Source organism: Flagellimonas sp. 389, from assembly GCF_018449435.1.
GTDB lineage: Bacteria > Bacteroidota > Bacteroidia > Flavobacteriales > Flavobacteriaceae > Flagellimonas.
Genome location: NZ_JAHCMU010000014.1, coordinates 1 through 57,671, shown reverse-complemented (window position 1 = coordinate 57,671; position 57,671 = coordinate 1). Strand labels below are relative to the sequence as shown.

Annotated in this window: 55 protein-coding genes and 1 pseudogene (1 of these 56 running past the window's edge); 18 read left to right on the top strand and 38 right to left on the bottom strand. The window is 39.7% G+C overall.

Annotated features, from left to right (window positions below; translation table 11 throughout):
- From KIM67_RS13000 to KIM67_RS12990, 3 genes are all read right to left on the bottom strand, one after another.
- A protein-coding gene (locus tag KIM67_RS13000) for a BatD family protein (RefSeq protein WP_213831991.1) crosses the window boundary here: on the bottom strand, positions 1-611 show its 5' portion. It extends 1,063 nt beyond the left edge of the window; only the first 611 of its 1,674 coding nucleotides appear in the window; the start codon lies at positions 609-611; its stop codon lies beyond the left edge, outside the window.
- On the bottom strand, positions 612-1,478 hold the full coding sequence (locus tag KIM67_RS12995) for a DUF58 domain-containing protein (protein WP_213831990.1): 867 nt from the start codon (positions 1,476-1,478) through the stop codon (positions 612-614).
- A gap of 87 nt (positions 1,479-1,565) precedes the next feature.
- Entirely contained in the window at positions 1,566-2,567 is a 1,002-nt protein-coding gene (locus KIM67_RS12990; RefSeq protein ID WP_213831989.1) for a MoxR family ATPase, read from the bottom strand.
- Between the two features lie 160 nt (positions 2,568-2,727).
- Between KIM67_RS12990 and KIM67_RS12985 the strand changes: the two genes are divergently transcribed.
- Positions 2,728-3,486: an SDR family NAD(P)-dependent oxidoreductase gene (locus tag KIM67_RS12985; protein WP_213831988.1), complete on the top strand. Its 759-nt coding sequence runs from the start codon at positions 2,728-2,730 to the stop codon at positions 3,484-3,486.
- Here KIM67_RS12985 and KIM67_RS12980 read toward each other — a convergent pair.
- Both KIM67_RS12980 and KIM67_RS12975 read right to left on the bottom strand, forming a co-directional pair.
- Complete coding sequence (locus KIM67_RS12980; RefSeq protein WP_213831987.1) at positions 3,483-4,733, bottom strand: FG-GAP repeat protein; 1,251 nt, start codon at positions 4,731-4,733, stop codon at positions 3,483-3,485. The genes KIM67_RS12985 and KIM67_RS12980 overlap by 4 nt on opposite strands.
- Complete coding sequence (locus KIM67_RS12975) at positions 4,730-6,082, bottom strand: FG-GAP repeat protein (protein ID WP_213831986.1); 1,353 nt, start codon at positions 6,080-6,082, stop codon at positions 4,730-4,732. The genes KIM67_RS12980 and KIM67_RS12975 overlap by 4 nt, the downstream gene beginning before the upstream one ends.
- Before the next feature lie 188 nt (positions 6,083-6,270).
- Here KIM67_RS12975 and KIM67_RS12970 point away from each other — a divergent pair, with 188 nt between their 5' ends.
- Positions 6,271-7,407: an ATP-binding protein gene (locus KIM67_RS12970; RefSeq protein WP_213831985.1), complete on the top strand. Its 1,137-nt coding sequence runs from the start codon at positions 6,271-6,273 to the stop codon at positions 7,405-7,407.
- On the opposite strand, the gene KIM67_RS12965 is transcribed toward KIM67_RS12970, so the two are convergent.
- The 4 genes from KIM67_RS12965 to KIM67_RS12950 all read right to left on the bottom strand — a co-directional run bounded on the left by KIM67_RS12965 (position 7,404) and on the right by KIM67_RS12950 (position 14,599).
- A complete protein-coding gene (locus KIM67_RS12965; protein WP_213831984.1) occupies positions 7,404-9,332 on the bottom strand; it encodes an alpha-amylase family glycosyl hydrolase in 1,929 nt (642 codons plus the stop codon). The two genes, KIM67_RS12970 and KIM67_RS12965, sit on opposite strands and share 4 nt — an antisense overlap.
- Positions 9,332-10,276 carry a carbohydrate kinase gene (locus KIM67_RS12960; RefSeq protein WP_213831983.1) on the bottom strand — a complete coding sequence of 315 codons (945 nt, stop codon included), beginning with the start codon at positions 10,274-10,276 and terminating at the stop codon, positions 9,332-9,334. Before KIM67_RS12960 ends, KIM67_RS12965 begins: the two co-directional genes overlap by 1 nt.
- A gap of 47 nt (positions 10,277-10,323) precedes the next feature.
- Positions 10,324-10,737, bottom strand: coding sequence for a hypothetical protein (locus tag KIM67_RS12955; RefSeq protein ID WP_213831982.1), 414 nt, complete (start codon positions 10,735-10,737; stop codon positions 10,324-10,326).
- Between the two features lie 181 nt (positions 10,738-10,918).
- Positions 10,919-14,599 carry a T9SS type A sorting domain-containing protein gene (locus tag KIM67_RS12950; protein ID WP_213831981.1) on the bottom strand — a complete coding sequence of 1,227 codons (3,681 nt, stop codon included), beginning with the start codon at positions 14,597-14,599 and terminating at the stop codon, positions 10,919-10,921.
- 194 nt (positions 14,600-14,793) lie between these two features.
- On the opposite strand from KIM67_RS12950, the gene KIM67_RS12945 reads away from it, so the two are divergent.
- Complete coding sequence (locus tag KIM67_RS12945) at positions 14,794-15,519, top strand: metallophosphoesterase (RefSeq protein WP_213831980.1); 726 nt, start codon at positions 14,794-14,796, stop codon at positions 15,517-15,519.
- Between the two features lie 55 nt (positions 15,520-15,574).
- Positions 15,575-16,570: an acyl-ACP desaturase gene (locus KIM67_RS12940; protein ID WP_213831979.1), complete on the top strand. Its 996-nt coding sequence runs from the start codon at positions 15,575-15,577 to the stop codon at positions 16,568-16,570.
- Between the two features lie 28 nt (positions 16,571-16,598).
- On the opposite strand, the gene KIM67_RS12935 is transcribed toward KIM67_RS12940, so the two are convergent.
- The 6 genes from KIM67_RS12935 to KIM67_RS12910 form a co-directional block, all read right to left on the bottom strand.
- On the bottom strand, positions 16,599-17,156 hold the full coding sequence (locus KIM67_RS12935) for a hypothetical protein (protein WP_213831978.1): 558 nt from the start codon (positions 17,154-17,156) through the stop codon (positions 16,599-16,601).
- A gap of 449 nt (positions 17,157-17,605) precedes the next feature.
- On the bottom strand, positions 17,606-19,159 hold the full coding sequence (locus tag KIM67_RS12930) for an aldehyde dehydrogenase family protein (RefSeq protein WP_213831977.1): 1,554 nt from the start codon (positions 19,157-19,159) through the stop codon (positions 17,606-17,608).
- A gap of 75 nt (positions 19,160-19,234) precedes the next feature.
- Positions 19,235-19,606 (bottom strand): DUF1304 domain-containing protein, encoded by a 372-nt coding sequence (locus KIM67_RS12925; RefSeq protein ID WP_213831976.1) that lies wholly within the window; start codon positions 19,604-19,606, stop codon positions 19,235-19,237.
- Between the two features lie 5 nt (positions 19,607-19,611).
- Positions 19,612-20,151 carry a 3-hydroxyanthranilate 3,4-dioxygenase gene (locus tag KIM67_RS12920; RefSeq protein ID WP_213831975.1) on the bottom strand — a complete coding sequence of 180 codons (540 nt, stop codon included), beginning with the start codon at positions 20,149-20,151 and terminating at the stop codon, positions 19,612-19,614.
- A gap of 119 nt (positions 20,152-20,270) precedes the next feature.
- A complete protein-coding gene (locus KIM67_RS12915; protein ID WP_213831974.1) occupies positions 20,271-20,783 on the bottom strand; it encodes a CAP domain-containing protein in 513 nt (170 codons plus the stop codon).
- A gap of 187 nt (positions 20,784-20,970) precedes the next feature.
- Positions 20,971-21,504 (bottom strand): CvpA family protein, encoded by a 534-nt coding sequence (locus tag KIM67_RS12910; RefSeq protein ID WP_213831973.1) that lies wholly within the window; start codon positions 21,502-21,504, stop codon positions 20,971-20,973.
- Between the two features lie 61 nt (positions 21,505-21,565).
- Here KIM67_RS12910 and KIM67_RS12905 point away from each other — a divergent pair, with 61 nt between their 5' ends.
- The 3 genes from KIM67_RS12905 to KIM67_RS12895 all read left to right on the top strand — a co-directional run bounded on the left by KIM67_RS12905 (position 21,566) and on the right by KIM67_RS12895 (position 23,985).
- Positions 21,566-21,922: a hypothetical protein gene (locus KIM67_RS12905; protein WP_213831972.1), complete on the top strand. Its 357-nt coding sequence runs from the start codon at positions 21,566-21,568 to the stop codon at positions 21,920-21,922.
- Positions 21,923-22,237, top strand: a complete 315-nt coding sequence (locus KIM67_RS12900; RefSeq protein WP_213831971.1) for an antibiotic biosynthesis monooxygenase — start codon at positions 21,923-21,925, stop codon at positions 22,235-22,237.
- Between the two features lie 80 nt (positions 22,238-22,317).
- Entirely contained in the window at positions 22,318-23,985 is a 1,668-nt protein-coding gene (locus KIM67_RS12895) for a glycerol-3-phosphate dehydrogenase/oxidase (RefSeq protein WP_213831970.1), read from the top strand.
- Here KIM67_RS12895 and KIM67_RS12890 read toward each other — a convergent pair.
- On the bottom strand, positions 23,982-25,310 hold the full coding sequence (locus tag KIM67_RS12890) for an alpha/beta fold hydrolase (protein WP_213831969.1): 1,329 nt from the start codon (positions 25,308-25,310) through the stop codon (positions 23,982-23,984). The genes KIM67_RS12895 and KIM67_RS12890 overlap by 4 nt on opposite strands.
- 122 nt (positions 25,311-25,432) lie before the next feature.
- Between KIM67_RS12890 and KIM67_RS12885 the strand changes: the two genes are divergently transcribed.
- Positions 25,433-26,185: a LytTR family DNA-binding domain-containing protein gene (locus tag KIM67_RS12885; RefSeq protein WP_213831968.1), complete on the top strand. Its 753-nt coding sequence runs from the start codon at positions 25,433-25,435 to the stop codon at positions 26,183-26,185.
- A gap of 2 nt (positions 26,186-26,187) precedes the next feature.
- On the opposite strand, the gene KIM67_RS12880 is transcribed toward KIM67_RS12885, so the two are convergent.
- Positions 26,188-27,189 (bottom strand): NAD(P)H-dependent glycerol-3-phosphate dehydrogenase, encoded by a 1,002-nt coding sequence (locus tag KIM67_RS12880; RefSeq protein WP_213831967.1) that lies wholly within the window; start codon positions 27,187-27,189, stop codon positions 26,188-26,190.
- Between the two features lie 125 nt (positions 27,190-27,314).
- On the opposite strand from KIM67_RS12880, the gene KIM67_RS12875 reads away from it, so the two are divergent.
- Positions 27,315-28,235, top strand: coding sequence for a nicotinic acid mononucleotide adenyltransferase (locus KIM67_RS12875; protein WP_213831966.1), 921 nt, complete (start codon positions 27,315-27,317; stop codon positions 28,233-28,235).
- Between the two features lie 255 nt (positions 28,236-28,490).
- On the top strand, positions 28,491-30,074 hold the full coding sequence (locus KIM67_RS12870; protein ID WP_213831965.1) for a SulP family inorganic anion transporter: 1,584 nt from the start codon (positions 28,491-28,493) through the stop codon (positions 30,072-30,074).
- 2 nt (positions 30,075-30,076) lie between these two features.
- On the opposite strand, the gene KIM67_RS12865 is transcribed toward KIM67_RS12870, so the two are convergent.
- From KIM67_RS12865 to KIM67_RS12850, 4 genes are all read right to left on the bottom strand, one after another.
- Positions 30,077-30,604, bottom strand: a complete 528-nt coding sequence (locus KIM67_RS12865; RefSeq protein ID WP_250149259.1) for a DinB family protein — start codon at positions 30,602-30,604, stop codon at positions 30,077-30,079.
- Between the two features lie 69 nt (positions 30,605-30,673).
- Entirely contained in the window at positions 30,674-31,033 is a 360-nt protein-coding gene (locus KIM67_RS12860; RefSeq protein ID WP_213831963.1) for a YciI family protein, read from the bottom strand.
- Between the two features lie 34 nt (positions 31,034-31,067).
- On the bottom strand, positions 31,068-31,781 hold the full coding sequence (locus KIM67_RS12855) for a membrane or secreted protein (protein WP_213831962.1): 714 nt from the start codon (positions 31,779-31,781) through the stop codon (positions 31,068-31,070).
- 10 nt (positions 31,782-31,791) lie between these two features.
- Positions 31,792-33,072 carry a hypothetical protein gene (locus KIM67_RS12850; protein WP_213831961.1) on the bottom strand — a complete coding sequence of 427 codons (1,281 nt, stop codon included), beginning with the start codon at positions 33,070-33,072 and terminating at the stop codon, positions 31,792-31,794.
- 114 nt (positions 33,073-33,186) lie between these two features.
- On the opposite strand from KIM67_RS12850, the gene KIM67_RS12845 reads away from it, so the two are divergent.
- Positions 33,187-34,329: a hypothetical protein gene (locus KIM67_RS12845; RefSeq protein ID WP_213831960.1), complete on the top strand. Its 1,143-nt coding sequence runs from the start codon at positions 33,187-33,189 to the stop codon at positions 34,327-34,329.
- A gap of 74 nt (positions 34,330-34,403) precedes the next feature.
- Here the strand turns inward: KIM67_RS12845 and KIM67_RS12840 are convergent, their stop codons facing one another.
- From KIM67_RS12840 to KIM67_RS12830, 3 genes are all read right to left on the bottom strand, one after another.
- Complete coding sequence (locus KIM67_RS12840) at positions 34,404-34,883, bottom strand: c-type cytochrome (RefSeq protein ID WP_213831959.1); 480 nt, start codon at positions 34,881-34,883, stop codon at positions 34,404-34,406.
- Between the two features lie 132 nt (positions 34,884-35,015).
- A complete protein-coding gene (locus tag KIM67_RS12835) occupies positions 35,016-35,975 on the bottom strand; it encodes a YheT family hydrolase (RefSeq protein ID WP_213831958.1) in 960 nt (319 codons plus the stop codon).
- A complete protein-coding gene (locus KIM67_RS12830; protein WP_213831957.1) occupies positions 35,975-36,991 on the bottom strand; it encodes a bestrophin family protein in 1,017 nt (338 codons plus the stop codon). The genes KIM67_RS12835 and KIM67_RS12830 overlap by 1 nt, the downstream gene beginning before the upstream one ends.
- Positions 36,992-37,081: 90 nt before the next feature.
- Between KIM67_RS12830 and KIM67_RS12825 the strand changes: the two genes are divergently transcribed.
- Both KIM67_RS12825 and KIM67_RS12820 read left to right on the top strand, forming a co-directional pair.
- Positions 37,082-37,357, top strand: coding sequence for a UBP-type zinc finger domain-containing protein (locus KIM67_RS12825; protein ID WP_213831956.1), 276 nt, complete (start codon positions 37,082-37,084; stop codon positions 37,355-37,357).
- Positions 37,358-37,360: 3 nt separating this feature from the next.
- Positions 37,361-39,016 (top strand): FAD-dependent oxidoreductase, encoded by a 1,656-nt coding sequence (locus KIM67_RS12820; protein ID WP_213831955.1) that lies wholly within the window; start codon positions 37,361-37,363, stop codon positions 39,014-39,016.
- Positions 39,017-39,023: 7 nt separating this feature from the next.
- On the opposite strand, the gene KIM67_RS12815 is transcribed toward KIM67_RS12820, so the two are convergent.
- Positions 39,024-39,998 carry a nitronate monooxygenase family protein gene (locus KIM67_RS12815; protein ID WP_213831954.1) on the bottom strand — a complete coding sequence of 325 codons (975 nt, stop codon included), beginning with the start codon at positions 39,996-39,998 and terminating at the stop codon, positions 39,024-39,026.
- A gap of 117 nt (positions 39,999-40,115) precedes the next feature.
- Here KIM67_RS12815 and KIM67_RS12810 point away from each other — a divergent pair, with 117 nt between their 5' ends.
- Positions 40,116-40,589 (top strand): thioesterase family protein, encoded by a 474-nt coding sequence (locus KIM67_RS12810; RefSeq protein ID WP_213831953.1) that lies wholly within the window; start codon positions 40,116-40,118, stop codon positions 40,587-40,589.
- Positions 40,590-40,970: 381 nt separating this feature from the next.
- Here the strand turns inward: KIM67_RS12810 and KIM67_RS12805 are convergent, their stop codons facing one another.
- From KIM67_RS12805 to KIM67_RS12750, 12 genes are all read right to left on the bottom strand, one after another.
- The gene (locus KIM67_RS12805) at positions 40,971-41,249 is read right to left on the bottom strand and encodes a hypothetical protein (RefSeq protein ID WP_213831952.1); all 279 of its coding nucleotides are present in this window, start codon (positions 41,247-41,249) and stop codon (positions 40,971-40,973) included.
- Between the two features lie 790 nt (positions 41,250-42,039).
- Positions 42,040-42,597: a hypothetical protein gene (locus KIM67_RS12800; protein WP_213831951.1), complete on the bottom strand. Its 558-nt coding sequence runs from the start codon at positions 42,595-42,597 to the stop codon at positions 42,040-42,042.
- Between the two features lie 153 nt (positions 42,598-42,750).
- A complete protein-coding gene (locus KIM67_RS12795; RefSeq protein WP_213831950.1) occupies positions 42,751-43,188 on the bottom strand; it encodes a hypothetical protein in 438 nt (145 codons plus the stop codon).
- Positions 43,188-43,634, bottom strand: coding sequence for a hypothetical protein (locus tag KIM67_RS12790; protein WP_213831949.1), 447 nt, complete (start codon positions 43,632-43,634; stop codon positions 43,188-43,190). The genes KIM67_RS12795 and KIM67_RS12790 overlap by 1 nt, the downstream gene beginning before the upstream one ends.
- A gap of 153 nt (positions 43,635-43,787) precedes the next feature.
- Positions 43,788-44,066: a hypothetical protein gene (locus KIM67_RS12785; RefSeq protein ID WP_213831948.1), complete on the bottom strand. Its 279-nt coding sequence runs from the start codon at positions 44,064-44,066 to the stop codon at positions 43,788-43,790.
- 2 nt (positions 44,067-44,068) lie between these two features.
- On the bottom strand, positions 44,069-46,231 hold the full coding sequence (locus KIM67_RS12780) for a hypothetical protein (RefSeq protein WP_213831947.1): 2,163 nt from the start codon (positions 46,229-46,231) through the stop codon (positions 44,069-44,071).
- A 110-nt stretch (positions 46,232-46,341) separates the two neighbouring features.
- Positions 46,342-46,728: a hypothetical protein gene (locus KIM67_RS12775; protein ID WP_213831946.1), complete on the bottom strand. Its 387-nt coding sequence runs from the start codon at positions 46,726-46,728 to the stop codon at positions 46,342-46,344.
- Between the two features lie 11 nt (positions 46,729-46,739).
- Positions 46,740-47,471 carry a hypothetical protein gene (locus KIM67_RS12770; protein WP_213831945.1) on the bottom strand — a complete coding sequence of 244 codons (732 nt, stop codon included), beginning with the start codon at positions 47,469-47,471 and terminating at the stop codon, positions 46,740-46,742.
- A gap of 372 nt (positions 47,472-47,843) precedes the next feature.
- Complete coding sequence (locus KIM67_RS12765; RefSeq protein ID WP_213831944.1) at positions 47,844-48,791, bottom strand: tyrosine-type recombinase/integrase; 948 nt, start codon at positions 48,789-48,791, stop codon at positions 47,844-47,846.
- Positions 48,778-49,656, bottom strand: coding sequence for a tyrosine-type recombinase/integrase (locus KIM67_RS12760; RefSeq protein WP_213831943.1), 879 nt, complete (start codon positions 49,654-49,656; stop codon positions 48,778-48,780). Before KIM67_RS12760 ends, KIM67_RS12765 begins: the two co-directional genes overlap by 14 nt.
- Before the next feature lie 95 nt (positions 49,657-49,751).
- The gene (locus KIM67_RS12755; RefSeq protein ID WP_213831942.1) at positions 49,752-52,328 is read right to left on the bottom strand and encodes a CHC2 zinc finger domain-containing protein; all 2,577 of its coding nucleotides are present in this window, start codon (positions 52,326-52,328) and stop codon (positions 49,752-49,754) included.
- Positions 52,325-52,573, bottom strand: a complete 249-nt coding sequence (locus KIM67_RS12750; RefSeq protein ID WP_213831941.1) for a SymE family type I addiction module toxin — start codon at positions 52,571-52,573, stop codon at positions 52,325-52,327. The genes KIM67_RS12755 and KIM67_RS12750 overlap by 4 nt, the downstream gene beginning before the upstream one ends.
- A 154-nt stretch (positions 52,574-52,727) precedes the next feature.
- Here KIM67_RS12750 and KIM67_RS12745 point away from each other — a divergent pair, with 154 nt between their 5' ends.
- The 4 genes from KIM67_RS12745 (at position 52,728) to KIM67_RS12735 (ending at position 55,239) form a co-directional block, all read left to right on the top strand.
- Complete coding sequence (locus KIM67_RS12745; RefSeq protein WP_213831940.1) at positions 52,728-53,906, top strand: hypothetical protein; 1,179 nt, start codon at positions 52,728-52,730, stop codon at positions 53,904-53,906.
- A 19-nt stretch (positions 53,907-53,925) separates the two neighbouring features.
- On the top strand, positions 53,926-54,546 hold the full coding sequence (locus tag KIM67_RS12740) for an ATP-binding protein (protein ID WP_313788443.1): 621 nt from the start codon (positions 53,926-53,928) through the stop codon (positions 54,544-54,546).
- Positions 54,534-54,656, top strand: coding sequence for an ATP-binding protein (locus KIM67_RS18810; protein ID WP_371815749.1), 123 nt, complete (start codon positions 54,534-54,536; stop codon positions 54,654-54,656). Before KIM67_RS12740 ends, KIM67_RS18810 begins: the two co-directional genes overlap by 13 nt.
- Positions 54,657-54,903: 247 nt before the next feature.
- Positions 54,904-55,239, top strand: a complete 336-nt coding sequence (locus tag KIM67_RS12735) for a helix-turn-helix domain-containing protein (RefSeq protein ID WP_213831939.1) — start codon at positions 54,904-54,906, stop codon at positions 55,237-55,239.
- Between the two features lie 245 nt (positions 55,240-55,484).
- Here the strand turns inward: KIM67_RS12735 and KIM67_RS12730 are convergent.
- A pseudogene (locus tag KIM67_RS12730) lies at positions 55,485-57,671 on the bottom strand (hypothetical protein); the annotation flags it as partial.

Genomic DNA, 57,671 nt, shown 5'->3' with positions numbered 1-57,671 from the left:
AATGCTTCTTTTTCTTCTTCTGTTAAAGGTTTCTTCCTCAAAAAGAACCAATAAAGTAAACCACCTATTATAACTAATACCAGAATTATCCAAACTACCGTTTTCCAGACGTTGGCATAACTCTTTTCAACCTGGATCAAAGGTTTTATGTCGAACATCTTCTGCTTGGTGGTATCCACTGCGACATCGGTTACTTTTATGCGAAAGGAATCGGTTAGGAAAGGTTGTTCGTTGATAGCTATCCGCTGCTGCGGAATAGTATATGCGCCACTATCAAATTGGGTTAGTGCATATACACGTTGAAGAGTCACTTTGTTTTTGTTCTTTACCGTATCCATCATTATGGCGTCAACCGTCTCTAAAGGTGAAAAGGTTTGCCCTTCTGGAAAATGTACAATATCAGTTGAGTCCGTCTCTACTGTAATTTTATATTGTATCTGCTCTCCAATTTTAATGTTCGTAGTATCAATTTCCGCTTTGACTTTAGAACTTTCCTGAGCAGAGAGTTCTTGGGAGGTAAGAAATACAAATAAAAAAGCCCAAAGCGTCAAGAACCAAGAGTTTTGGACGCTGTTTAAGCTGCACTTCGTATTTCGTACTTCGAACTCCATTTATCCTCTTCGTTTAAAATAACCCAACAATTTTCTTACGTAGCTTTCGTCCACTCTACAGTTTATAACACCACAACCCGATTTGGTGAATGAATCCAAAAAGTATTCGACTTTTTCTTTATGAAATTGCCCATAAGCGTTACGTACTTTTTTGGATCGTGTGTTAACCAATTGTAGTGCCCCGGTTTCGGCATCTTGCATTTGTACCATGCCTATATTTGGAATGGCTTCTTCTCGTTCATCAAAAACCCGTATCCCCGTAACGTCGTGTTTATTGCCAATAATGCGAAGTGTATTGTTATAATCGTCAGCAATAAAGTCTGAAAGCATAAAGACTATGGCCTTCTTCTTCATTACATTGGTAAGAAATTTTAGCGCTTGCGCAATATTGGTCTGGCTACTTTTTGGTGTAAATTCCAAAAGCTCACGAATAATACGAAGGACATGGCTTTTTCCTTTTTTTGGTGGAATATATAGTTCTACTTCATCTGAAAATAAAATTAATCCCACTTTATCATTGTTTTGAAGGGCAGAGAACGCCAAGGTTGCCGATATTTCTGTAACAACTCCTTTTTTAAACTGATTTGTTGTTCCAAAAAGTTCGGAGCCACTAACGTCCACCATTAGCATCATGGTGAGTTCCCGTTCTTCTTCAAAAACTTTTACGTAGGGCTCATTATAACGGGCGGTTACGTTCCAATCGATACTTCTTACATCGTCCCCAAATTGGTACTGCCGTACTTCGCTAAAGGTCATACCCCTACCTTTAAAGGTAGAATGGTATTCCCCACCAAAAATATGGTCGGAAAGACGTCTTGTCTTTATTTCAATTTTACGGACTTTTTTTAGTAGCTCTTTTGTATCCATTTATAAGTAAACAGTGTTTAGCCGTCAGTATTTAGTGGTGGAAGGTTATTTAAAACCACCAACTACAACTGTCAACTGTAGACTTTTCTAGGGTACTTCTACCTCGTTGACAATCTTGTTTATGATTTCTTCGGAAGTGACGTTCTCAGCTTCGGCCTCATAGGTTATTCCGATACGGTGCCGCAATACATCGTGCACAACAGCTCTAACATCTTCCGGAACGACATATCCTCTTCTTTTAATAAATGCATAGCATTTGGAGGCATTTGCCAAATTGATACTTCCCCTTGGAGAAGCACCAAAACTGATCAGGGGTTTAAGATTTTCAAGATTGTATTTTTCTGGATAACGGGTAGCGAATACCAAATCCAATATATATTTTTCTATTTTCTCATCCATATAAACCTCACGCACTGCTTGCTGCGCACTCAAAATCTGCTTTAGGGTAACCACTGGTTTTATAGGTTCGTTGGCGCCCTTTAGATTTTGCCGCATGATGAGTTGTTCCTCATTGAGCTTGGGATAATCTATAACGGTCTTTAGCATAAAACGGTCAACCTGAGCTTCGGGCAAGGGGTATGTTCCTTCTTGCTCAACTGGGTTTTGCGTTGCCATGACCAGGAAAGGGGCTTCTAATTTAAACGTCTCGTCCCCAATGGTAACTTGCCGTTCCTGCATGGCTTCCAGTAATGCTGACTGTACTTTTGCTGGAGCCCTGTTGATTTCATCCGCTAGAACGAAATTTGCAAAAATTGGACCTTTTTTTATCGAGAAATCATTCTCTTTCATGTTGTAAATCAAAGTTCCAACAACATCTGCAGGTAAAAGATCAGGCGTAAACTGAATTCTACTAAAATCTCCTTTAACTGCTTTTGCCAAAGTGTTGATCGCCAAAGTTTTTGCAAGACCTGGAACCCCCTCCAATAGGATATGACCCCTGCCCAAGAGACCAATGAGCAATCGTTCCACCATATGTCTTTGACCAACTATGGCTTTGTTCATTTCCAGAGTGAGCAAATCAATGAATGCACTTTCCTGGGCAATTTTCTCATTCACAGCACTAATATCTATAGTAGTGTTTTCTTCCATAGGAACTTTTAAAAATATTGTGTTAATGTATGTGTTTATTCTAAGAAGTGCAAAATGAAAATTAATTTAAAATCCGTCTGTTAATTAATGGTTAAAAAAAATGGCAAAGCCCTAGTTTTGTGAAGTATTTAAGGGTTTAATTTTTTATTTTCACCACAACATGGACGGTATAAAAACGGTATTGGTCACTGGAGCGACCAGTGGAATAGGAAAAGCGACAGCCACTTTACTGGCAAAAGAAGGGTTTCATTTGATAATTTGTGGGCGCAGGAAGGAATTATTACATGAACTTAAAGAAACGTTGAGCAATTTTACCAATGTCCACACTTTGAACTTTGATGTCAGGGACAAATCTGCTGTTTTTGAAGCAATAGAAACATTGCCCGAAGCATTTTCTAAAATCGATGTGTTGGTGAACAATGCTGGAAACGCACACGGATTGGACACCATCGACCAAGGAAATATAGATGATTGGGATACTATGCTCGACATAAATGTAAAAGGACTTTTATATATGTCGAAAGCGGTATTGCCACAAATGGTAAAGCGTAAATCTGGTCATATCATCAATATAGGTTCGACGGCCGGTAAAGAGGTATATCCAAAAGGGAACGTATACTGTGCCAGCAAGCATGCTGTAGATGCCATAAACCAAGGGATGCGGATAGACCTGAATGCACACGGGATTCGAGTTGGAGCGATAAACCCGGGACTGGTGGAAACGGAGTTTAGTGATGTCCGTTTTAAGGGAGATACCGAAAAAGCCGAGAAAGTGTATCAAGGGTATCAGCCTCTACAACCAGAGGACATTGCGGACATTATTCACTTTGCGATTACAAGGCCCTATCATGTAAATATTGCAGATTTGGTAGTGATGCCAACAGCTCAGGCCAGCTCTACGATAATCAAAAAAAATTAACGGTCCACTGTATACGATGCTATTTTTAGAGTTGGATAGTTGTCGAATAGGATTGTGATGGAATTTTTTGAAGGAATGAATTCATATTCTAAGACCATCCCATGGGTTCCTATTATTGTTCCAATATTTTTCCATCTGTTATCCTGCCTTTCGTATAGGTGGATTACTTCTGGGTAGTCATAGAAATCGTTGGATTCGGCATCTGATGATAATAGTGTCTGTCCGTTTTCATGGATTGAAATGATTTCGCCTACAATACTATCTTTTTCAATTTTAAAATAATCAGGGTTTTTGATCCACTTTTTTCCATCGAATTCAAAGAAAAAACGTTTGTCTTTTTCCCTGCGTGTATGACTTTTTACCAATAAGCCCTTTCCATTGGGTGCAAAAGACATTGATAAACCAAAAGACTGGTAAGGATAATCGCCATGTATTGTATTTCCTTCCTGCTCCCATTCTTTTAGGTTGGTATTAAAAGCAAATACTTTAACGCTGCCTGAACTTGGGCCGTTTACATCATCAAAAGGATTACCGAATGCTACTTTTGAGCCATCTGGGCTCAGTGCCACATAATTTAAAAAGTTACCTCCACTGTAATCTTCAGGTTCTAGGTGTTTTACGACAATAGGTTCTCCCTTTGGAGACCATTTCTTTTCGATTCTTTCAAATAATTGTACGGAGGCATATGTTAAGTAAGCCATTTGGGGGAAAACAATCAATGTATTGCCATCATCACTAAGTTTTACCTCATTAAAAGAGCGATATGTACTGGTTTCAATATCGAGGGTGTCTATAAAAGTCCATTTCCCATCGGAAGATTCGGCGGTTACTATGTGAGTGGAACCCTCGTAATAGGCCAAATGTCCCGCCACAAGGCGTGGTTTGGTTTTTGCCATTGAAAAAACACCTGCTTGTGCCATCAAGGCGGTATCTCCTTTTTTTGGGATATGTGCATTCCACTGCTTGTTCTCATCTTGTTCAAAGAGCTTGGCGACCATTGGAATATATGTAGTATCCATGGGTTTTTCAAAATCGGCGACACCGATGGTCAAAGGTGATTGGGAAACAAATAGATTTTTTTTTCCACTATTGGATATAGGACTTTTTTCTAAGGTTATAGTGTTTCCAACTTGTTTCCAATTTTTGGATGTATATTTTTGATTTTTGTTGTTTTCAGAACACGAAAATAGAAGCCCAATCGAAAAAAAGACAAGCAGTAAACGACATAATAAGTGATGTGTTTTCATTTTTTCTTGTTTTTATAAACTAAGACTTCTCCGTAGCCGGTGTCGTCGTCATCTATATTGCAATTGCCCATAATGAATGTATTGCTGTCATTGCTCAAGGCGATGGAAGTTTCAAAATTTTCATAAGCCTGATCACGTTTTATTTTTTCTCCTTGAAACTGCCACTGGCCATCCCTAAAATTGAACAATGAAACAAAGTTCATATTTAACGCTTTGGAATCATCGTCTCTTCCGTAACTACTGACCAATAAGGTACCGCCCTCATTGTCCAAACAAACTTCCATGCCAAAAGCCCCCAAGTCTATACCATAAATACGTTCTCCCTTAAGTGTGTAGCTTCCTTGGGAATTTAGCTGGTAAGTATCTACAAAACCGGTTAACAAATCTTCTCCATCATCAGTGGTTTTGTAGGTTTGATAGCCGTTACATCCAATGGCAAGAACAGACCCGTCATAATTTAACGATACACTTTCTCCAAAACCAGGGGCATAATCTTCATTTGATAACAAGGGATTACCAACACATAGCCAAAAGGAACCATCCCATTTGAATACCAATACGCTCTCGGTGCCCGATCCGGTAGTAGTATAATCGGCATCTGAATAAAACCGTTCACTAAAACCGGTTTCCGAACCAACAGCTATAGTGCTGCCATCACCACTAAGGCTTATCGAATTACCAAAATATGGGACTTCTACGATTTCCATATCTATACGAACATCATAAATACTTTCTTTATCCGACAAAAAGATTTTATCCTTTATTGCATTGCCCAATGGTTTCCATTGGCCGTTATTTAAATTGTATACTTGTACATGTCCGGTATCTTTATCGCTTTTTTGGTTTTTGGGCGAACCAACGGCCAGTGTTTTCCCATCATCGCTTAGGGATACGCTTTTTCCAAAATTGTCATAAGGATTTTCCCCTGTTAAGTCTTGCCCAAGTTGTTCCCATCCATTTTTGGTAAACTCAAAAACTTGGACCAGTCCTGCCCTTTCACCATTGGAATTACTGTTGGGGGCGCTTATCGCCACAATCTTTCCCGTTGCGTTCAGCTTTACTTCATAACCAAAATGCCCGCCTATCTTCTTCCCGTGCAATGGCTTTCCAAGAGGTTGCCATTTATCATTTTCGTTCTTTAATATTTTTACTTCTCCACCGCCTAAAGCCGCTGTGTCATTAAAAGGAGCGCCCATAGCTATAATGCTTCCATCTTGACTAATGTCCGTTGCATAACCAATAAAATCCCCAGGTATTTCACTGGTAATAATCGGTCCTACTTTTTTGAAATCACTGCAACTGAAATTCACCAATGCTGTACAAATCAAAATAAAGACACACTTTTTCATTTGATCAAAAGTTTTGACGATTCCAACAAAAATACGCTTTACTACTCTGGTACATACCCCTGTTTTCCGTGTTTTGGATGAACGGACCTGAGAATGCCCCTGCAATGGAAAACTAGTTAACATCTTATCAACCATAGGCTTTTAAAAGGTTTGGTTTTATAACTTTACAAGGGCTATCCTATTTTGCTATGATCAATAAACGCCTTCTTGTAAAGAACCTTTTAGCACATAATGATGAGAATAGCTTTTACGATAAAAAGAGGTTCATATCCATTGGCGAGAAAGAAGGTAAGGCAAAGTTTTTAAAGCATGTTTGCGCACTTGCAAACAGTAATCCTATAAACAATTCTTTTATTGTAATCGGCGTAGAGGACGAGGACAATAAGATTGTGGGGGTAGATTTCTTTGATGATAGTAAGATTCAAAATTTGGTAAATGCCTACTTGGACAATCCCCCCATCATTTCATATGAGAATATCCCATTTCCGCATTTACCAGAAGGCAAGGTTGTGGGATTGGTCACCATAAGGTCCAACGGTAAGGTATGTGCACTTAGGAAAAACATATGGAAATATTATGGTGGGGCCGTGTTCTTTAGGGAAGGCAGTATAAGCCTGCCCAAAGCTTTTGATATTGAATTAAAGGATATTAATTCTGAAGCCGTAGCGACCATAGAACTACATGCCCGCAATAACATAGAGCTCACTCTTGATGCGGTCATCAATTTTATGAACAATAGGCATGCGGACTTAACTAGCGATTATAAGGTTTTTAAAGAACAATTTGTAGTCTGTTGGGCAGGGAATAAAAAAAAGGTCAACAATAAAAACTATTATTCCAGAGTAGATATTGAATTGATCAATGAACAGGTCAAATTGTTTTATTCTGCCCTGGATGAGATTACCATTACCTACGATGACGATTCATTCAGCACATTGGAATTTGTACAGCTGGGATTGGGTTCGCAACAAAAGTATTTTCCATTAGAAGAAATGGTAATTACTTTTTCCGATAATGGAAAGTATACGATAAATAGTAAACTGGTTTTTGAACCACCACAGTATGATAAAAAAACACTACATCATGTTTTAAATATTAATAATTCTTTGTTGCAGAAGCTGGAAAAGAAAATCAAATTGAATCAGACAGAGGAAAAAGATTTGACACACCTGCCTGCAACGTATCTTATTTGCTACCTAAATGGATTTGAAGAAGCCAAGGAACAAATGGAACTTGCCCGACCATTATTGAAATTAGCAAACAAACGTGTTTATGGTTCGCTAAAGGAGTCTTTGCGTATTTTGAGAAAAGTGAGATACAATTAAGACTTTTTAAGCCAAAGTATTTGATAGGGCATTAGTTCCAGTAACCCACTTTTTAGGAATACTTTTTCGTCAGAGACCAAATCTTTTGGTTCGCCTTTTGCAAAGTAACCGAGTTTTAAGATCCAACTTGCTTCTACTACTTGGGGATTCTCATCAAAATTACAGATGACCAATAATCCATTTTTGAGATTGTCCGTTCTTTCAAAAGCAAGAATATGGTCATTTCCTGTATAGCATAAAGCAAAGCTATTACCATCTGCAAAAACGGGATTTTCTTTTCTAAGAGCAATCAACTTTTGTAATGCAAGGAATATTTTGGATTGGGGCAAACCCTTCTTCTCCACTTCGGCAATAATCTCCCAATCCTGTTGGGGTCTGTTTACCCAGCGGCTATCTTCTCTTTTTGAATCGTCCTTCAAAAAAGAATAATCGTTAAGTGTACCTATTTCGTCCCCGGCGTAAATCATGGGGATACCCCCAAAAGAAAGAATGATTCCATGTAGCATGATGATTTTTGATAGGGCTTCCTGAATAAGAGCGTCATCTTTCTTGTCCAACCCCTTTTCCAATCCTAATAAAGATGCTGCGCTTCCAGTAATTCTTCCGTCACCGGTTTTTGGATTGTGCATAAATAACAATCCCCGTGCAGGAGACCAGTCCAATCGCTGGCAGTAGTAATCCAACAAAAATTTTCGGTGCTGCTGTGGATTCCAACCCATTGCTTCAATAAACCTGTCGTCGTATCCTAGGCCTATATCGTCATGGCAACGTATGTAATTGATCCACGTACAGTCTTTTGGTTTTGCAGGAATATTGGTCAAGCTTCTGTACAACAAGTTGGTTTTTTTTGTTGCAATGGAGTTCCACAATAGCGCCATTAAAGACGCGTTATAAGCAACTTCGCATTCATTGCCCTCTTTTTGGTCTTCTCCAAAATATTTGATAATTTCTGTAGGCGCTACAATGGCTTCGGCCAAAAATATTGTTCCTGGCGCTATTACCTGTAAACACATTCGGAACAATGTAATGAGGTTGTGCGCTTCAGGAAGATTTTGAGAGTCAGTGCCTATTTTTTTCCAAAGAAATGCCAGTGCATCGAACCGTACCAAGTCGATACCCATATTGGTCAGTTTTACCAAGTTGGTCAACATCTCCATGAATACTTCTGGGTTGGTATAGTTAAGATCCCATTGATAATCGTTGAAAACGGTCATCACCCATCTATCCATTTCAGGTATATGAGTGAAATTACCGGGCGAAGTTTCTGGGAAAACCTCTGGCAAGGATTTTTCAAATTCCTTTGGAATGGTTTCGTCTTCAAAGGTGTAATAATACCCTTGATATTTTTTATTGCCCTGAGCCGCTTTTTTTGCCCAAGGAAATTCATTGGAAGTATGATTGACCACAAAATCCAGCATCAAGAACATATCTTGTTTTCTTAGCGCTGCCGCCAATTCAAGTAAATCTTTTTTAGTACCATATTTTTTATCTACCTGATAATAACTATTCACTGCATAACCTCCATCATTTTCACCTTTTGGACGTGGGGTTATTGGCATTAAATGTAAAAAGTTGATCCCCAATTTTTTTAGGTAGGGAATTTTTTCTTGAAGTCCTTTTAGGTCTTCATTAAAATGTTCCACATACAATTGCATCCCCACCATTTTTTCTGAGAGATACCAATTGCCTTCTTCCAATCTTTTTAGATCTTGCTGCTTAAGGGCCTCAGGTCTTAGAGCAAATAATTTTGGAAAAAGGTCGAGTAACTTCTGAAACGCATCCAAATGTTTTTCTTCAGAGTAAATTGAAAAAAACGATTGCTGGATTAAACTCAGGTTTGTAGCTAAACGTAGATTGAGCGGTGTTTCAGGGTTCTTCTCCTTTGATTTAGAAGAAATCAACTGGTGTAAGGCGGCCTGGTTCATTAATCTTCAAGCTGGGATTTAGTGGGCATGGCAGCGATTGCACCATAGTCGGTAGTGGTAAGTGCTCCAGCTTTGTTTGCTTTTTCAACCATTTTCAACAGGATACTTCCGTCCTCAAAAAGTTGATTAAAATTGTCCAAGACAGCAACTTGTTGTAAAAGACAACCGATAAAAGCATCACCAGCACCAGTAGTATCCACAGGTTTAACTTCAATACTTGGTACAATCTTTCTAACGTTGTTCGCACTTAACAAGGTTCCTTCTTTGCCCAGTGTTATCGTAATTATTTTTGTGCCAATTTCATGAAGAAAACCACAGGCTTCGTGAATATCTTCTTTGCCCGACAACAATTGGGCTTCTTCTAAACTGAATTTGCACAAATGGGATTTTTCGACAAAAGGCATGCACTTTTTAACGAACTGCTGCTCGTTTTCTTTCCAAAGATCACTTCTAAAATTTGGGTCGAAACTTATAAACATGTCCTTGGTAAGCGCATCGAACAAATACTTACCATATGTTTTTTCAAGAGTACCTCCCAAAAGTGCCGTTGCTGCGCCTAGATGTAGTAGATTCCCATTGAAGTCTTTTCTGAGCTCTGCTTCATAGGCAAGTTCCTTATCGGCACCTCTACTAAAAACAAAATCCCGTTCCCCATCTTCGGCCAATGAAACAAATGCAAGGGTTGTAAAAGTTTTGGAACGTTGGACAAAAGAAACGTCAACGCTTTCCCTTTTTAAGGTGTCAATCAAAAAATTTCCAAAAGGATCATCTCCCACACACCCCACAAAAACACCTCGGCCACCAAGTTTTGAGATAGCACAGGCTACATTTGCAGGAGCTCCGCCAGCTTTTTTGGTGAACTCAATGGCTTTTGAAAGGTCGTTGCCCTGTTTTTCGGCAACAAAGTCTATTAAAAGCTCGCCAATACAGAAAACTTTTCTCATACCCCGTATTACTAATTAGGATATCCAATGTAAGGAGAAAAAAACTGCTATTCCAATATTTTATGTGCAATAATGGTAAAATAGGTGACAGAAGAATCTTGGCAAAGGGTTTCTTTAGCTTTGGCTTCAATTATAGTTCCAGTCGCCAATGGGTCTGGTTTAAAAAGAAAGGAAACATCCATTTGATGTTTTTTTGGCAGTTTTTGGTTCAAACTGCTTCCCAATTCCATGACCTCTACAACCTCTACCCCAAATACATTTTCTTTTTGGGTGCCACATAGTTCCTTATCGGTTCCTGCCGTTTCAAGAATCTTGATTTTGAACAAAACTTCGCCGGGACCTATTACTTGTTGCTGAGGTATTGTTTGTTCCTCTTCAGTATTTTCTAACAGCGCTATATCTTCAGATTCATTACAAGAATTACTTAAAACGAACAATAGCATAAGGATTATTGGTTTCATAAGTGCTTTACCTTTAAGTATGTACGGAATAATTCAATGATATGGACGTTTAAAAACGTTTGTTTTAAGAATGAGCCTGTCAAAACCGAATATTGATTATCAATACTATAGGTTTTTTGACAGGCCCATTATGATAGTTTAGATTGCTTTCAGGGTTACTTGCCTAAACAAATCAAGGTTATTATCTCTTAATGATTTTAAAATTCTCATTAGTATTAGCCCCCGTTATTTTTACAAAATAAATTCCTGCCGGGCTATTAGATGCATTCCAGATGAAGGGTTTGGAACTGTCTTGATCTAACTTCTCGTACACCATTTGTCCAACCATATTAAAGATTTGTGTACTTACCTTTGTGTCCTCGTTATTTTTTAAGGCAAAATAAAACTCTTCCGTTGATGGATTTGGCCATACAGCAGTGATTACATCGGGTTCAATATTTGCTAAATTTTGGGAAGGTTGCTCTTCAGCTATTCCAGAAGGTGCTATTTCCATGACTGTATCACCTTCGGAACCGTTATCTGCAGTTCCAAAAATCTGAAAAACATGATCCTCTGGAAGACCGCCAAAGACTAATGATTTATTGATCCAATCAACGGCACCTGCGCCAAACAGATCCGCAGTATCCCTAAATAGAGATTCGTTCCCGATCAACCCAGCTTGTGTCAACCAAAACCATTGCGTATTGTTTGGCGCAAAATCAAGATTAGCATAAACGGAAAGCCAATAGGTGCCGGATTCCAATTGAACGGGTTCAGGTAAATCCAGACTAAGATTAGTGTTTGTAGGTGCAGAAGAAACCGTTAAGGCACCACTGTCATACACAACAGGACCTGGAAGACCGCCGTTATTTTCATAGATGACAACCGACGCACTTGTTAAGGATGGATTATTGTTGGCACCACCAAAAGCAACAAGATTGTTTATGGTCCATTGACTTCCTTCAGGGACAATAAAATCGTCTGCTGATTGCAGTAAAGCGCCACCTAAATCCGTAATTAATTGTGAAGGATTACTACTGGTCGGGACATCATTTTGTTCATAAATTGGGAACTCGGTAAGTGTAACCGTGAACCCTTCGGCAACTTGTTCTTTGCCTGAAGTTGCAATAAGCCCAATAGCTGCAGTACCAGCCATATCTGGTGCAAAGGATAATGAGATGATATCCCCGTTTAATTCAGCGGTAACTAAATCAGGATTGGAATTGGTCAATTCTATAGATATTGAACCTCCGGAGGAGCTTACAAATAAATCTTCTACGCTCACTTCCCTATCTGCACTACTTAATGGCAGTTTCAAATCGGGCAATAAATAAGTGGTGCTCAATGAAGCTTCTGGTGAAGAAGTCGCAAAGAACTGGGCGTTATAGATACCATTTCCATGTGCTGCGATGGCAACAAAACCATCTTCTCTTGTCCGTACTTGTGGTACAACAACGTTCCCTACTACAAAAGGTTCTCTAAACCATCTGGTACGCTCTCCGTTTAGCCAAAATGCAACATAGAGACCCGTACTGGTACCTGCATAATACAGGTTATTGTTACCCCCTATGGCAAACCATCTTACGGATGGACCATTTCCGGTCCCATCGCTGTTTTCTTCTAGATTACCACTGATATTCTCCCAAGTTTCACCCGCATTCTTGCTCATGAATATACTTTGGATGTTGTAGTTGGAGAAGACAGCAAAGACTTTATCGGAATTATTGGGGTCTACATACATTTGGTTAATGTTACCACCAGGAAGCCCTTTGCCACTAGAGATATCTACAACAGCTTGGTCATCCAAGTTGGCATTTTCTACCTTATAAATCAAACCGCTTGAGGTTCCGTAGTAAAGTCGATTTGCAACTGGAAACTTAGATACATCCAGTCCGGTAATCAAAGAACCATCTGGAGTTGCAGTTTGTGTTTGTTCCACCCAATTTACCGTTGCTTGCGCATTGGAGAACAGCGGGATTTCATCCAAATTGTTGTTACGCCACATACGGTCGCCCGCAGGCATGTACATGATATTATCGTTGATGGGGTCCAATATGAAAGGAGCTACAAAATCAAAACCAGAGGCTCCGGCAGGCTGTACTCTTGTAAATGATATTTCTTCATTGGCATCGTTAAAGTTGAGCCGGTATACGTTGCCAAATTGCGATGATACATACCTAGTAAGACCTCCATCAGCTATAGCATTATAGGATCCATCACCGCCAAAATCGCTCTCCCATGGATCATTCCCATTGGTGGAGTTGGTAAACCACGATCCATTATCCTGGAAACCGGCTACTACATCTTGGCTATTGCCTTCAGGGTCTATTGCGATTGCGTATGGCTGTGTAGTAATATACCCGTTGTTTAAAGAGGTCCAGCTTACTGGCTCAGTTTCAATGGTAATGTCTTCCGTTACCTGTACACCACCATCATTTCCAGTAATCACCTTATTGGGATTGGAGGGTAAAAAGACCATATTATGCTGATCAGGATGATGATTAGGGTATAGCGCAAAACTATCCGCAAAAGCGGTATAACCACCAATCCAACCTTCACGTCCTGTTGGTGTTGTGTAACCTGTAGTAGATCTGTACAGGTTGGTTCCTCCTAAAAAGACTAAGTCTGGGTTTGTAGGATGTACTTTGATAATCATGTTATAGGCGCCTTGTAAATCCAAATCTCCGGCCCTGCCACCAATATTGGTAGGAAGGTTAACCGTAAGCTCTACCCATTGTTCTTCTGGAGTTTCTGCATCTGCCTGGTATCTCCAAAGAAAGGCCTCTCCAGCATTGCTAAGGTCATAAGAAAAGAAATAAATTCTGTTTTCGTCCGAAGGGTCATATGCCATTACTGTTCTTCCAAAAGATGGAAATATTCCTTCCGGTGTAATGTTGGTCCAGGTATCACCATCTTGTGAGGTAAAGAAGCCTGCATTTTCACCTCCAAAAATGTCTACGGTTCCATAAAGGGTTCCATTTGGTGTAATCATGATTTCGGTCTGACTATCGAATCCGCTTGGAAGTACTTCTTCAAAAGACCTTGCTCCATCTTTAGAACGAAACAGTCCATCAAAAGTAGCGGCATATACATCTCCGTTTGAAGGGTGTACGGCCAGGCTATTTATAATATCAAAAGAAGAAATTGTGGTAACATCGTTATCAGATATGTTGTCCCGCATTTGTATCCAACTTCTTCCATTGTTGAAGGATTTAAAGATTCCCGTTCCTTGATAGAATGCCCCGGTTGCTCCAGCAGAATTACCATACCGTTCTCCAGAAGCATAATACCATACATTACTTCTAAATTTTCTGGGGTCTTGCACAATTGCGGTTATGCTTGGAGATTGCCATTTTCTGGTAACCCTTCGCCAGCTATCACCAGCATTGGTCGAACGCCAGAGCCCGCCGGACACACCTCCAGCAAGAATGGTATTTTCATTTCGTCTGTCCAGTGCTAGGGCACGTGTTCTGCCGCCTACATTTGCGGGGCCACGATTTCGCCAATAAAAGAATCTTTTTTTGGAAACTGCGCTTCCATAACTTTTTGACATTTGCTGTTGAATGTCCGTAGAGTCTATTTTTCCAGAAAAAGCAGCTTCTTTCAGCCGAATGTTATCAGGTATTGTTTTTGTGAAAGGATCTTGTACTTGTCTAAATTCATAGGACAAGCGGTCCATTGCACGATCTCCAACCGCTTTTGGTTTTACACCTGTTGGCCCTTTTTTACTATCATAGAGTTTTGATTGTTTGTAGAGATTGTGGCCTTTTTGAGGTGCGTCGTCGTGAGTGTTTTTAAGGTTCTGTGCCTTTAAGTTCGAAATACTTAAAATAAGGCAGCTGCAGAAAAAAAATGCAGCTCTAGTGAGTAAAGATTTTTTCATATAGTCGAGGTTTAATTGAATAGCCTTTCAATATAACAAAAAACTTAAAGTATTGTTAAAGTGTCCTACAAAAATCGATGAAATACACTATTAATTGTAAACCTAAACCAAAATGGAAATCTACAGTTTTAACTTTATGTTCTTTTTTAATGCAGGGAATCATTTGTTCCGTATAATTGCCCAAAATTTAGTAGATGCGAACACTGGTAGTAGGGGATATTCATTCTGGGATGAGAGCCTTGGAACAACTTTTGGTAAAAGCTGAAGTAAGCACGGATGACCATCTTATTTTTTTGGGGGATTATGTAGACGGGTGGAGCACAGCGGTAGAAACCGTTGATTTTCTCATTTATTTAAAAAAAGAGTTCAACTGTACATTTATCCGTGGTAACCATGATGAACTCTGCAGAGAGTGGTTATTGACCAAAAAGGAGAATCCCCAATGGTTGGCCCATGGTGGAAAGGCTACGAGGGATTCTTATTTGGGTGTGAAAAAAGAAAAATGGGAAGAACATTTGGAATTTTATGCCCAGTTACAAAACTATCATCTGGATGTCAATAACAGACTTTACCTTCATGCAGGTTATACCAATCTTAAGGGAGTGGATTATGAATACTTTCACCAAACCTTTTACTGGGACCGCACATTATGGGAAATGGCACAAGCATTAAATCCTGAATTAAACCCTGAAGATGAAAACTTTCCAAAACGATTGATTCACTACAAAGAAATCTTTATTGGTCACACACCAGTTTCAAAGAAAGAACAGGTACCTCCTAAAAACAGGGCGAATATTTGGAATGTAGATACGGGTGCTGCTTTTATGGGTGCATTGACTTTGTTGGATGCGGAAACGAAAGCGTTTTGGCAAAGTGATCCTGTACATACTTTCTACGAAGGAGAAACAGGAAGAAACTAGAACAAATCCACGCTTTATTGAATTTTAATGAAGACCTTTACTTAAAAGATATGCTATGTCGTTAAAAAATATAAGATTAGAAGTAATGCAAGCTATAGAACCAAAAGTGAAGGGTTTTATGGATTCATTTTTGGTGCCCATAGAGGAAATATGGCAACCGAGCGATTTTTTGCCAGATTCCCAAAGTGATAAGTTCTTTACTGAAACAGAACAAATACGAGAAGAGGCCAAGGAACTTGGCTATGATTTTTGGGTTACGCTTGTAGCCGATACCATAACGGAAGAAGCTTTGCCAACCTATGAATCTTGGTTAATGGATGTTGAAGGAATAGATCAGCACAACGGTAAAGAAAATGGATGGAGCAAATGGGTGAGGGCATGGACAGCAGAAGAGAATAGACATGGCGATGTGCTCAACAAATATCTGTATCTATCCGGAAGGGTCAATATGCGGGAGATTGAAATTACCACCCAACATTTAATTGCTGACGGATTTGATATTGGTACGGATAGAGACCCCTACAAAAACTTTGTTTACACTACATTTCAAGAATTGGCTACCAATATCTCACACAAGCGTGTGGGCAAAATGGCAAAACAAAAAGGAAATGCCGTCTTAGGAAAAATGTGCAACATCATAGCTGGGGATGAGATGAGACACCATCTGGCCTATCGCGAGTTTGTAAAGACGATTTTGGGACAAGACCCCAGTGGAATGGTTAATGCCTTTGCCGACATGATGAAGAAAAAAATTGTAATGCCTGCTCATTTTTTAAGAGAATCTGGGGATAGTATCGGAGCTGCTTTTGAACTTTTTTCCAACTGTGCACAACGACTTGGAGTTTACACGGCGCAAGATTACATTGAAATTCTTAAAAAGTTGAATGACTATTGGGAAGTAGGAAATTTAAGAGGGCTTTCTGACCAAGCGGAAAAAGCTCGTGATTATTTGATGAAATTACCAGACCGACTTCAAAGAATCTCGGAACGCATGCAATTTGGTCAAGACCAATATAAATTTAAATGGGTCGAGGCCAACGGAACTTTGTAATCGACATTTTTTATTTTAAATACATAAATCAGAATTTACCTGATTTGTGCTTGTCCTGCCATTTGGCCAATTCTTTCCACTGTCCCTCGTAAGCCATTTTGGCTTGCATGGGCCAAGATGCAGGGTCATGAATTCTGTATCGGTCACCTCCAGAGTTCAATACTTCTTGGCACTTATCTGTGGAAGTTTCGGATAGAGCCTTCCAAGTTTTTATTTCAAAATTATGGAACAGTCCTTCAATTTTAGGACCTATACCTTCCACTATCTTCAAATCATCTTCTTTTACTTTTTTTCCTAGCGCTTTTTTTGCAACATCTTTATCAAAACCCAATGTAATGGGTTCAGAAATAGCTGGGGCAGAATCAGCTTGTTTTTTAGGGGTTTTTGAGATATTAAGCCTTTTTGTGCAAATTTCTAGGTCTGCCTTCAACTTTGCATTTTGAACCTCTAAGGCATTGATGTCTGAAGAATAATCTACAGAAGGGACGTTTTTCCCTTTCCCAATAAGATATCCTAGAATACCAGCGAAAATTCCAACCAATATTGGGATGATCCAAAGCCAAATATCAAAATCTTCAAAATTCATTTTTTTAGTGTTTTGGTTAAACTTTTAGTTGAGAATTGTATTAGCCATTATTTTGTTTATTGATGCCTTGATCGTTTTTAAAAGCAGTACCCTCGATAACCGAGGGCAATCCTTTCAGAACACCAAAGTATTAAAAAAATGTTAAAAAAAGAATTTAAAGCGAAGAATACAAGGTTATTAAGGGATTATAACTTGAAAGATGAAGATTTCTCAAAACTGAAGATGTGCATAAAAATACCAACCATACACTTTTTAAGACCAATGATACTAGAGTGTCTAAATTCTTGTAGAAATATGCTGAAATTTGAAATAAATATTAGGTAAAAAACCCTATTTCTCCCGACAAAGATCCGGCATTGAAATAGGGTTTGATTTAAGTTTGAGTTAGTTAGTTAAATTGTTTGAAAGGCTGTCTATTTTGTGTTCATCCAGAATAGCGGCCTTTTCTCTTACAAATCAAATTTAATGCCTTGTGCCAAGGGCAGCTCTGTGGTGTAATTTATAGTGTTTGTTTGCCTTCTCATATAAACTTTCCAAGCATCAGAACCACTTTCTCGCCCGCCACCTGTCTCTTTTTCACCGCCAAAGGCTCCACCAATCTCCGCTCCCGAAGTACCGATATTTACATTTGCAATACCGCAATCACTCCCAGATGCGGATAGAAAGCGTTCGGCTTCACGCAGGTTATTGGTCATGATTGCCGAAGAAAGCCCTTGTACTACTCCATTTTGCTGTGCAATGGCATTTTCTATTCCACCAGAATATTTCAAAACATACAAAATAGGCGCAAAGGTTTCTTCTTGGACTATTTTAAACGAATTGTCGGCTTCAACAATAGCAGGTTTTACGTAACATCCACTTTCATAACCGTCACCAACCAAAACGCCTCCTTCAATTAAAACACTTCCGCCTTCTGCTTTAGCTTTTTCTAAAGCACTGTTGTACATTTTTACAGCTTCAGTATCTATTAGTGGACCTACATGGTTGTTTTCATCCAAAGGATTCCCAATTCTAAGTTGTTTATAAGCATCGGTTACAGCATTTTTCACTTGATCATAAACAGATTCATGAACGATCAAGCGTCTTGTTGATGTACAACGTTGTCCTGCGGTTCCCACGGCTCCAAAAACCGCTCCTATTACGGTCATTTTAATATCTGCATCTGGGGTAACAATAATAGCATTGTTGCCCCCTAGTTCCAATAAAGATTTTCCTAACCTTGCAGCGACTGCTTTTGCTACAATTTTTCCCATACGTATGGAGCCAGTTGCTGAGACCAACGGAATTCTATTATCGCTGGTCATCAACTCACCTACTTTGTAATCGCCATTAATTAGACAAGAAATGCCTTCGGGAAGGTTATTTTCTTTTAAGACTTGCGTTATTATATTTTGGCAAGCGACACCACATAAAGGTGTTTTTTCTGATGGTTTCCAAATACATACATCGCCACAAACCCAAGCTAGTGCCGTATTCCATGCCCAAACTGCCACTGGAAAATTAAAAGCGGAAATAATCCCTACCACGCCCAGGGGATGGTACTGTTCGTACATTCTATGGCCTGGTCTTTCAGAATGCATGGTCAATCCGTGCAATTGTCTTGAAAGTCCTACAGCAAAATCACAGATATCTATCATTTCCTGAACTTCGCCCAATCCTTCCTGATACGATTTCCCCATTTCATAGGAAACCAATTTTCCAAGAGGTTCTTTAAGTTCACGAAGCTTTTCCCCAAATTGTCTTACAATTTCACCTCGTAGTGGAGCGGGTTTTAAACGCCAATCTTTAAAAGCAGAAGTAGCGGCATCCATTACTTTACCATAATCGGCTTCGGTCGTAGTTTTTACTTTCCCAATGAGTGTCCCATCTACAGGGGAATAGGAAGAGATTGTTTCACCAGACCCAAAATTCTTGGTACCTGTGGATGTACCTTCGTTTATTTCACTTAGCCCTAATTGTTTTAGTGCTTCGTGTATTCCAAAAGCTGTTGCAATATTTGACATTTATAACTTTTTATGCGTGAATTGTTATATTTTTTCAAAACTACGAATAATCCTGATGTACCGAGTAGGGATTTTTCAAATGAAATAATGAAACAAAAGCGAGAGAATACCAAAAATTGCCGGAACTGCCTGTACCATAAATATTTTTTTGGAAACGGAATATGCACCATAAACCCCAGCGACTACAACACAACCAAGAAAAAATAAGGCTACATAGATTTGCCAATCTGGATTTTGGATAAATAAGGACCATAACAACCCGGCCGCTAAAAAGCCATTGTACAACCCTTGGTTGGCTGCCATGGCCTTGGTTGGCTCAAACAAATCTTGTGGAAACTTGCGAAATACTTTTCTCCCTTTCGTGGTCCACGCGAACATCTCTAGCCATAAAAAGTAAAAATGTAGAACGGCTACGAGGACGATAAAAACTTTTGCAACGTAAATCATAGTGATTATTCTTTAGCTATAAATCGTTCATCAACTGGCATTACGGTTCCACAATTATCACATGTACGTAGTGCTTCAGAATTGTAAAAATGCTTAAAGTGACTCAGAAAATCTTTTTCAATATCATGCAGTGTAAAATAGGCTTCATAGAGTTTGTTATTGCAATTATCACAAAACCACAATAGACCGTCGTCCACATTCATATGATTGCGCTTTCTTTCAACAACAAGTCCGATGGAACCCTCATAACGCACAGGGGAATGTGGAACCTTAGCAGGATGGAGATACATATCTCCCGGGCCCAATTTCATGGTTTTTTTCTGCCCGTCTTCCTGAATGTGGACTTCTATATTTCCTTCCAACTGATAAAATAGCTCTTCGGTTTCGTTATAATGATAATCTTTACGCGCATTAGGACCGGCAACAATCATCACAATATAGTCTCCAGCATCTTTATAAAGATTTTTATTGCCTACAGGGGGTTTAAGCGTATCACGGTTTTCCGCTACCCATTTGTTAAGATTGAAAGGAGCTTTTATGGCCATATTCAAAGAATTTAAGGAAAGGTATAAAAAACCTTTGGTGCTGCATAGGGCATTTAATAAAAAAGCCCTTGCAGGGCAAGAGCTTCAATCATTTGGGCACTATATTTCTTCCTATAACGTTATTTCACCTTCATAAAAATCTGGGTAAAATAAGGTCTACCTTCTTTATCAAGCTGCACACTTAAAACGGTATGGGTATAATCTCCTTCAATAGTTGTTTTGTGCGAAGAACTTTTCAACCAGCCATCCAATGTAGATTGTGCAGTAGCATAATGTCTTGCTACATTTTCGCCAATATCCACAGCATTTATTTCACTTGCTATTTTGGAAGCTCTGGAATCAAAATTATCATGGCTCAATTTGTTTTGACCGATCATGTAAACGTTATGATCCTTTGCATACTTATAGGAAGATGTACTGGACTGTAGTTTGGTAGCTCCTGTTTCTGCTCTGTATTGATTGATCAAATCAAGAAGATCTTTTTCCATTTTCGTGGCATCTACAACGACTTTTTCGCTTTCGCCCAAACCTTCGGTTAAAATGCCTTCCTCTTCAACTGATGCACTTTTACTGCACGTGGTGAGTGCTATGGCTAGCGCCACGACACACATAGTGTAATATCTTTTTTTCATTTTCAGGGGTACTGGTAGAAATCTGTTCTAAGGATTTCCTGTGTTCTGGAAACTAAACTATGGAGGGGCGATAGCTCGACCATAAAAGTTCTATAGGATTCAGAATAATCCGATAAGTGGCAAATTTGAATCCCTTGGATCGATGAATGGTAAATGCGACTTCCTTTTATCGATAAAAAGAATCCGTTTATAGGGACGATGAACCTTCTTGATTATCAAACTCATTGGACGTCTCTATTTTATCTTGGAGCACAAGTCCAAAAACGATAGCCCCAATTTCCTTTACGGGTTCGTAAAAGATGGATTCTTTCTTTGTGTCCTCATTGATAAAGTTGAAAGATGAATTGAGTCTTTCGAAAAAAACCAATAATGCACCTATTATAATAGCAACCTTTAAGGCTCCAAAAATACCGCCAGCGATTTTGTTCAAAAGGCCTAGCATGGCAAAATCGGCAATTTTGGTCAAGAACTTACCAGCAAAATGAACCAATAGAACAATGGCAAAGAAAGTAATGAGAAAAGCGGCAATTTTTAGATAGCGCTCACTCCAGTTCATGTTTTCTGCAAGATAATCCCCAGCAATGTAGGAGAAATGTATTGCTCCATAAATACCTGCTATAAGTGCCACTAGAGAAGCTATCTCAACAAAAAGTCCATTTTTAAGACCTTTGTAAAGACCCCATACTAAAAGTATACCTATAACAATATCCAAAAAGCTCATATACAGGTTTTCAACAAATATAGGATATTGATTTGTACCTTTGAAGCTTCTAAAAAAGCACATGTCTAGAGACGAAAAACTCAAGGAAAGATGGGATTTGTTAGTGGATAAACTGTCGAATCAGTTCTCTGATGGCGACCCCTTGGAGATTGACGGGATCATCTACTTGGTAGGGGTGCAGGAATTGGGTAATTTTCATAGAAGCTTTAAAAAAGATGAGAAAGTTAACCTGATGCATATTGCCATTTGTAGATTGCTGGAACCTTATGGATATTATGATTTTGATTTCTTTGATGAGGACGGTTGGCCACATTACAAAGTCAAAGAGCAGTTACCACCTTTAAAAGCAGGAGAGCAATCTGTTTTAATGAAAGAAGCCTTGGTTCAATACTTTCTTGAAAAAAAATACATAAGCTAAATGGAGCTGCAAAAACCATACTATGCGGTAATTTTCACAAGCAAACGAACGGAAGGTGATGATGGGTATGCAGAAATGGCATCAAAGATGGAAGCGCTAGCTCGTCAACAGCCGGGTTTTTTAGATTTTGAAAGTGCCAGAGATGGCTTGGGCATAACCATAAGTTATTGGGAGAGTTTGAGGGCCATTGCTGACTGGAAATCAAATATAGAGCATCAGTTTGCACAGCAAAAAGGGATAAAAGATTGGTATTCTTGGTATAAGGTCAGAGTTTGTTTGGTAGAGCGAGAGTACGATTTTTCCAAACAGATTTAATGCAAACTTAATTCAACAGCACTGTAAACGTTTACATTTTGTGTAATTTTGACAATTACGTTTTACAAATTGCTATACATATGAAAGAGAATATGCGATTTTCCAATCTGGATAGAACAGCGACCATCCAAAGAATTTCCAAAGAACAGTTTGACCTTGTTGTCATAGGAGGTGGAATTACCGGAGGTGGAATTGCGCTGGATGCGGCTTCAAGAGGAATGAAGGTGGCCTTATTGGAGAAAGGCGATTTTGCTTCTGGAACAAGCAGTAAATCTACCAAACTTATTCATGGTGGTCTAAGATATTTAAAGCAGTTCGATTTTTGGTTGGTTAAGGAAGTTGGTTCCGAAAGGGCCATTGTGCACAAGTTAGCGCCGCATTTAGTACTTCCGGAGAAAATGCTCTTGCCACTTATTGAAGGAGGCTCTTATGGAAAATGGCTGACATCCATTGGTCTAAAAGTGTATGATATTCTTGCACAGGTTACAGGGGATGACAAAAGACAGATGTTGGAGAAAAAAGAGGCTCTAAAACTAGAACCATTGCTTCCAAAGAAAATATTAAATGGTGCGGGGTATTATGCAGAATACAGAACGGATGATTCACGACTGACCATTGAAAATATAAAGACAAGCCTTAAACACGGCGCCGAAGCGTTGAACTATGCAAAAGTGACAGGCTTCCTTTACGAAGACGATAAGGTGGCCGGGGTCACTGTAAACGATGAAGCCACAGGGGAAGCGTTTACAATTAAATCAAAATATGTCATTAGCGCAGCAGGGCCTTGGGTAGATGAACTCAGGAGCGTAAATAACTCAAAAAAAGGGAAACGTTTACACTTGACAAAGGGGGTTCATCTGGTTTTTCCTAGAGAGAAGCTCCCTGTAAGACAGTCGGTGTATTTTGATATTCCGGATGGTAGGATGATGTTTGCCATTCCAAGGGGTAAAATCACCTACGTAGGTACAACGGATACCAATTTTAATTTGGATAAGGACAATATTAAAACCGATTTAGCGGATGCCATTTATTTGATTTCTGCTGTCAATAATATGTTTCCGGATATTAATTTGGAGATGGAAGATATCATCTCATCTTGGGCAGGTCTACGACCGTTGATTCATGAAGAAGGAAAATCAGCCTCCGAACTTTCCAGAAAAGACGAAATTTTCACATCGGATACCGGACTGGTAAGTATTGCCGGGGGTAAACTTACAGGTTATCGTAAGATGGCGGAACGCGTAGTGAACAGGATAACCAAAAAAATGGAAGAAGAAGAGAAATTGACCTTCAAACCTTGCACCACAGATAAGATTGCACTTTGCGGAAGTGATTTCAAAAAATTCAAACATGTAAAAAAATATATTGATGAGGTTTTTGAGCGTATTAAGACCGATAGATTTACAGCTTACGATGCTTGGTATTTGGTAACCAACTATGGAAAACAAACTGAAGCTATCTTAGAAAACTATGCTGAGTTAAAGCAAGAAGATGTTTCCTTAAAAATGCTTCTTGCCGAAGTGCGGTTTTCTATTGCCCATGAAATGGCGTTAAACCCGATGGATTTCTTTATTAGAAGAACGGGAAGGCTATATTTCGATATTGAAAGTGTTCGTAAATACATGCAACCTGTTCTCGATGAATTCAAAAACGCATACAATTACGACGATGCTCAAATACTTTTTTTTAAGGAAAAGCTGGAAGAAGAATTGGATTCCCATTCCAACTTTTCTCTTGAAAGGGTTTAAACGGTCGATTCAACAATTTCCTGTGCCCATTTTATAATAAGGTTTATGGTGCCCTCATCCCATTTGCCAGGTTTTCCTTCAAAAGAATCCTTTGGACTTTTGTGTATGGTATTCCAATGGTCTAAATCAGGATACTCGTAGAGAATATGGTCTTTATGTCCATTGCGTTCCAATACTTCAATAATCATTTTATTATCAAACTCGGACATGATCCAATCGTTGGTGCCCCTTAAAATTCGAACAGGAACTGTTACTTTTTCCCATTCTCCGGCAAGGTCAAAATCTTGTAGCTGCTGGTAATATGCCATTGAGCGTCCATACATATGCTCTGGGGAATGATAGTTATAATCGGCAAGAGCTGGATAATCATCGATTACTTCCTGATAGCTCTGCTTTTTTATGAGCATGCCATGATACAATGGAATATAGTACTTGTTCATTTTTTCAACAATTTGGGATTCGGTATTACCTTTAAAACTTAAAATGCGGCGTTCAATCTCCAGCATATGCTCGTACCATGTTTTAAAGAAGGTTCCATCAGAAATAATCCCGGCCAGATTAAATTCATTGGCGAGTAACGGCGCCAATGCGCTTCCCATGCTGGAGCCGTAGACAACAATTCTTGAAGGGTCCACGTAGGATTTTGATTTTAAGTTTTTGATTGCCGCCCTATAACCTTCCAAATCCATTAAAAAATCTGAAGTACTGCAATCACCTTCGCTATCACCAACGCCCGGTTTTTCAACACGCATGACCACCATACCGGATTTTTCCACCAAATCCTTGATGGTCTGCCCCCAATTATTGCCCCTACGACCGCTATACGTTTCAATACTGGAACAGCTTAGACCTCCGATTAAGACCACGGCGGGCTGTTTTCCTGTTTTTTTAGGTTTGGTTATGATCGTTCTTTGTGTAATACCATAGGTACTTGTCACCTCTTCATAAAAAGTATCGATTCCTTTATGCTCTTCCTTACCCAATGGATTGAACGTTACATTGGCTTCAACAATTTGGGTGTCCCGTATAACTTTGATTTTTGTATCTACGGCGCCCCTTAGGCCGTAAGAAACATCGCTCCAGACATCCGCATCTTTCAATGGAACATCATTGACTTCAACAAGGATGTCATTAGGTAAGAAGCCAGCTTTTGCAAGAGGGCTATTCTCATCAATGTCAATAATGGTAGCTCCGGGCACACCGTTTGCAGGACTATTTATTTTAGCCCCCCAAGAGGTCCTTCTTCCCAATTGTTGGGCATTGGTAGAAATTGATGACAAAATGACCACGATAAGAAAAGAGCATAAGCTACATGTAAGTTTCATACAAAGAATTTAAATTTTCTTTAAAATTAGATTGCCTATTTTTAGCTATCTGGTAATTTATACGTATGAACCTGTTTATTATACGAACTTACCGTGTAGAATGATTTGAATTTTTGGTTATCATGAAATCCGCCAACAGATTTTATCTCTTTAATTCAAGAATTGCCACCCATGGTATTTTTTGGAGTCTCTATTATGTTCTTTTTGGACTGATTTGGGTAAACGACAAAGGATATCTGGCATCCTTTTATTTGGAATTTATACTGCTGCCCATTCGAATCTTTGCTGTTTACACAACCATCTATTTTTTATTGCCCCGTTATTTGTTGAAGCGAAATTTTGTAGCTTTTTTTACTGGCTATGCCATAACCTTGCTATTGGGAGGAATACTACAAAGGATTTTCATCCATCTGTTTTATGAGAAATTACTTTTAAATGACTCCAGTACGGGATTATTTCATGTTATGTCATTGGTAAGGGCAATTATATTGATCAATACGACAGTCCTATTTATTCTTAGTGTTAAGTTGTTTCAATTGTGGGCGGTTGAGAATGAAAAAAACAAAGGATTGGAAAACGAGATTTTAGAAATACGATCTAACCGTAGAACGCATCGCATACCCACTAAAAACATCCTTTTCGTAGAAGGCCTCGGAAATTATGTAACCTATCATTTGGAGGATAAATCGAGAATAACAAGTTATGGTAGCATAAAGGGAGCGCTGCAACTTTTGCCAAAAAATTTTAGAAGGGTTCATAAGTCTTACATCGTCAACAAAGCTCATATAAAATCTTATGATGCCATGACGATAGACATACAGGACAATTCCATTCCCAGAGGCAAAAGCATATCCGATGAGGTACTTCTCAATTAGTCTTAATCCAATTTTTCGGTTAATTTATTAAAGACTTTTTTCGGATTTTTCTCTTCGTAAAGTACTTTGTACACTGCGCTGATGATTGGTGTTCTTGATTTTTTCGCGCGCTTCTCGTTTAAAAAATAGGCACTCTTGGTGGCGTAGTACCCCTCAGCGACCATATTCATTTCCATCATGGCACTCTTCACCGTATACCCTTTGCCGATCATATTCCCGAACATTCGGTTTCGGCTAAAGGTGGAATATCCTGTAACCAACAAATCACCCAAATATGCTGAATTATTGATATTGCGCTTCATTTTATAAACACCATCAATAAAACCTTTCATTTCCCTGATAGCGTTGCTCATTAGAACACTTTGAAAGTTATCTCCATATCCTAATCCGTGTGCAATTCCAGCAGCAATGGCATAGATGTTCTTTAACATGGCGGCATACTCGGTGCCTATGATATCATCGGAGATTTTTGTGCGTATGTAATGGCTTTTCAGTTGGTCGGCGACTAATTCAGCTTTATCAGAATCGGCACAAGCTATAGTGAGATAGGATAAACGTTCCATGGCCACTTCCTCAGCATGGCAAGGCCCGGTGATAACCCCTATATTTTTAAAAGGGATTTGATACATATCGTGAAAATGCTCGCCTACGATCAAACCACTTTCGGGTACAATGCCCTTTATAGCGGAAAAAACTATTTTATCTTCCAAGGAGGCCGTTAATTTTTTGAGTTCACTCTCCAAAAAAGCAGAGGGAATCGCAAATATCAAGATATCGGAAGCTTCAATAATTGTATTCATATCATTGCTGAGTTGCAATCTTGAAACATCGAATTCTGCAGAACTTATGTAATTTGGATTGTGCCCTTCTCTCTCTAAATGTTCAATGGCAGATACACTTCGCATATACCATGCAACATTCTCCAAGTTTTCAGAAAGCATTTTTACAATAGCTGTTCCCCAACTACCGCCGCCCAAAACTCCAAACCTAAGTTTTCTTTCCATTCGTCAAATTTAGCTGGCAAAGCTAAACAATATATCAATTTTAATATTAAATACTGATTATCAAAAAGTTATAATTTTTGGCATGGTGCTTGGTTTTAATTGATCGAACCCAAAAACCAAAGCGTATGAAAAATGCAAAACTACTATTCGGAATTTTATTCATTGGGCTTTTAGCAAGTTCATGTTATACAGAAGTTATAATTGAAGATGACTTTATCGAAGAGTCGCCTTTGAACACAGCATTGGTATTGGAATCGTACGACTTATGGTATGTGGATATCAACGCAACGGGAGGGAATGGGGAGGTGCCTTTTTTACAACGCGCTTTCACGGTTTCTTTTAACAGAGGTATTCTGTACGCCAATAACAACATCGTGGGTATTGGAAAAACAGGGAATGGATTGGGAATAGATGTTGGTTCTTATGGAACATTGAACGGTGTTGTCGAAATCGATCATGATATTGACCGACTTTGGCTATTAGACGTTTTTGCAGTAAATAACAATACATTGGAGCTGTACGATTCACGCTCGGATACGTCATATATTCTAAGAGGATTTCAACGAAACAATTTTGATTATGATATGGTGTTTTATGATAATATCAATTATTTCCTTCAAGAATATAGTGCATGGGAAAAAACATTCACCAGTGAATTAGGAGTGTTGAACGAGTTCGATAATGAAAATTATCTTCAGTTCCTATCCGATGCAAATGATGGATTCTTTAGGTCTTCTGTGGATAATATAGGAATCCCTTTGGCGAATTTGCAATGGGACTATGAAGGTGACTATAGGGTGTTCGATGTAGCCAATGACACAACACTCAAAACTTTAACACTGGATTATGACTTCTTGGGCAATGATTATTTTGAGCTTTACGTTATTGATGATAGTACAATTGAATTGTACCATGTTGCAAGTGGAACGACGTATGAGTTTACAGGAAGAGGATATACGCAATATTTAAAATCGAGTTCTGCTGTTGGTAAGAAACGTTCAAAGGTTAAAAACTCCATAATGAACGTAACTCGACAGAAAAAATAGTAAGGAATAAGAATAGTGTTCGACTATTTAAACAAGTTTTTTGGTTGGTTATTTAGTTAAGAATCGCCTCGAGTAGTTTACTTGGGGCGGTTCTTTTTTAATACTATGCCCATATTCATTGAGTTGACAAGCCCTTCAGATAAATTATTATTGGATTACCAGTGTTTCGCTCTTAAATTGCCAAATTCTTAATTCTCTTCGCATTTCAGGCTAAACCAATGATTAATAGTATTTTTGCCCGCTTTAAATTAAGAGATGAAAAAGTACCTTAATCTTTTTGACTTTTCCCAAAAGGTAAATTACCGAACCGAGATACTATCAGGTCTGACCGTAGCTTTGGCATTAGTACCAGAAGCTATTGCCTTTGCGTTGATTCCTGGATTTTCACCATTAACTGGACTATATGCTGCTTTTGTGCTGGCATTGGTAACCTCAATTTTGGGAGGTCGCCCGGGAATGATTTCTGGAGCAACGGGTGCAGTTGCCGTTATTTTTGTTGGACTGATTCTGGAACTCAAAAAAACTTTTCCCGGAATAGAGCCTACGACTATATTGAACTATGTTTTTGCTACGGTCATTATTGCTGGAATACTTCAGATTTTGGCCGGAGTACTTCGATTGGGAAAATTTATCCGTCTTGTTCCGCATCCCGTAATGTTCGGTTTTGTAAATGGACTGGCGATTATCATTTTTATGGCGCAGTTTCCTAATTTTTATGAGAAAGGAACAGAAGAATTACTGTCTGGTGCTTCACTGTACACCATGCTGGGTTTAACTTTATTGACCATGTTGATTATTTGGGGCTTTCCAAAATTGACAAGAGCGATTCCTTCATCCCTTTTGGCAATTTTGGTAGTATCTGCAATAGTGATCGGATTTGGAGTAGATACGCTGACCGTAGCGGATACTATGAAAGAAGGAGAAAGCATTAAAGGCGGTTTTCCTCCTATTTCCATTCCAAGAATCCCGATTACATGGGAAACATTTTTAATTATTATTCCTTATGCAGGAATTGTAGCTGGGGTCGGGCTTATTGAAAGTCTATTGACCCTAAATATCATTGACGAAATTACCGAAACCCGTGGTAGCGGAAACAAGGAATGTGTGGCGCAGGGTGCAGCCAACATTTTATCTGGATTTCTTTCGGGGATGGGCGGTTGTGCCATGATAGGGCAAAGTTTGATCAATACTTCTTCCGGTGCAAGAGCTAGGCTATCTGGTATTACGGCGGCAGTGATGCTTTTGGTCTTTATCATGTTCGGTAGCAGCTTGATAGAGCAATTGCCCATGGCCGCATTAGTAGGATTAATGTTCATGGTTGCCATCGGTACTTTTGAGTGGGCGAGCTTTAAAACCTTTAGAAAAATGCCAAATTCAGATGTAATCGTCATGGTGTTGGTTACCTTGATTACTGCCATTACTCATAATTTGGCTATTGCTGTTCTGTTTGGAGTTATTATTTCTGCTTTAGCTTACTCTTGGGAAAACGCTAAACGAATTCGCGCAAGAAAATATGTGGATGACAATGGTGTCAAACATTATGAAATTTATGGCCCCTTATTCTTTGGTTCGACTACGCTGTTTACTGAAAAGTTTGATATTCAAAATGACCCAACCGAAGTAATCATCGATTTTCAGGAAAGCCGTGTAGCAGATATGTCGGGTATAGAAGCCTTGAACAAATTAACTGAGCGTTACGCAAAGGCAGGAAAAAAAGTACATCTAAGACATTTAAGCAAAGACTGTATTCGGCTTTTGGACAATGCCAAGGATATCATTGAGGTCAATGTTCTTGAAGACCCTACCTATAAGGTTGTTGTGGATGATGCTTTAATATAGGCTTACTTCCTCACTTTACCTGTAAAAACACTAATGTTAGGATTAATGGGATTACCGGAAATCCTACGCATCATGGTTATCTGGCCTGTATGGTAAATACAATCGGAGAGCATTCCGTTGATCAAGTTCCAATAGGGAAAAGGCGTTTGTTTGTCTCCCTGTTGAAAGATTACCTGAAAATCCTCAAAGTCCTTAGCTTGTTTGCCTGCCACTAAATCGCTTGCCCCTTTAAGATTTTCCAAGGTCTTTTGACGCAATTCTTCATAGGAATAGATCGTAAAATCCTTGGGCCGAACATTTGGTTTTGCTTTGGGAGCATTCAATATCATTTCGGACATACCATAAATATGTTGCATGGTCTCCAGGACACTTCTGCTTTCTTTCGAAGGGCTATAGTCCAGGTCTTTTTGTGTCAATCCTTCCGTTGCCCAATAAAAGCGAAAACCGAGACCATCTATCATTCTGGTCATGATATTCCCTGAATCATAATTTTCAGGATATTCTGGAATCTCGTCATAGGGGAGTTTCATATTTTGGGCTTGAATGCAAAATGTTACAAAAAGTAAAGTGTAAAGAAAAAGTCTTTTCATGATTGTGTATTATTCAACGCATCCTTTATAAAATGGATTAAAGGGATGTATGATCAGATTAAACAGTTTATTTTGGATTGCAATATCTTGGTTTAATAGTTTTTTTACGGTTTCTAAGTCTTTTGCTTTTAAAACTAACATACCTGTATCACTGTAACGGGCACCGATTACAATATTTTTTTCTTTTCGCAATTGGGATAGAAACGCTGAATGTTCTTTAAAGTAAGGTTGTTCAGCAGGCTGTTTTTCCATATCCCAACCTTCACCAACAGTATATAAAGCGATAAAATGTTTTTCTGTCGCGGTATCCTGTGCATAAATCCAAGTTGAAAGACAACAGAAAGCAATGAAGATTAAAAAGTTTTTCATGGCGTTAGGTTTTGATTACCAGTAAAGATAGCCATTATGGATTCCTCCTGCTCCAAACCTCATAAAGCGGGTCACCTTTGCTACTAAACCCAGAGTGATGCCAATCCTCATCTTTTATACTGTAATCAAATTGAAGACTTGCACCCACTCTTGAATCATCTCGTGAAAAGAACTCGATATTTTCGGTATACTTTCCATTAACCGTGGTGTATGAGCCACCGCCCGTACCCATAAACTCTTTGGTTTCCGTGTTGTACGCAATCCATTGAAAACGGGTTCCCGAAAGTATTTTCATGGTTTTACGCGGTCGGTCGGTATCCCTGGTTTGGAATTCCCCATTGCGTTTACGACCGGACATTAACCAAGCTCCTGCCAAGATACCTGGACTACCATCATCAATTCGAGTCCATGCGCTATCATTTCCCTTAATCTTCAATTTGTCTTGGGACAGCTCAATCCTAAAAGATACTATGGCACCAATATGTTCTGAATCACCAGAGTCAAATTCAATAGTATGTGTGATTTCATCGCCTTTCAAAGCCCATTGCCCTCCATCTGTGCTCACAAAGGTCCCTGTTTTGGTATTGAACCACGTTGATGCGTAATACGCTTCAGAAATGATAAGGATATTTTTCAAGGAGTTTCCTTCAGAAGAAAAACTTGTGTTTTCCCAAGCACCTATCAAGGTCTGTGCATTTGCGGATACCCCAAGAATTCCAATAAGTAATAATAAAAAGTATTTTCCCATGGCTTTATAATTAGTTGTCGAATCCTTCCGTATAGACTACTTCACCTTCTCCATTTTTTAAGCGTACAAAATCTACTGCGCCTTTCCCCGTAAATGTAAGGATAAGCCCCATGACCTTTCCTCGGTCATCTTCAAAAGGTTCATCTATGGCAAGAGCATCGTTCAAAAAGTATTTAAAACGTCCATTGGAACTCTCCAATCGTATATCTTGCCATTCGGATAAATCTGTGCCCAAGGTGGAAAAATCGTTTTCGGTTCCAGCTAAAATGGTATCGCCCACTTTTACATTTAAGTTGCTTACACAGCCTTTATCCGTTATGCCCAACCAGCAAGAGGATTTTTCATCAATAACTTTCACTTCCATGTACGGGCAAACTATACCGGCAATAGCATCAAACTTGACTCTTGTTTCCAAGATATATTCTCCAGATAATAAGCCACTAAACTCCCGTATATTAAAATAGGAAACAATTAAGCCTTTATTAATATCTATTTTTGAGTTTTCAAATATGTTGTCGCCCACCCTAAAACTGCCATCATTTATTAATTGCGATTGGTCAGGATAAAACGGAATGGAATCCAATCTATTCGTCTTGGCAGTTGCAAACCAGCCATCTGTTTTTACATTGATTCTTATTTTTTTAATGACTTCATCATCGGCAATTAGCCTGGCCCAATGAAAACCAGGATAGTAGTACATCTCAGAAAAAGTTTTTTTGCTGGGGTCGATGCTCTTTTTATGAGTAGGATTCCAAGAACGCTGTATAAAAAAGCTATCAGCTTCAATACCCTTTAGGTCGTATGAGAAAATAACTGAATTTGGAACATTGTGAGCTACCGTTTTATTGGCTGAAAATATAATATTATCAGGGACTGATATCGGCTTGTTTCGATTGGAAATAAATATAAAGGCTGAGATAAATACCAGTACGCCCAACAACGAAAAAAGTGCGTATTTTTTAATAGGTACACTTCTTGTACTTGGTTTTTGCAGTAATGTTTTAACTACCTTGTTTTCATCTTGCCGAAAAGAATTCCAACTATCATGATCAATTAACGAAGCTAGGGCATTTAGGGTATTTAAATGTGGAATTTGATTGAACTCATTTTTCCAAAGCCGTTTCATTGTAGAAAGACTTATTCGAATATTTGATTTTTCCTCCATCAACTCTATTAAATATTCCAGATCACGCTGTCTAGGTTTTTCTCCCAATGCAAATTGCTCAGGAAAAAAGCGCTGCTCAATTAATGTGATACAACGTATTATCGAATTTCTTTCGGTTGCTTGCATGGAATAATCTATAAAATGAACGAAAAATGACCCATAGATAAACGGTTTTTGATGGCTTAAATACCGGTTGAAGGTTCAATATTGCATAAAAATAAAACTTTCAATTTTTAAGTTATGCATTATAAAGAATCCATTCAAGTTAAAATTTTTATTGTAGTAATCTATTCAATTTTTGTCCAAACGCTCAGTGCCCAAAATATACCATTAACATCGGAACATTGGATGGTTGTGGATAATGAAAATAATCAAGAGTTGGATTTAAAGGTAATAAAGTATAAAAGTAAAGATGCCATTTATTTGGGTAGACATGAAATTGCAAAACTAAAAAACAGCGCCCATACTAATTTTGTACTGGATATGGATATTGCAGGAAAAGCAATGCCCGGATTTGGGTTTAGGGCCAAAGACCTATGGGGCTATGAATTTTTATATTTTCGCGTATTTTCCGGTGGCCAAAACAATGCCATTCAGTACATACCTGTGTTCAATGGTTCACACCCGTGGCAATTGTACAATCAACCGGTTTATGAGACGGCAGGAGAGTTTCAACCAAAAGAATGGTTCCATATAAGAATTGAAGTTTTTGGAGAAAACATGCGAGTATTAATAGGGGATGAAAAAAAACCAAATATGGAAGTTGAACTTTTACAAACTGAATTGGACGAAGGCTCTATTTTTCTGAAAACCAGTTTTGCAGAGGCCTATTTTAGCAATATTGAAGTATCACCTTTAGAGAAACCATTTCAAATAGAAAAGCCAGAATTGGACAGTGGCTATTTAAAAAAATGGAGTGTTTCTGAACAAATGGATGGAAATATTCATTCGCAAAGTCAATATTTTAAGTTGTTTGAAAAGGCAGAAAAAAACCACAAATGGAAAGCCATCGAAGCAGATAATACCGGAATTATAAATTTGGCCCGTTATTATGACCATCCTGAAAAAGCTGTTTTTGCCAAAACCACAATATCATCAGATGCAGCTAAGAAAGTTACTTTGGCTTACGATTATACCCAGGTGTTGCTTATCTCCCTAAATGATAAGATAATTTTTCATGGCCGTGAACTGGATATGCATAATTTTATGCGGGTAATCGATGGGGAGGAAACTTTAGAACTCAATCTGAATAAAGGTGAAAACAAATTGGTCTTTTGGATTCGTTCTGATGATGAATGGCAAGAAGCAGTCGGTAATCCTCCCTACTTGGGGCGAGAACAGGCAATGAACTGGGGGTTTATCGCAAGGTTAATAGAAGAATGATGATTCAATATTTACGTAAAAAATGCCGCTACCCTTGTATGATAGGTAACGGCATTTTTTAAGCATGTATTTTTTTATAAAGTTCTAAGGTATTCCAAAAGTTCTCTAGCCTCCTCTTCTGAAAGGTTTTGGTTAAGCATTATAGCATTATTATACTCTTTCAGTAAGGCTTTTGCTATAGGGTCTTCGCGTAGCATACCATCTGGGTTCAATATCATGTTCATGACCCATTCTGGGCTACGGCGTTCTAAAACCCCTTCCATTGCAGGGCCGATCATACGTTGGTCTACCATATGGCAGGCCACACAAATAGCATTGAACTTAGCCTCTCCAAGAGAAGCCATTTCGGTATCGATTTCATCTGGTAAGGCGACATTTTTAATAGGCCCAACCCCTTTGTTGTCCAAATCTATTGGTATTGCTTCACTGGCTTGCGCTTTCTTGTCTTCGGATTTGGTTCGGCTTACCTCAAAACCATCTTTTTTTTCTTCTTTTTTTCCGCCACAACTGGCAACAAAAACTCCCAATGTAAGGAGTAGGATTACTTTTTTCATTGTATCAAATTGAATAGAACTAGCTACTAAATTAATTAATAAAGAGGTACTATGTTTCTGATTTCTTGAAAGGTTCATTATTTAGAGTCAATACACATAGAAAAACCTGTAAAAGGATAGGCTGTGAATTTTTTATGTTGAATTAAAAAATTCAAGCGCCCTTTTTTCTGTATATGTGATATTTTTTTCGCCCCAAAACCCTACATGCCCTCCGTATTTGGGGACTTCCAAATACAGGTTTTTGTTTTTGTCCGCTTCCTGAAAAGGATAACAAGCTTCACCCAAAAAAGAATCGTCTTTGGCATTGATGATCAAACTTGGAACAGTAATGTTTTTTAAAAATTGAAGACTGCTACATTTTGTATAATAATCCAATCCATTATGGAAACCATGTGCCTGGCTTGTGTAAAAATCATCAAAATCCAACAATGTTTTAATGGTAACTAGATCAGAATCGTTCACTAATTCAGGAAATAGAATTTGTTTTTGCCTGAGCTTAGCCAATAGGTTCTTTTTAAATCGTGCCGCATACAGTACATTTTTTGGTTTCATGATTTCTTTAGCCGATTCCTCCAAATCGCAAGGAACGGAAACCGCAACGGCAGCTTTTAGCTCTTTTGGAACCAAGGTTCTTTCACCTAGATATTTGAGGAGTAGATTTCCACCAAGACTAAATCCTTTTAAATAGATATGTGAATAGTTTTTTGAGCTCAGTACATGCTGAATGACCTCTGCTAGATCTTCTGTTGCTCCAGAATGATAAGAGCGATAGCGTGTATTTGGCTCGCCACTGCACCCTCGAAGATTTACTGCACAAACGTCAAATCCGTTCTGGTTGAATAATCTGGCACTTCCAGTTATGTACGGACGTTGGGCATTCCCTTCAAGACCATGCAATAGAATTACTAGCTGTTCTGTTGTGGTCGAACTATAACTCCAGTCCAAATCCAGAAAATCTCCATCAGATAAAAAAATACGCTCCCTTTTTTGGATAACATCGTTGACTTTTCTAACAAGACCCGCATAAATTGTGGCAAGATGCCCGTTTCTCAAGAAAAATGATGGATGATAAGAGCTAGGAATACGGGGCATTAATACAGTATATTGTCTTTAGCTTTTACAGGTTCTGGAAGTTCCGCTTCATCAAGCATATCGCGTAAATCAATCTCTATAGTGCGGCACAAGGCGGTCATTGGTACATCGTTCACCCTCCCTTCAAAGGGATCTTCGCTGTTATCCCCAACAATTTCCATGGTGGTAAAAATCCAAGAAATCAAAACGGAAAAAGGAATTTGCAGAAAAATCAACCAGTCCATACCATCGACACCATAATCTTGGTTGTGTGCCTCAAAAACATTCAGCAAACCAAAAGGCACCAGTAGAACAAAAATCCATGTGAATACTTTTGAGAAAAAAGCGTACTGCCTGGGAAATGGAGTATTTTTTATGCGCTCACACTTTCCTTGTAAATTGTAGAATTCCTCCAAAACTTTTTGCAACTGGAGTTCTTGAAAACCATCGATCAGCCCATCTTCCTTTAGCTTAGTTACGTCTAGTGCTTGATTTTTTACCAAATGTGTTGCAGGATTCACCCGCTTTCTCAAGTCACTAAACTCTCGCATGCTTACAAAGTTGTAGGCTTCGTTGCAAGAGATATTTCGTTCGCCGTGCTTATCAAAGACTTTTTCCACGGTTTTATTTTCCCTAATACTCCATGATCTGGGCTGCCGCAGCTGAACACGCAGGGCATTTAACCAAGCGACATGGCGAAGAATCAGTTGCTTATGTATTTCTTTGTCTTTCTCTAGGTCATTGGATTTTATGAATGAAAGCACACGTATACCCCATGTTCTGCTGTAATTGACGATTCCGCCCCAGATTTTTCGTCCTTCCCAAAATCGATCATAACTTTGACTGTTTTTAAAGCCGATATAAAAGGAAACCGCAATACCGATTACCGTAAGGGGTTGAAAGGGAAGGTCAATAAAAGTCCAATCCAAACCATAATAAACGCCAAAGATAATAAGGGCGTATACAGTAAAAAAGATAAGGTTCTTCCAACCATATCTTAAAACAATGCTCCAACTGATATTGCGCTTGATGTACATTTGGACAGATTATGAACTAAAAATACTTAAATCTTTCAAATTTGACTTTAACTTAAATTCCGAAAGTAAAGTTTATTGTATTTTTAAGTAATGGGCTTACGTGTAAAAAAATGTGAACATCTCGCGGCAATTTCCGATGTAAAGAGAGCAAGAGCATATGAATGTGAGGAATGTGTAAAGATCGGTGATAGCTGGTTGCATTTGCGAACTTGTCAGGAATGTGGAGTAACATTATGCTGCGATAGTTCCCCAAATAAACATGCAAGTAAGCATTCAGCTTCACAAAAGCATCCCGTTGCAAGCTCTGCAGAACCCAATGAAAATTGGATGTGGTGTTACATCCATAAAACAATATCAAAATATTAAAAAATGAAAGACCCACGTTTTCCTGAACTTACCCAAAGACAGATCAATACATTAAAAACCTATGGTGAAGTAGAAAGCCACCCTTCTGGAACAAAGATTTTTGCTCTGGGCGATTTACAGTATGATTTTTTTGTGGTGCTAGAAGGAGAGGTTTCCATAGAAGACCCCTATAACGAAAACGGAGTTATAGTTGCGCACCAAAAGAATGAGTTTACGGGAGACAGTGGTATGCTTTCCAATCGTGGAGCGCAATTTCATGCAATTACAAAAGAGAACACTACTGTTTTACGAATAACCCCAAAAAGATTAAAAGAAGCCATTGCAAGGCATAGCGATATTAGCGATGTATTATTGAACGCATTCCTGCTGCGCCAAGAAACCGTGCTTACCGAATTTACGGGAGGTATTAAACTTGTAGGTTCTGGAAACTCTAAAGAAACGTACGCCATTCGTGATTTTATGGATAAAAATCATATCTGGTATAATTTTTTGGATGTGGATACTTCAGATTCGGCACTTGAGCTTTTAGAGAATTTTAATCTATCCAAAGAAGAACTTCCTATTTTGATCAATAGTGAAGCAAAGGTATGCCAGAATCCTTCACTGGAAGAATTGGCACGTTATTCCGGGGTGCTCATGGATTTTGAGGATAAGGTCTTTGATCTTCTTGTAATTGGGGCCGGACCTGCTGGATTGGCCGGTAGTGTGTATGCCGCTTCCGAAGGTTTAAGTGTAGTGACCATAGATAGCAAGGCACCTGGAGGACAGGCAGGAAAGAGTTCAAAAATTGAAAATTATTTAGGTTTTCCTACGGGAATATCTGGGAATGACTTAGCGAACAGAGCCTATGTGCAAGCCCAAAAGTTTGGGTGTAATATTTCAATTCCCCATAAGGCAGAGAAAATAGAGCATACCGGAAGCCATTTTATATTGCATGCAACCAATGACAAACAAATAAGAACAAAGGCGATAATGGCTGCGACAGGCGCAAATTATCGTAGTCTGCCCATTGAGAATATTGAAAAGTATGAAGGTAGTGGTGTATATTATTCTGCAACGGGCATGAATGCTGCATCTTGCACCAACGAATTGGTTGGGGTAGTAGGAGGTGGAAATTCGGCTGGTCAAGCCGCACTTTTTTTGGCGGATCATGCTAGAGAAGTACATGTTGTACTGCGTGGTGGAGATTTAGGTGCTAAAATGAGCGATTATCTGGTACAACGCATAGAGGCTGCAGAAAATATATATGTACACCTACATACACAAGTTACCGAATTACATGGAGAGCATCACTTAGAGTCGTTAATTCTGGAAAGTAAGACAGGAGAAAAAACAAAAAAGAACATCACCAATCTATTTACTTTTATTGGAGCTAAACCCTGTACGGAATGGTTACAAGGTCTCGTTGTAACCGATGAAAGAGGATTTATTTGCACTGGACCTGGAATAAAACAGAAACAACTGCATAAGTGTGCAATTTATTCCGAAAGGGAGCCACAATCCTTAGAAACCAGTATTCCTGGATTTTTTGCTGTGGGCGATGTTAGAAAAGGCTCGGTAAAACGGGTCGCTTCCGCCGTGGGAGAAGGTTCCATGTGCGTGAGCCAAGTCCATCAATTTTTAGCGGATTTAAAAGATGTAGAAACTGTTGAAGCGTAGCAATTGATTATTTTGGATATATTTCCAACAAGTTTGATTGCTCCTCTATTGCCGATTTAAACTCGGATTTTAGAATATCCACCAATTCAGCAACCAGCATTGTATTTTCAATAGTGGTTACACCCTGTCCTGCGGACCAAATGGTCTTCCAGGCTTTGGCTTCTGTGTCCAATTCTTTTCCAAAGTCTATTTTGTGGTTTTTCTTTAGGTCTTCTTCACTAATACCTGCTGCCTGTAAACTTGCTGCCAAAAAGTTGGCATGTACTCCAGAGATGGCCGCAGTGTAGACTACATCGCTTGCTCCTGCATCAATGATCATCTTTCTGTATTCTTCTGGAGCTTTGCTCTCTTCAGAATTTATAAACCGGGTTCCCATATATGCCAAATCTGCACCCATCTGCATGGCAGAGGCAATGTCCCTGCCCGTACTGATGCATCCTGAAAGCAATATGGTCTTATCAAAGAATTTCTTTACTTCAGCTACCAAACTCATAGGGTTTATGCTGCCCGCATGTCCACCTGCCCCAGCAGCTACGAGAATCAATCCATCCACACCGGCCCCAGCTGCTTTTTCGGCATGTCTTTTTTTAATGACATCATGGAACACCAAGCCACCATAGCTATGAATGGCATCCACAACTTGACTAACTGCTCCCAAGGAGGTAATGACCAACGGCACTTGATGTTTTACACAGAGCTTAACATCGGCTTCCAATCTAGGATTCGTGGGGTGTACAATGAGATTTACACCAAAAGGGGCCGGTTTTTTTCCAGTCTCCTTTTCAAATTGTTGCAACTCTGATTTGATTTGGATGAGCCATTCTTCAAACCCTTCACTTGTTCTTTGGTTCAATGCAGGAAAGGTACCAACAATCCCATTTTTACAACATTCTATGACCAATTTTGGGCCAGAGATAAGAAACATTGGGGCTGCTACGGCTGGTAATGAAAGGTCTTTGATGAATTCGGCTTTATGGCTCATGTGCTTTGTGTTAAAGTATCTTTAAAAATAAGATTAATTCCCCTCTTGGATTGGATAAGATTTTCAAAACTATGGTAATTTTACAATTATTATGCATGCATAACAAAATAATCAACTATGTTTTTTAAAGAATTTGAAATAAGATGGAGCGATTTGGATGCCAATCGCCATTTAGCCAACTCGGCATATATCAATTTTATGAGCCATACACGAATGGCATATTTAGGGCAGTTGGGGTTCGACCAAAAGTCCATGGCCAAGTATAATATAGGCCCGGTAGTCTTCTTTGAGCACATGTACTACTTTAAAGAAGTATTTGCAGGAAAACCAATTAAAGTTTCCTTAGGTTTTAAGGGGATGAGCGAAAACGGGATGTTCTTTGAATTCCAGCACGATTTTTATGATGCAAATGGCAAAAACTTTGCCCGTTGCGAAATGATGGGTGCCTGGATGGATTTAAAGGAACGTCGTTTAACGGATTTGCCCCAAGTATTTTTGGATGCTTTTGCTACAATGGAAAAATCGGATGATTTTAAGACCTTAACGAAAGAAGACACAAGAAAGTTTTTTAGGGTACCGAAGGATTTGTGAAATTTATACAAGGATTAAGATGCTTCAAGAATTCAATAGGGATAGGATGTTTAGTTCAACCTAAAATGGCTTATTTACCTTCCCAAAAAACTCATCCCACTGGCTTTTAGTGAAGCTGTTCAGTTTTTGTAAAATTTGTTTTACCCTACCCAAAGTCCCTTCACTGAAAAACAAAGACCCGACGATGACCGTTATCTTTCCTTCCTCGTAACGGCCAATGTTCGTTTGCTGCGCTAGCTGTCCCCAATAGTGTAAGTAAAGGATAAAATGATGCTTTAGAAGCGCTACAAAAAGTAAATCCTGCCCACAAAGACAGGATTTATATATGCTCGATCTAATGCTTAAAGACACACAGAATAATTCTCTACGAGAAAAATTAGCTTAAAAAGTTTGCGAAGGGAACTTCTTAACAAATTCCACAACAGACTCTGAATCATATCCCTTTAGATTTTCCTTTAATAGCTTAAAAGCAGATTCACCTTCAAAACGCACATAAGACACTTTCCATTCGTCTAAATGCTCTATATACATTAAATCTATTGAAATAGAATTACCTGCTTTAAAAAGATAACCATAACCCAAACAATTCTTATCTATTCCCTTTAATGCTGGTTTATATCGATGAGAAAAACCTACACTAGTCAACTCTTCTTTTCTCATATTTAATGTGTAATTAATCCTTCTATTGAAGTATAAACTCCTTTACTATCTTTAACACGATTTATATAATGCACCTTCGTAAAACCTCAAAAAGTTCCGTTTTATTTCTTTCTTCCATTATCTTGTAAATTCAACTATAACCAAATCAGTACTTATTTCTGTTACGTTGGCATTGACAAACTATTTTCCAAAGCCATTTTTCCTGAAAAAAAGCTTTCCTTTTTGATACATCTTCATCTGCATTCACCTTTGTCGTTGCCAGTGGGGAACACAATTTCTTACTTTCTTTTTTAAAAATGTTCCTGTCTTTAAGAGTGCTTATTTAGAATTATTGGAAAAGCTCTTTTTGACATATTCACATAGTTTTATTGTATCCTTTCGGGATAAATCTACGATTTTTAGATGTTCATCTTTCGATAAAATATTGAAATATTCTACTCCATACTTTCTTTTTAAACAATATGTTTCTAAAGGTTCAATTGTATAATTTCTTTTACTACCGTAACCGTGCATTATCCATGATAAATCACCAGAAAAGTTTTCCGTCAGTCTAATGAGGTTAAAGTATATGCTATCGCCTAAATCCAAGTCTTTATAATGAAAACTAAAAGTAGATATGCTTAGTTTGTCCAATGGGTCAAAAGAATTTATTTGAGGTGAGCCAAGTTCATTATAAAATTTTAGTGTATCATAAAATTTTTTTTTCAGGTTTCGGCATCATTGACGTATTATGGTTGTTGTTATATCAATTGAGTTGACTTCATGAACATGTTACATAAAGTTATCATAACTAACAGGGGGTATCATCGAATCTTACATCATAAACCTTGTCTTTGTAAATATAGATTTCATGATATTGAAAATCATCGATAACACCTTCTTGTTTTACTTTTATCCAATTTCCATTTTCTCCTTCAATCCTTAAAATCTTGCCTTCACCAACAGTGTTAAAAATATCTTCGGCAATTTCACTACAATCATAGCCAGACCAAACCCTAGATTGGTTTTTAGCTTGCTGGAATGCGCCATCTGCTTTTTTAAGTAAATCAACAAACCCAACCTCATCCCCGTTCTTAAAAACGGTTAAATCACCAACGACCTCCTTTCCAAAGTTATCGATATATCTGGTTTCTGTAAGGATCTCCAAAACAGTTCCCTCATCCAACCATTTCAATTCCCTGTAAACCCCTTCGGCATCAACCTTTGTAACAACGTTTCCAAGATCGTCTCCCATATGAAGCACCATTTCACTGCCCGCTTTCGTGGTATTTGCACCAGACCGTGCAGCCAGTTTATACACTCCAAAGGCATTTTGCAAGTGGTCGGCCAGTTTGGTGATATTAGCCACCTTTCTTGCTTTGGTTAGCTCCCCGAAGGATACGAACATCGTGGCCAGGACCACCACATCCTTTCCAAAATGATGGACTAAAATTTCTGCGACATTGGTGTTTAAAAACAGTCCCTTAGCCTGAATGTGAAGAATAACATTTCACAAATAAAATTATACTTCCATATCTTCTAAATTCGTATCGTTTAATTCTCCTTGCTTATTTGCCAAAAAAATATAATACGGTTTTTCATCCTTTTTGGCACTATCATAAAGATCAATCAAAAAAATGATATTGCTATCAAAACCTGTGTTACAAAGTTTTAACTCTTCGCCTTTATATAGCTTCCACTCAAAAACTTCTTCATCTCTAAACCTTCCTTTATAATCTGGAATATCCAGTGGCTTTGAGTTTCTTTCCATCAATAATTCGCCAATCTTATTTTCAATCGTAATTTCATTTAAATAAATCTTATTCAGTTTTTTTGAAGAAAAATTTGCATCAAAGAATTTCACATTAACCAATGATTCAAATAATAGCCCTCTTTGACTAATTATTTTCCCACCAGTTATCATCTTCTTTTTGTTGTTTAGAATATAAAATATTTTCATTAGTTCGAAGGATTAAAGTGAATAATGACCTCTTCTGGCGTATTACTAATGATTTCAGGTATTCCACCAAAACCATTGTTTTTAAAAATTTTCCCAGATGGAGTTTCAAATGCAGCTTCTATTGGAGACAATCCCTCATCAAGCTTTTGCTTAAAAATAGTCAAGTTGATTGATTCACCCCCCGAGTAGATATCACTTTCTTTCCACCAACCTTTTACCTTCATTGGCGAATATTCATCGACGGCTTTCTTAAAAATCTCTGTCCCGACTCCCTGACCTTGTAATTGTTCTGGAATATTCAAATGAAGTTCCAAGATATTGTCTCGCTTAAAGGCAACCCCTGCCCTTGGTCTATTTGATTGATAGGTTACAATTACATCATAATATGTTGCATTTGGATTACCATAAAAATTAACTGGAAATAATTCATCAATAGAAGACCACAAAATATCATCTGAAGCAGTCGTTAGCTTGAAACCAACCTCATCTCCTTTTCTTAGAACGATTAAATCACTCGTGACCTCTTCTCCAAAGTTATCTATATATCTGGTTTCTCAGAGGGTTTCTACAATGGCCCTAATTGAGCAAGTATTTTTCGGTTAGAAGGTTTGATTTGGAAATTTTTCAACAAACTCAACAACAGATTTCAAGTCATAGCTATTTAAATTGTTTTTAATTAATCTCAAAGCTTCTTTTCCCTCGAAACGTATATAATCGATTTTCCATTCGTTTAAATGTTCTAGGTAGATTAAGTCTATCAAAATAGAATTGCCAGGTTTAATGAGAAGACTATATCCTAAGCAATGTTGGTCTATCTTCTTTAGCGTAGGTTTGTAGCGATGGGTAAATCCAGCTTTCTTTAACTTTTCTTTTTCCATTATTAATATGTTACTAAACCTTCAATTGAAGTGAAAATTCCATTTTCATTTTTGACACCGTTTATATACTGTATCTTATAAAACCCGTTTTCCAAAGCCATTTTTCCTGAAAATGTATCAAAATAAGCTTTGCTTTTTGATACATCTTCACCAAGACCCTCTAATATATATTTTTCGTTGAATGCATCAATATTATCTGACAACCCATCGACTTTTTTCCAATTTACCAAGAAACCCTCTACAGGCTGCTCCCAGACATCATTCATATATTTAATAGTCTGAGTTACTGATTGTCTTCCTGTTACAGTTGTTCCTTTCGTTTTAATAGTCATTTGTAGCACATCAAATCCCATAATATTGTCAATATTACCTCTTGCTACTTCCACTCCATTTGAGGTTCTTATAATAACAAAACCATCAACTTCATCAACCAACCCAGTAAAAAAAGAGCCTGATTTACCAAATCCAACCTCATCACCTTTTCTTAGAACTGTTAAATCACCAACGACCTCTTCCCCAAAGTTATCTATATATCTTGTTTCTTCGAGGGTTTCCAAAACAGTCCCCTCATCCAACCATTTCAATTCCTTGTAAACCCCTTCGGCATCAACCTTTGCCACAACGTTTCCAAGGTCATCCCCTATGTGTAGCACCATTTCACTGCCCACTCTCGTGGTATTTGCACCAGACCGTGCAGCCAGTTTATACACTCCAAAGGCATTTTGCAAGGGGTCGGCCAGTTTGGTGAGGTTCGCCACTTTTCCCGCTTTGGTAAGCTCCCCAAACGAAACGAACATCGTGGCTAGGGCCACCACATCTTTTCCAAACTGGTAGGCCACCATTTCAGTACCATTGGTATTTAGGTCATAATTGTTGACCAAGCCTTGTACCATGGTTTGGAGAATGCCCTTTTCCAGTATTAGGTCTATTTCCTCTTGCAGCTTGGCTTGGTTTTCTTCGGAAGCGGATATTTTGATAAGGAGCGATGCCAACTCTGGTAATGCTTTTGCTTCCTGTATCAATCCGTTATATAGACCACACACAAAGGCATTTTGTACTGCATCTCCACCCAATAAGGGAGAATACCCACTTGCAGATGAGTCGTAATACCTACTGGGTAACTCAAAATTTTCTATGCCCTGTACGCCCCAATCCAATAGTTTTATGGCAATCAGTGCTGCAACATTACCATCGTAGGCCTCAGCTTCCGTGACCAAGGCGTATCCTGTCATGTTGCGTTTTATCTCTTTAAAGAGTACCGATGTTCTCAACGAGGAGATTGAGGATTCCTGTATTATGCCTACCAGTTCTTCCTTGGTGATGCTCTTGCTTAATAGATCGCTGTTCACCTCCGCTCCCAAGATCAGCTTCACCAAAACCTTGTCCGTTCTCTTTTGCATCAGAATGATGACCTCATCGCTCTTCGGTACTATGGAATGTATCGCCGCTAAAATTTCCGATTGCGAGTCGTAGGTGTAGATCTTGATCTTATATTTCCCTCCAACCGAAAGGTTTGACAAAAAAGTTTCAAACTGTGAACTGAATATCCCTTCGTAGTCGAATACGCTTTGTCCCGTTGTATTTGGGACAACACTTGAGGAGAGCTTTTCCTCAGTATAAATTCCCTCTAAAGACTGTGCTATTTCAAAATCAAATGTGTCACTTGACAAATAATTTTCCGCAATCGACTTGATCTCCTTAATTCGCTCTCTTCGTTCGGCATCCGCGGTGGAAATATCCGCTATTTCTTGTGGGGTCAAGGTATTATTCGTTACTATGCTGCCTTCCTGTTTTAGCTCCTCTAATTCATCCTGTAACTCCTGCGGTAGACTTTCCCTATTTGGTATTTGGTCTATTTGTTGGTCTATGGTAACCTCTAAATCATTGATCTGGGAGATAAAATTTTGTTGTTCTTCAAAGCTTTCTGCTTCTGCTAGTTGGTTCAACAATTCTTCTTTTTGGGAGAAAAGTTCTTCCAATAAATCTCCAACGGCATCAAACAGTTCCCCAACCGTCTCAGCCACATCCTTTGTGTCCAAAATATTTCGCATAGTGGGGTCGTACTCGGTAATCACCGTGCCCTGTAACAGTTGGCGGTCGGTGTTCAGAAGAATGTTGTCAAAGTATACTGCCAGTTTTATATTGCCCAGATAGGGAATGCGCACCAAGCTATTTCCGCTGTAGTACCACTTAAATTATGTCAAAGAACTTTTAACTACTATTCATGAGCAGGACCTCACGTCAGAGGGGGAGGTAAAAAGCCCATTCTAAACAATTAGGCTTTCAATGTCAAAATATCATTTAATAGGGCATAATATTCTGGTTCTTTCTTGATGTAATCCACAAACAATCTCTTTTCCTCCTGATTCCAAACCTTTGCTAAAACAGATTTCAGTTCGTTTTTGATTTCGAGATTGCTATTCTGCAGAATATGCAGTGCAGGCAACCATGAATGCATAATTGCTCCAAAAACGAACTCCTTCCTCCTTTCCTCATTCTTTATCACTGCGAACAAATACTCTTTCAATATAGAGTTATCATTTGCTCGTTTTGCCATTATCGCATAAAGTCGTGCTTTGCTATACTTTTTGGGAGAATTAAATTCTTGAATTAATTCTTCATCACTCAATTCTTCCTTACTCAAATTCGGTTCTACCATCATAAGATAATCTTTTAAAGTCCCATCAAATCATCAACTAAACTTTGAAGTTCAGGTGTAATAGGTAAATTAAGGTGATTTATAATCGAAGTTACTTCGTCTATAAAATTCTGCTTTAATTGATTAGTTGCTGCACTTTCTCCAAGATTTAGCATTTCTTGAACTTCTAATTTATAAGCATTGTACTCTGTAGTAACCCTGAAGTTAATGTCGTAGACACCTTCAAACCCTAAATATCCTGCTGCTTGATCATCAATAAAATGACGGTGTTCATGTCGTAATGCAGTAATAGAAGCATCTTGATCAATAATTAATTGTCCTGGAGAGCCTTTGGTAACACCTGGAGAATATGCTATTCTTCCTGGACTAAATTTCACTTCTCCTCCAGCATCTTCAATCTCCTTAATTAACTTATTCCATTCATCAGTATGAGACAACCTTCCTGAACCTAAAATATCTTTCACTGGATCTCCCAATGATCGATAAGTTGCTTCCCAATTTTTCCAAGCATCAAAGTGTTGAGGATTGTTTTTAATCCAAGTTTCAAAAGATGGTTCTAATGCTATATCATCAAATAGCTTTTGAAGTGTCGCTACTTCTGTGGCATCTGAAGGAGATATATCGCCAACAATCTTCCACGAGTCTACCAAGTCAGCCCCTCTTACCTCTTTTTCAAGGGCAAAATTCTGTCCTAGCCCTAAGAACAGGAAGGCAAAAAATATCGGATAGAACCATTTTTTCAGCATACCGCAAGATATGGGTTTCACCTTTTTATTTCAATTGAAAAAAATGACCCGAAGGCCCTCGCGGGGGCGGTCCAGATTTTTACTCCCGTAAAAAGCCCCTGTACCGCCCCCGCTCCCTTCCCCCGTATGTTACATAATTTGCATTATGGTACGGATGGGGCATTTAGGTGTTCCCTTCATCTTTTCGGGCCGTAGCCATAATGCAAATTATGTAAAATACCCCTTCGTCCAACGCTGCCGGCGCGCGGTCTTTAGGTCGGTACGGCCTCTTGCCCGCATTTCATAGTATTAGTTTTTGTAAGGATTTGGGACTGGCCCGTGCTCGGGAGGTCTGAAGAGGGCAAGCGCACTTTTATCTTCGATGGGGGCCTGTCATCTTAGGGGATGGTAGCGGTCCACCTGCTTCTTCAGGTCCGACAGGTCCGCTCTTTGGTAACGCTCCGCACTGGATACGTTCCTAAAGCCCGCTAGGTACTGGGCCTTTCTCAATCCCTCTTCCCGCACCCAGATCGCTATCCTGCTCTGGCGCAACTGGCCCAGCTTATGGATGTGGATATCCATTTCTTCCTTGCCATGGGCCTTTACTTTTTTGGATAGTTGCTTGAACTGCCAGTGCAACAGATTGTAATTGTCCGCTTGTGGCGAGAACAGCCTGTCACTTGTTCGATCGGCCGATTTGGGACTGGCCTCTCGGATGTATCTATCCAAACTCAATACCTGATTGGCCTTTAATGGGATGTACCTTTCCTTTTTCTGTCTGCCCGATCTGATGTAGATCGTGCCTTTTTCCAGTTGTACATCCTGCAGCTCTATTTTCATAAACTCGCTCATGTCCAATGCTTGGTAAATGAGCAGTCCCAAGATCAGTTTATCAGTGTAGTGATAGTTGTTCTTGTGGGGTTCTGGAAAATAGCTTTCGTAAAGTTCCTGCAGGTCTTCTTCGCTCAACAGTCCTTGGGGCTGGGTTCTCGGCACACCTCGCATTCTAGTAGTTTGGGCAATGTTTTCCCACCCTTTAAACTCGTAATGGTGACTGATACTTCTTAAAGCGTGGTTCACTCGGTGGATGCCTTTTCCTTGTTTTTGCAAGTAGCCTACATGATCCATCAGGTCTTTGTATGTGGCTGTTTGGATGTCCAGACCTCTGTGTTTTAGCCATTCGGCATAGGTGTTTACATGGTTGCTCATAGTAACTTGGTTCCTTCCATTGTGTCCGGAACTCAGACCGATCTGGTGCAAGTAGTTTTTATAATCTTCTAGCTCACTGGTTTTCAGCGGTGAGCCACCGCAGGCATTTGGATTTGTGTTACCTGTTTTCATAAAGGATATGCGTGTAACGTTGGGTAACCTCCATGCTTCCGTGTCCCAAGAACTGCCGTATCTGTTCCAGTGGCATTCCATTTTCCAATAAATGGGTAGCTATACTATGCCGTAGACTATGAAGGCTTATTTTCTTTTCTATTCCTGCCAGTTCCGTTAATTTTTTTAGTCTATCGTTAAAGCCTGCCGCTTCTTTGTACCGCCCCTTACTATGGACTAAAACCACATCACTTTTCACTTTCAGGATTTGCGGTCTTGCCCCATAGAGGTAATCTTTCAGGTCTTCCATTACTGCAGCACTCATAGGAACATATCTGGGCGTTCTGGTTTTCGTCTTCCCTACCTGCAGTAAGCCATTTCTAAAGTCCAGGTCTTTCACTTGAAGATTTAATCCTTCACTGGCTCTCAGCCCACATCCGTAGTAAATGGCTAGTATCGCCCTGTCCTTGTAGCCTAACTTGCTGTTATCCGTTACCTCATAGAGTTGCTTGATTTCTTGCTGTGTGAGTATGGTTTTAGGCGTTTCAAAGTGTGGGATCACTTTTAGTTTGACAGTGATAATCGGTTGGTGTCCGTAGCTCTCCAGATATTGATCAAAGAGTCTTAGACTCCCTAATCGAGATTGGAAGGTCTGGGCTGCTATGGGTTGTTTTTCCAATTCCGCTTGGAACTGCAGTATGGTTTCTCCTGTGATGTCTTCCAGTTTGTTGATGCCCTTTTCTCTGGTCAGTTGAAAAAATAAAGCCATTGATTTACTGTGGTGCTTAATGGTGTATTTGGCATAGCCTAATCGTTCTAACCACAGCTTAAAGCTGTTTTGTAAGTCTGTAAAGTGTGTTTCTTTTTGGATTGCCCTGCCTTGCATTTTTGGAGTTTAATTATCAACCTTAGTCTACTCATTGTTTTTCAGCGGGTTAAGATGATAATTGAGCCAGTTATCACCCTGCTATCACCTTATTATCAGCTATCAGGCTCACGGAGTCTTTTTATATCTTCCAATGCTTTGTCCAGTACACTGCTTAATGTGCCGTTCAAGTCCTGATATTCGGATAGTTTGCTGATCTCGTATTCATGCCCGTTGTGTTTGTGCCTGCCGATGATATTCAGGTAGCCGTACTGTACCAGTTGTTTGAGGTAATAGCGTAGGTTATTGGGATTGATCCGTTTCCATTCCCTCACTTCATTTCGGTAAAAGGATGTTTTCTGTTCTCGTTGCAGATCAGCTTTTAAGCCTTCGTAGAAGCCCCTGCATGCTTTGGTCAGTTCGTCACTTTTGGACAGCAGCACTTCTTTCATCAGCTCATTGGCCAGTTCAATATCTTCTATCTCTGTATTGATGTACCATTCATTGGTTTCAGGGTCTTGGTGCTTTTTTCGCTGGAACTGCATACAAAAGGTAATGCCTTCAATAAAAGCTAAGTAATGGCTGTTTGTCCTTAATGGCTTAAAGACGGTTTCGGGGATTTTAAGCTGCTCTGCGTAGGGGTTTCTAATGGTAATTGGCTCGTAAAGAGCTTGCATATCTCTGAGTAATTCTCTGGTTGTTGACCGCTCTTTTTTGTTGAGTTTTCCTGCTGACCGTTTGCGTTGATCGTCCATAATAGCTTCCTGTTGTTGTTTTGAGCCATCCAGATAAATGAGTAAACATCTATTCGCATTATCTTCATACAACCTTTCTTTGGTGGTGGTAGCTGTTAAACAGATCGGGCCATGTACGGTTACGATCTCGGTTTTCATGTTCCCTTTACTGTCTTTTTGGGTCACCATCTTGCTAATACTTTTCTTGGTCTGCAGTTCTCTGAGGGCATACAGGATGTTACTTGCTCCGTCCAGATCCTCGATAATAAAAAGTTTGTTTCTAAGGTTCAGATCCTGCGCATAATACAGGGCATTTTCACTGATGGCCGTACCGCTTACTTTATCTTCTTCGGGAACCAGATCGGTGATTCTTTCTTGTAAAAAGGTCTTTCCTGTGCCTGATGCTCCCAAGCAGATCACATGTAAAGGATCATGTTGTTTTCTGGTCGCATAGGTATTCCAAAGGATAATACTGTTTTTTCTTTCACCTACTACGCCTGTCTTTTCCAGGAGCTCAGGGAGCTCTTTTGTTAAATAGCCTTTACGTTTCATCAAGCTTATCGCTACTTTTTCCCGTTCTGGTGGAATGATTCGTGCTGCTGGTTTCTTGGGCTTGTTTTGTTCGAGTAGATGGTTTCGGTAATCTTCTAGGCTCTGGATTAATTCTGCTGTGGTCAGCTGTACTTCTCGTGACCCTAACTCTAACCGCTCCGCTGCTTTTCGGTTCAGCTTCTCTACTTGGTCATCATAATACAGATCTAAACTATGTCTGATTTGATGTAATGGGCTATTGCTATCTGTACGTTCGATTTTTAATGTGACACGCATTTTGTCTATTGGATGCAGACCTATTCCACCAAGTACACTGATTAATAAAGGCTGCTTTTCAAAGACTAAGTATTCGCTGTTGGATGTATCTAATTTTCCTTTGGTGGTATTAGTATGCTGCTGTTTAGCTACTTCCTTTGGTGAGAACTGCGGTTTTTCAGGTGTTGGGATTGATTGCGTGTCGAGGCTCTCGACTTCATTTGAAGAAGAAAGAACCTTTCTTTCACTGATTAAGTGGTTGAGTATTTCTGGTTCGTGGCTTATCGTCAAGCTGTTCGGATCTTCTCCTTGTGGGGTTTCTACTTTACTAATGGTTAGGTTTGGCAATAACTTGGATAGTTTTCTGGTGTATTTCGCTACTGCTGTATTGCCCGCTTCGTCTCCATCTAAAAAGAAGATGATTTCTTCTAACGCTGCACATGATTGGATTGCCTCGATGTGTTCAGGAGTTAAGCCATTTGTGCCATAAAGTGCCAATACTTCATAGTTTGTGTATTGCTTGACTGTTGCTGCATCTATCACACTTTCAGTTAAAACAAGCTGCTTTACTTCTGGACTTGGATGTTTTGGATAAAGCCCTGTTCGATTGGTTAAATAATAGTGAGCATCTCTGGTAATGTGTCTGCCGTAAAAGCTTACGATTTTTCCTTTTGTATCTTTCAGAGGAAAGATGACGCATTGCACCATCTTGTTAAAGGTGTTCTTGGTATTGAAGCCGATTGCTGCAGTAGGGAGATTTCTTTCCTGCAGATAGTTTTGAGCGGATTTACTTCTTTTTAAGCCTTCCTGCAGCTTGATGAAGGTTTCTGATAGGTTGGCTTTGGTTTCATATTTTTGGTTGACCTTTTCTATTATTTCTACACCGATCAACTTCTTAGCCTTTGTAATTGCTTCATGCTTGGTGCATTTCTCATGATGCATGATAAAATCTATCTGGTCTATGGCTTTCCCTGTTTGCTCGCAGTTGCCACTAAAACAATGAACCGTATTTGTCTCTGGATAGACTTGCATGCTTGGGTTCTTGTCGTCATGGAACGGACAATTGACCATCTTGTTTTTATTGACCTTGATACCGTAGTGGTCTAGGACTTGAAGGATGGTAAGCTTTTCTTTGATCTCGGCAATGGTCATTTGGATAGCTTTTTCAAAGTTTGTTTTACTTCTTGCAGGGCAGCTTTGTAATTCACTTCCTCTTTGGCTTCTTCTTCCAATAGCTCAATGATTAACAGCCTGTCTCTAGTGGTGATCTGGACACGCTCACCGATGTTAAAACCTAATTGCTCCATCCATACTCCGATCAACCGTAGTTCTGGAACTTGCTTATTGTCCCTTTGGTAGCTGTGTATTTTCAAACTCCTGTTGTCCTTTTTTGCCATGCTGCAAAAAACGGGCATAGTATACCACCTCGGGCGGGTTAAAGTGAGCATAGCGCAGCGGGTCAAAGTGAACCACCTGCGGCGGATGAAAGTGAACCATTAAAAATCGGTTCTATTTGTGGGTTTCCATCGGTTCCTTTGTAAAAAAAGGAACATGGCGAACAAACAGATAGATATGCGCAAGGCAAAACAGATTTTCAAGTTATATGGAGAGGGCACGAGCAAACGGCGGATCAGTTCCCAGTTGGGCATCTCCCGTAATACCGTCACCAAGTACATCGACTTCTTCAAGCGGTACAGGCTGACCCCCTATGAGGTGTCGGCAATGACCCTGGAGGAGATCCACCGGCTCTTCAAGAGCGACGGAAAGCCCAAGAGCGAGAAGTTGAAGACCCTCGAGGGGTACTTCCCCCAGTTTGACAGGGAACTCCGCAGGTCGGGCGTTACCAAGAGCAGCCGCTACGAGCCCAAGGTGAACGAGACCTTTGCCGATTTCGCCGAGCACTACGAAACGGCGGTGCTCCCCACAAGGGCGTACAGGCCCAGGGACAAGGCCATCGTCGAGAATGCCGTCCGGATCATCTACACCAGGGTGTTCGCGCCCTTGCGCAACAGCACCTTCCACAGCAAGGCCGACATCAACGATGCCATACTGGAGCTGCTGAGAGTACACAACGGTGTATCCTTCAGGGGAAGGGAATACTCCCGCCGTTCGATGTTCGAGGAAGTGGAACGCCGAGAACTGGCCCCGTTGCCGGTAAAACGGTACGAGATAAGATCGTACGCCAAGGGAACCGTCCACAAGAACAGCCACATCTACCTTGGCAAGGACAAGCACTATTACAGTGTGCCCTACCGGCACATAGGCAAACAGGTCAGGATCGTCTATACCGACAGCTTCGTCGAGGTATACCACAGGAACGAGCGCCTGGCCGCCCATGAAAGACAAAGGCAAAGGTACGGGTACACCACCGTGGCGGAGCACATGCCATCCCACCATAGGTTCGTCAGCGAATGGAGCAGCGGGAAGTTCATCGCCTGGGCGGTACAGATCGGCCCGCACTGCAAAACGTACATCATCGGGATATTGGACAAGAAGCAGCACCCCGAGCAATCCTACAAGTCATGCCTTGGGATACTCCATCTGGCCAAAAAGGTCGGCGACCGGAGGTTGGAAAACGCTTGCAAGCGGGCACTGGACTATGGGGCATATAATTACAATATGGTGGAGCGTATCCTAAGGAACGGATGGGACGACATCGAGGAAGACCCGGGGGAGCACATCGAAGTTCCCGACCACGACAACATCAGGGGCGAGGATTATTATAAATAAAACCATAAAATCAATGATCATGAACACAAAGACACTTGAACAGATGAAACAACTAAGGTTCTACGGAATGGTAAGGGCCTTCAACACCAGCCTCTCCTCCGGGAGCGTCGATTACACCAACGACGAACTAGTGGCCTACCTTATGCAGTCCGAATGGGACGATAGGCACAACCGCAAGATCGAACGCCTGACCAAGGCCGCAAGGTTCAGGTATGGTGCAGTGATGGAGGCGATCGACTACGCCCCCGAGAGGAACATCGACAAAAACCAGGTACAGCGTTTTGCATCCTGCGAGTTCATCCGTAAGAAGGAAAACGTCCTCATTACCGGAAGTACCGGTGTGGGCAAAAGCTATATGGCATCCGCCATAGGCCATCAGGCATGCTCGATGGGCCGTAGGGTCATGTACTTCAACACCGCAAAGCTGTTCACCATGCTCAAGACATCGAAAGCGGACGGGTCATATCTAAAACAGATAGGCAAGCTTGAAAAGCAGGACCTGCTCATACTGGACGACTTCGGCCTCAAACCATTGGACAACATCAACAGGCACTCGTTCATGGAAATAATAGAGGACAGGTACGGCAAGCGCTCTACAATAATAGCTTCACAACTGCCCATCGAGGCATGGCACCGATAATCGGGGAAAAGACCATTGCCGACGCAATACTCGACCGTCTGGTGCACACCGCCCACAGGATAGATATCAAAGGAGAATCAATGAGAAAAAAATTGAGAAATAATCGCTAATTTTAATCCACGAATGAATCGATTTTAAGCACTTCGTTTACCCTGCTCACTTTTATCCGCTGTGAGTGGTATACTTTAGCCGCCCTATCCACCATGCCTTGATTTTTTGTAAAATTTATTTTTGTCACGTTTCAGTAACAAAAGTAAATCATACGTTCCATTTAAGCAACACCTTTCCTAATTGCTTGTTACGTTTTATTGCTCTATTTTTGAAAAATCAGTACACTAAACAGCTTTTTAGGCACGTATGAGTGAAAAATTTGGCGATAGGATAATGCAGGCCCGGAAGGAAAAAGGGCTTTCTCGTGAGGAACTGGCAAAGATGATCGGCACGTCCGGGCCGATCGTTGGACGTTACGAACGTGGGGATATGATGCCCTCTGTTGAGATTGCTACTAAAATTGCTGACGCACTGGAAATTTCTGTTGATTACCTACTTGGTAAAACTTCCCTAATTATTGACAAAGATGCCATCAGAAGATTAGAGGACATCTCTAAACTCAATGAAGAAAACAAAGCCTTTATCCTAAATCTGATTGATATGGCTCTTAGAGATATGAAGGCTAAAAATGCTTACGCTTGAACTATGGAAGCTATTGATAAGGAAATTTTAAGCATCATACATACTCGCAATAATGGTAAACCCGTTGGTATACCAACCATAGATAGAACACTTCTAAAGCATCACGAAGATTTCATCCTAAATGGACTACTGGGGCAAAAACTTACTGAACTTGAAGAGAATCAGCTAATACAGTCTCCTCCTGAACAGATAGGATATACTCTTACAATAAAAGGGATTCAGCTTCTTACTTCAATATCGCAGAGTTAATTTTGGACAGAAGGGTGATATAAAGAAAATACTGACTCACCTTCAAAATCTATCTTTTCAAACAACTGATAATCTTCTAAAGTCGCACTATGAAGATTATTCCATTCATCATAAGATATTTTATGGGTATCACCTAAACCTAAAGAACGAGCCCTTTCCAGTTCCCTAAGTTCGTGAGTATAGAAACGCTTATCAAAATCCGTAGCCTGTATCTTACCAGCTTCAATATCTTCAAGCCTTTTAATCATTGCAGGATTCCAATCATCTGGATCAAGTCTACTAAGATGTATTTTTATGTCTGCTATGCCACTTTTGGAAACAACTGCATTTTTGTAGCTAAGCCTTAAAATATCACCTCCAACTTCAGATGGGTCAAACGGTCTTTTAGAATATTTACCTTTTACCAGTCCGTTATCCAATAGATCTCCAATCTCATCTCCGTTTTTAGTTAGAGCTTTGATTTGATCGTCTTGTTTAACAATATCAATTTGATTATCAAGGTAGTTTTTGACTTTTCCAAGTGCTTCTGGGTTTCTTCTTAACGCATCTCCTGCACCAATTCCATCTAAGTGTTTCCAACTATCCACCAACTCGGGATTCTCAGCAATCGCCTCTACAAACTCTTTATCCACTAGGTCATCGCCCAGCTTTTTAAGCTGTGCGGCATCCAAATTCAATCTCTTAAGAACGTTCACCAACTGCTGTGTAGTCCCTTCGGAAAACTTCACCACAACAGTAGTACCGTCAGCTAATTTAGCCAATTTCCCAACATTTTTTACTGTCGAGGCAAAAACCAAGGGGATGGTCGAGGCAAATGAGATTGTAGCATTTTCCGTATCACCCTCTATGGTGTAACATGCCCCGTTGAGGGCGTCAAAGACCTCCCCTGCTATGGGGGCCATACCGGCCATGTCCAACACCAGATGGCCTGCAGCGGAACTAAACACCTGCCCAAACAGATAGTTGAGTGACCCAGCGGTATCCACATCGTAGGTGGGGACTTTCACCTGTTGCCAAAGTCCGTTGCCCGTGTTGTACTGGTAGTGGCGCAATATCCCCTCATCGTCCAGCACACTGTGCAGATAGGCGGTCGTTCCATCGTTGGCCATTGTTTTCCGGGTAAATCCACCCTGCCCAAAATAGTTGTAGATGCCCACCACATAATCCGTGAAACGCTCATAATCAATTGTTGGCAGGCAATCGGAATAGCCCTGTTCGTCAATGGTCAGCAAATCTAGATTACCTGTAAAATTGAAACTGGTCGCCAAAGTACCTGTACCCGTACTGTTTATATTGTTCGTGTAATAGTCACCTTCATAAAATAGATGGCTACAAGTAGGTACAAGACCTTTATCAATAATTCGTGCCCTGATGGATTGCCCGACCGGAAGTGTTCCAAATTCATACGCCGTAGAGTCTTTTGCTATTTTATAACCCGTGAACTGTGTTCCCTTTTTGTGTCCATAATAGGTTGTTGATTCACTACCATCGTTCATGGTGAAACTTGCAAGGGCACCGTATGCGGTTATAACGTTGGTCCGCACCTTATAAAAGGCAGGAGTGGCGCCATCAGGTAAAACTACTGGAATACCGGCAGGGGACAAAAATATCTTTTGGGTTGGGACGGTAACCCCCAGTTCTAAAAGATCATTGTCAGAAAAACTTACTTCCAATCCAAACTCATCCTCAGCGTTTGTTCCGGATTTATAACTTTCTGCTTTTTTAATACTGTTCTCAAGAGCGTTATATGCCTGTATTTGATTTGCGGTATCGTAACCATCTGGGTTGGGTCCACCCTGTGTGGCTTCTGTTATCAGGTTTTGACTGGAGGCGTTATAAGCATTGTAATTTGCTTCAAGTTCGTTCCTCACATTTTGTGGGATGGATTCGTCCGCAAGGAGTTCTTCTACATAGTTTCCTTGCTCCTGGTTTTCCTCTTGCAATTGTTGGATTTGCTCTGGGGTACCTGTGAAACTTTCCAACAATTCCTTAATTGAATTTGCTATTTCCCCAACCGTCTCCACCACATCCTTTGTGTCCAAAATATTTCGCATCGTGGGGTCGTACTCGGTAACCACCGTGCCCTGTAACAGTTGGCGGTCGGTGTTCAAAAGGATATTGTCGTAATGTACCGCCAGTTTTATATTGCCCAGATAAGGAATGCGCACAAAGCCCTTGCCGCT

What these genes read in the sequence shown, in the direction of transcription:
- KIM67_RS12930 (WP_213831977.1), bottom strand. Translation starts at nt 19,159, where the DNA reads ATGTCAAATATTGCAACAGCTTTTGGAATACACGAAGCACTAAAACAA.
- KIM67_RS12880 (WP_213831967.1), bottom strand. Translation starts at nt 27,189, where the DNA reads ATGGAAAGAAAACTTAGGTTTGGAGTTTTGGGCGGCGGTAGTTGGGGA.
- KIM67_RS12990 (WP_213831989.1), bottom strand. Translation starts at nt 2,567, where the DNA reads ATGGAAGAAAACACTACTATAGATATTAGTGCTGTGAATGAGAAAATT.
- KIM67_RS12925 (WP_213831976.1), bottom strand. Translation starts at nt 19,606, where the DNA reads ATGATTTACGTTGCAAAAGTTTTTATCGTCCTCGTAGCCGTTCTACAT.
- KIM67_RS12740 (WP_313788443.1), top strand. Translation starts at nt 53,926, where the DNA reads ATGAACACAAAGACACTTGAACAGATGAAACAACTAAGGTTCTACGGA.
- KIM67_RS12850 (WP_213831961.1), bottom strand. Translation starts at nt 33,072, where the DNA reads ATGCAAGCAACCGAAAGAAATTCGATAATACGTTGTATCACATTAATT.
- KIM67_RS12970 (WP_213831985.1), top strand. Translation starts at nt 6,271, where the DNA reads ATGATCAATAAACGCCTTCTTGTAAAGAACCTTTTAGCACATAATGAT.
- KIM67_RS12985 (WP_213831988.1), top strand. Translation starts at nt 2,728, where the DNA reads ATGGACGGTATAAAAACGGTATTGGTCACTGGAGCGACCAGTGGAATA.
- KIM67_RS12830 (WP_213831957.1), bottom strand. Translation starts at nt 36,991, where the DNA reads ATGTACATCAAGCGCAATATCAGTTGGAGCATTGTTTTAAGATATGGT.
- KIM67_RS12745 (WP_213831940.1), top strand. Translation starts at nt 52,728, where the DNA reads ATGGCGAACAAACAGATAGATATGCGCAAGGCAAAACAGATTTTCAAG.
- KIM67_RS12795 (WP_213831950.1), bottom strand. Translation starts at nt 43,188, where the DNA reads ATGAAAATATTTTATATTCTAAACAACAAAAAGAAGATGATAACTGGT.
- KIM67_RS12835 (WP_213831958.1), bottom strand. Translation starts at nt 35,975, where the DNA reads ATGCCCCGTATTCCTAGCTCTTATCATCCATCATTTTTCTTGAGAAAC.
- KIM67_RS12975 (WP_213831986.1), bottom strand. Translation starts at nt 6,082, where the DNA reads ATGAAAAAGTGTGTCTTTATTTTGATTTGTACAGCATTGGTGAATTTC.
- KIM67_RS12945 (WP_213831980.1), top strand. Translation starts at nt 14,794, where the DNA reads ATGCGAACACTGGTAGTAGGGGATATTCATTCTGGGATGAGAGCCTTG.
- KIM67_RS12980 (WP_213831987.1), bottom strand. Translation starts at nt 4,733, where the DNA reads ATGAAAACACATCACTTATTATGTCGTTTACTGCTTGTCTTTTTTTCG.
- KIM67_RS12870 (WP_213831965.1), top strand. Translation starts at nt 28,491, where the DNA reads ATGAAAAAGTACCTTAATCTTTTTGACTTTTCCCAAAAGGTAAATTAC.
- KIM67_RS12965 (WP_213831984.1), bottom strand. Translation starts at nt 9,332, where the DNA reads ATGAACCAGGCCGCCTTACACCAGTTGATTTCTTCTAAATCAAAGGAG.
- KIM67_RS18810 (WP_371815749.1), top strand. Translation starts at nt 54,534, where the DNA reads ATGGCACCGATAATCGGGGAAAAGACCATTGCCGACGCAATACTCGAC.
- KIM67_RS12960 (WP_213831983.1), bottom strand. Translation starts at nt 10,276, where the DNA reads ATGAGAAAAGTTTTCTGTATTGGCGAGCTTTTAATAGACTTTGTTGCC.
- KIM67_RS12755 (WP_213831942.1), bottom strand. Translation starts at nt 52,328, where the DNA reads ATGACCATTGCCGAGATCAAAGAAAAGCTTACCATCCTTCAAGTCCTA.
- KIM67_RS12820 (WP_213831955.1), top strand. Translation starts at nt 37,361, where the DNA reads ATGAAAGACCCACGTTTTCCTGAACTTACCCAAAGACAGATCAATACA.
- KIM67_RS12840 (WP_213831959.1), bottom strand. Translation starts at nt 34,883, where the DNA reads ATGAAAAAAGTAATCCTACTCCTTACATTGGGAGTTTTTGTTGCCAGT.
- KIM67_RS12785 (WP_213831948.1), bottom strand. Translation starts at nt 44,066, where the DNA reads ATGGAAAAAGAAAAGTTAAAGAAAGCTGGATTTACCCATCGCTACAAA.
- KIM67_RS12890 (WP_213831969.1), bottom strand. Translation starts at nt 25,310, where the DNA reads ATGAAACTTACATGTAGCTTATGCTCTTTTCTTATCGTGGTCATTTTG.
- KIM67_RS12810 (WP_213831953.1), top strand. Translation starts at nt 40,116, where the DNA reads ATGTTTTTTAAAGAATTTGAAATAAGATGGAGCGATTTGGATGCCAAT.
- KIM67_RS12905 (WP_213831972.1), top strand. Translation starts at nt 21,566, where the DNA reads ATGTCTAGAGACGAAAAACTCAAGGAAAGATGGGATTTGTTAGTGGAT.
- KIM67_RS12825 (WP_213831956.1), top strand. Translation starts at nt 37,082, where the DNA reads ATGGGCTTACGTGTAAAAAAATGTGAACATCTCGCGGCAATTTCCGAT.
- KIM67_RS12895 (WP_213831970.1), top strand. Translation starts at nt 22,318, where the DNA reads ATGAAAGAGAATATGCGATTTTCCAATCTGGATAGAACAGCGACCATC.
- KIM67_RS12760 (WP_213831943.1), bottom strand. Translation starts at nt 49,656, where the DNA reads ATGCAAGGCAGGGCAATCCAAAAAGAAACACACTTTACAGACTTACAA.
- KIM67_RS12765 (WP_213831944.1), bottom strand. Translation starts at nt 48,791, where the DNA reads ATGAAAACAGGTAACACAAATCCAAATGCCTGCGGTGGCTCACCGCTG.
- KIM67_RS12885 (WP_213831968.1), top strand. Translation starts at nt 25,433, where the DNA reads ATGAAATCCGCCAACAGATTTTATCTCTTTAATTCAAGAATTGCCACC.
- KIM67_RS12805 (WP_213831952.1), bottom strand. Translation starts at nt 41,249, where the DNA reads ATGAGAAAAGAAGAGTTGACTAGTGTAGGTTTTTCTCATCGATATAAA.
- KIM67_RS12900 (WP_213831971.1), top strand. Translation starts at nt 21,923, where the DNA reads ATGGAGCTGCAAAAACCATACTATGCGGTAATTTTCACAAGCAAACGA.
- KIM67_RS12955 (WP_213831982.1), bottom strand. Translation starts at nt 10,737, where the DNA reads ATGAAACCAATAATCCTTATGCTATTGTTCGTTTTAAGTAATTCTTGT.
- KIM67_RS12915 (WP_213831974.1), bottom strand. Translation starts at nt 20,783, where the DNA reads ATGAAAAAAAGATATTACACTATGTGTGTCGTGGCGCTAGCCATAGCA.
- KIM67_RS12750 (WP_213831941.1), bottom strand. Translation starts at nt 52,573, where the DNA reads ATGGCAAAAAAGGACAACAGGAGTTTGAAAATACACAGCTACCAAAGG.
- KIM67_RS12940 (WP_213831979.1), top strand. Translation starts at nt 15,575, where the DNA reads ATGTCGTTAAAAAATATAAGATTAGAAGTAATGCAAGCTATAGAACCA.
- KIM67_RS12995 (WP_213831990.1), bottom strand. Translation starts at nt 1,478, where the DNA reads ATGGATACAAAAGAGCTACTAAAAAAAGTCCGTAAAATTGAAATAAAG.
- KIM67_RS12910 (WP_213831973.1), bottom strand. Translation starts at nt 21,504, where the DNA reads ATGAGCTTTTTGGATATTGTTATAGGTATACTTTTAGTATGGGGTCTT.
- KIM67_RS12875 (WP_213831966.1), top strand. Translation starts at nt 27,315, where the DNA reads ATGAAAAATGCAAAACTACTATTCGGAATTTTATTCATTGGGCTTTTA.
- KIM67_RS12950 (WP_213831981.1), bottom strand. Translation starts at nt 14,599, where the DNA reads ATGAAAAAATCTTTACTCACTAGAGCTGCATTTTTTTTCTGCAGCTGC.
- KIM67_RS12860 (WP_213831963.1), bottom strand. Translation starts at nt 31,033, where the DNA reads ATGAAAAACTTTTTAATCTTCATTGCTTTCTGTTGTCTTTCAACTTGG.
- KIM67_RS12815 (WP_213831954.1), bottom strand. Translation starts at nt 39,998, where the DNA reads ATGAGCCATAAAGCCGAATTCATCAAAGACCTTTCATTACCAGCCGTA.
- KIM67_RS12935 (WP_213831978.1), bottom strand. Translation starts at nt 17,156, where the DNA reads ATGAATTTTGAAGATTTTGATATTTGGCTTTGGATCATCCCAATATTG.
- KIM67_RS12865 (WP_250149259.1), bottom strand. Translation starts at nt 30,604, where the DNA reads ATGAAACTCCCCTATGACGAGATTCCAGAATATCCTGAAAATTATGAT.
- KIM67_RS12855 (WP_213831962.1), bottom strand. Translation starts at nt 31,781, where the DNA reads ATGGGAAAATACTTTTTATTATTACTTATTGGAATTCTTGGGGTATCC.
- KIM67_RS12920 (WP_213831975.1), bottom strand. Translation starts at nt 20,151, where the DNA reads ATGGCCATAAAAGCTCCTTTCAATCTTAACAAATGGGTAGCGGAAAAC.
- KIM67_RS12770 (WP_213831945.1), bottom strand. Translation starts at nt 47,471, where the DNA reads ATGCTGAAAAAATGGTTCTATCCGATATTTTTTGCCTTCCTGTTCTTA.
- KIM67_RS12845 (WP_213831960.1), top strand. Translation starts at nt 33,187, where the DNA reads ATGCATTATAAAGAATCCATTCAAGTTAAAATTTTTATTGTAGTAATC.
- KIM67_RS12735 (WP_213831939.1), top strand. Translation starts at nt 54,904, where the DNA reads ATGAGTGAAAAATTTGGCGATAGGATAATGCAGGCCCGGAAGGAAAAA.
- KIM67_RS12775 (WP_213831946.1), bottom strand. Translation starts at nt 46,728, where the DNA reads ATGATGGTAGAACCGAATTTGAGTAAGGAAGAATTGAGTGATGAAGAA.